This window comes from Streptomyces sp. NPDC036822 (assembly GCF_055609145.1).
Genome location: NZ_JBVJPY010000020.1, coordinates 56,099 through 109,954, shown reverse-complemented (window position 1 = coordinate 109,954; position 53,856 = coordinate 56,099). Strand labels below are relative to the sequence as shown.

Below are 53,856 nucleotides of genomic sequence, written 5' to 3'. Positions count from 1 at the left end.
GGCGTCTGGGCCGCCCCGGGGCGCGTCAACCTGATCGGTGAGTACACCGATTTCAACGACGGCTTCGTGATGCCGATGGCGCTGCCGCACACGGCTGTCGCCGCCGTCGCCCGCCGTACCGACGGGGCGCTGCGGATCCACTCCGCCGATGTCGAGGGCGGCATCGTCCGGCTCGACGTCGACTCCCTCGAACCCCTCTCCGGCACCGGCTGGGCCGCGTACCCGGCCGGTGTCGCCTGGGCCCTGCGGGAAGCGGGCCACCCGGTCACCGGCGCGGACATCCACATCTCCTCCACGGTCCCGACCGGCGCGGGGCTCTCGTCCTCCGCCGCCCTGGAGGTCGTCACGGCGCTCGCGCTGAACGACCTGTTCGGGCTCGGCCTGTCCCGCCCGGAGCTCGCGGTGATCGCCCAGCGCGCGGAGAACGCCTTCGTGGGCGTCCCCTGCGGGGTGATGGACCAGATGGCGTCCGCGTGCTCCGTCGCGGGGCACGCCCTGCACCTGGACACCCGGGACCTGTCCTGCCGCCAGGTGCCCTTCGACCTCGCCGCGCGGGGCCTGCGGCTCCTCGTCGTCGACACCCGGGTGAAGCACGAGCTCGGGGACGGCGCCTACGCGGAGCGGCGCGCCGGGTGTGAAGCGGGTGCGCGGGCGCTCGGTGTGCGCGCCCTGCGCGACGTGCCGTACGCGCACCTGTCCGAGGCCCTCGCGCGTCTGGACGACGAAACGGTTCGGCGCTACGTCCGGCACGTCGTCTCCGACAACGAGCGGGTCGTGCGGACGATCGCGCTCCTCGACGCCGGGGACGTACGGGCGGTCGGCCCGGTCCTCACCGAGGGGCACGGCTCGCTCCGGGACGACCTGCGGGTCTCGTGCGCCGAGTTGGACCTCGTGGTCGAGGCGGCGAACGTGGCCGGGGCGCTCGGCGCCCGGATGACGGGCGGGGGTTTCGGCGGCTCGGCGGTCGTGCTCGTGGAGTCGATCGCGGCGGACGCGGTGGCCGCCGCGATCGAGAAGGCGTTCGCCGAGGCGGGGTACGCGGCACCGGGGATCTTCCCCGCGGTGCCGTCGGAGGGGGCGCGCAGGCTCTCGGACTGACCGGTGGCGCCGGGCCGGGAGCCTCACCGCGCCCCGGCACATGCCACGGGAAACAGCACCGGGAAAGCGTCGTGGAGAGACCCGGAAACAGCCCCTGATCTGTCGACTCCAGTCGCGTTCGGACACATGCGCCCCCTGCGTATCGCCGCGTTCCACCAGTTCCGCGAATCGGCTTCCGCCGGGGCGCCTCGCCCGTACTCTGATGCGCAGCACCGGTGGGGGCCGGTGCTGATCAGGGGTGAGACCAGTCGGGTACGGCGCCTGGGGCGGGGTAAGGGTCAGCACGGCGGCGGCCGTGCGACGACGGACCTCCTCTCCGGCGCTGTGCCCGCGCCGGTCCGTTCCTCGACACTTGGGGGTGTCCGTGGTCCGTATCCGGGTCCTGGTGGTGGACGACCACCGCATCTTCGCCGAGTCGCTGGCCGCCGCCCTCGCGGCGGAGCCCGACGTCGACGTCTCCGCGGCCGGCAGTGGCCCGGCCGCTCTGCGCTGTCTGGACCGCGCGGCCGCCGAGGGCCGCCGCTACGACGTGATGCTGGTCGACGCCGACCTGGGCGTGGCCCTGGGCCCGCCGGCCGTCGCCCGTGCCGTGCCGGACGACGCCGAGGGCGTGGTCGACGGCATCTCGCTGGTCGCGGGGGTCGCGGAAGCCCGCCCCGCCGTCCGTACGGTCGTCCTGGCCGAGCGGGACGACGCGCACCGGGCCGCTCTCGCGCTGCAGGCCGGGGCGTCGGGCTGGGTGGCCAAGGACTGCTCGCTCCAGCGGCTGCTCGCCGTGATCCGGGGCGTCCTGCGGGACGAGACGCATCTGCCCCCGGCGCTGCTCACCGGCGTGCTGCGGGAGCTGACGGCGGCCCGCAAGCACCGCAGCGAGAGCGAGGAACTCGTGGAGTCGCTGACGCCGCGCGAGCGGGAGGTGCTGCGCTGCATGGTGGCGGGCCTGGGGCGCAAGGCCGTCGCCGAGCGGCTGTTCCTGTCCCCGCACACCGTCCGTACGCACATGCAGAACGTGCTCGGGAAGCTGGGGGTGCACTCCACGCTGGCCGCGGTGGCGCTGGCGCGCCGGGCGGGCGTGGGGCCCGCGGACCTAGCCGGGGATGTTGTCGAACGGGGCGGTCAGCTGGCGTAGCAGGTCGGCCAGTTCGCCGCGCTGGGTCCGGGAGAGCTGGGCCAGGATGGCCCGCTCCTGGGCGAGGAGGCCGGCCAGCGCCTGGTCGGCCCGGTCGCGGCCCTCGGGGGTGAGGCGGACCAGGACCCCCCGTCGGTCGCTGGGGTCCGGCAGCCGCTCGACGAGGCCCTTCTTGGTGAGCCGGTCGATGCGGTTGGTCATGGTGCCCGAGGTGACCAGGGTCTGGGTCAGCAGCTGGCCCGGGGAGAGCTGGTAGGGGGCGCCGGCGCGGCGCAGCGACGTGAGGACGTCGAACTCCCAGGGCTCCAGGTGGTGCTCGGAGAAGGCGAGCCGACGGGCGCGGTCGAGGTGCCGGGCGAGCCGCGAGACGCGGCTGAGCACCTCGAGCGGTTCCACGTCGAGGTCGGGGCGCTCGCGGCGCCATGCTGCGACCAGACGGTCGACCTCGTCCTCCATGACGATCAGTGTAAACGGTCTGTTGACATAAAGTCTCTTGACGTCAAGATATATTCCGCTGGACTATGGGGAAGGACCGGGCCGGAACCCTGTTCCGCTTCGGCAACTCGTTCCAGCAAGGGGGCTTCGAACATGCATTCCGGACCAGCTTCTGCTTCTGTCGCACCGACATGGGACCCACAGCAGTACCTCCGTCACTCCGGCCACCGCACCCGTCCGTTCCTCGACCTGCTCGCCCGAATACCGCACCTTCCGCACGGCGACCGCCCCGCCCGGATCGCCGACCTCGGCTGCGGCCCCGGCAACGTCACCGTCCTTCTCGCCGAACGCTGGCCCGACGCCCACATCACCGGCTTCGACCTCTCGCCCGACATGCTGGAGCGCGCGGAGAAGGACTACGCCGGCACCACGGCCGGCGGCGGCTGGCTCGACTTCCGGCCCGCCGACGCCGCCCACTGGACCCCCGAGGAGCCCTACGACCTCATCGTCTCCAACGCCGCGCTCCAGTGGGTCCCCAACCACCCCGAGTCCTTCGCCCCCTGGATCGAAGGGCTGCGCCCGGGCGGAACGTTTGCCTTCCAGGTCCCGGGCAACTTCACCTCGCCCAGCCACGCCCTGCTCGGCGAGCTCTGCGACACCCCCCAGTGGCGCGACCGCCTCGGCGACGAGGGCCGCCGCTTCGTCCACGTCCTCGACCCCGCCGACTACCTCCACCGGCTCACGGACCTCGGCTGCGAGACCGACGTCTGGGAGACCACGTACTCCCAGCTCCTCCCGGGCGAGGACCCTGTCCTCGACTGGGTCAAGGGCACCGCGCTGCGCCCCGTCCTGACCGCGCTCGAGGGCGACCAGGAGGCGACGGACGCCTTCCTCGCCCAGTACCGCGACCTCCTGCGCGCGGCCTACCCGCGGGGCCCCCGCGGCACGGTCTTCCCGTTCCGGCGCATCTTCGCCGTCGCCCGGAAGGGAGCCTGACGCACGGCCGGGGGCGCCGCCCACGGCGACGCCCCCGACCGGTCACCGGGACCACCGCCCCGGCCGCGCGGATCAGCTCTTGCGGTGCCCTATCAGCCGGGGCTTCTGCTCCAGACCGTCCAGACCGTGCCAGGCCAGGTTCACCAGATGGGCCGCGACCTCGGCCTTCTTCGGCTTGCGGACGTCCAGCCACCACTGGCCCGTCAGCGCCACGCTGCCCACCAGTGCCTGGGCGTAGAGCGGGGCCAGCTTCGGGTCGAAGCCGCGGGCCTTGAACTCCAGCCCCAGGATGTCCTCCACCTGCGTGGCGATATCGCTGATCAGCGAGGCGAACGTGCCCGTCGACTGGGCCACCGGCGAGTCGCGGACCAGGATCCGGAAGCCGTCGGTGTACCGCTCGATGTAGTCGAGCAGCGCGAAGGCGGCCTGCTCCAGCAGCTCGCGCGGATGGCCCGCGGTCAGTGCCCCGGTCACCATGTCGAGCAGCTGGCGCATCTCGCGGTCCACGACGACCGCGTAGAGCCCCTCCTTGCCCCCGAAGTGCTCGTACACCACCGGCTTGGAGACGCCCGCCTTCGCGGCGATCTCCTCCACCGACGTGCCCTCGAAGCCCTTCGCCGCGAACAGCGTCCGGCCGATGTCCAGCAACTGCTCCCGGCGCTCCGCGCCCGTCATCCGCACCCGGCGCCCGCGCCGGGGCTTCTCGCCGCCGGGGGTGCCGGTACCGCTGGTACTGCCGTCGATCGCCACGTCCTCCATCATGCCGCGTCGGCGGGCTCGCCCCGGCGCCGGGCTTCGATCCGGGACGCGTCGGGCCAGCGCACGTCCGAGGCCCAGCCGAGCTGCTCGAACCACCGGATCAGCCGCGCGCTGGAATCGACCTGGCCCCGCAGGACGCCGTGCCGCGCCGAGGTCGGGTCGGCGTGGTGCAGGTTGTGCCAGGACTCGCCGCACGACAGCACCGCCAGCCACCACACGTTGCCCGAACGGTCCCGCGACTTGAACGGGCGCTTGCCCACCGCGTGGCAGATGGAGTTGATCGACCACGTCACGTGGTGCAGCAGCGCCACCCGTACCAAGGAGCCCCAGAAGAACGCGGTGAACGCGCCCCACCACGACATGGTCACCAGGCCGCCCACCAGGGGCGGGATCGCCAGCGACAGGAGCGTCCAGTAGATGAACTGCCGCGAGATCGCCCGGATCGCCGGGTCCTTGATCAGATCCGGAGCGTACTTGTGCTGCGGCGTCCGCTCCTCGTCGAACATCCAGGCGATGTGCGCCCACCACAGGCCCTTCATCAGCGCCGGGACGGTCTCGCCGAAGCGCCACGGCGAATGCGGGTCGCCCTCCGCGTCGGAGAACTTGTGGTGCTTGCGGTGGTCGGCCACCCAGCGCACCAGCGGACCCTCCACCGCCAGCGAGCCCATGACCGCCAGAGCGATCCGCAGCGGTCGCTTCGCCTTGAAGGAACCGTGCGTGAAGTAGCGGTGGAAGCCGATCGTGATCCCGTGGCAGCCGATGTAGTACATCGCCACCAGAAGACCCAGGTCGAGCCAGCTCACCCCCCACCCCCAGGCCAGCGGCACCGCCGCCAGCAGGGCGAGGAAGGGGACCGTGATGAACAGCAGCAGCGTGATCTGCTCGATCGATCGCTTGCTGTCCCCGCCGAGCGTGGCGGAGGGCAGGTCGGCGGCGGAGTCGCGCACCTCGGGGTCCGAGGTCACCTCGGGGCTTGTGGTCATGGGTGTCCCCTTGGGGAGAAAAGGAAGGAAGGGGGTGAAGGGGGTGATGGGGTGAAGCGTGACGAAGGGACGAAAGAGCGGAGGAGCGGAAGGGGAGGATGTAGGACAAGCGCGGATGAACACCAGCGCGTGGCTACGCTTCCGTAACCTACGGCGACGTAAGTATGGCAGCGCGGTGGCGCGCGGCAAGAGGGCGCAACAGGGCCACCGGCGGCGCCGCGCCCACGGACACCTATCCTGGGTGCGTCGGACAGCGCGGTCCGCAAGCCTCCAGAACCCCTCCAGACGTGCTCAAACACTGCAAGGAGCCGCACCTGTGAGCAGTGCCGACCAGACCCCCACCGCCAGCGCCGAGCTGCGTTCCGACATCCGCCGACTGGGCGACCTGCTGGGCGAGACCCTCGTCCGCCAGGAGGGCCACGACCTCCTCGACCTCGTCGAGAAGGTCCGCCGGCTCACCCGCGAGGACGGCGAGGCCGCCGCCGAGCTGCTCGGCGACACCGACCTGGAGACCGCCGCGAAGCTCGTACGCGCCTTCTCCACCTACTTCCACCTGGCGAACGTCACCGAGCAGGTGCACCGCGGCCGCGAGATGCGCGAGAAGCGCGCCGCCGAGGGCGGACTCCTCGCCCGCACCGCCGACATGCTCAAGGACGGCGACCCCGAGCACGTCCGCGCCACGGTGAAGAACCTCAACGTCCGGCCCGTCTTCACGGCCCACCCCACCGAGGCCGCCCGCCGCTCCGTCCTCAACAAGCTGCGCCGGATCGCCGCCCTCCTGGAGACCCCGGTCATCGAGGTCGACCGGCGCCGCCTCGACCTCCGGCTCGCCGAGAACATCGACCTCATCTGGCAGACCGACGAACTCCGCGTCGTACGCCCCGAGCCGGCCGACGAAGCCCGCAACGCCATCTACTACCTGGACGAGCTGCACGCCAACGCCGTCGGCGACGTCCTGGAGGACCTCGCCGCCGAGCTCGAGCGCGTCGGCGTCGAGCTCCCGCCCGGCACCCGCCCGCTCACCTTCGGCACCTGGATCGGCGGCGACCGCGACGGCAACCCCAACGTCACCCCCGCGGTGACCAGGGAAGTGCTGATCCTCCAGCACGAGCACGGCATCAACGACGCCCTCGACCTCATCGACGAGCTGCGCGGCTTCCTCTCCAACTCCATCCGCTACGCCGGCGCCACCGACGAGCTGCTGACCTCCCTCCAGGCCGACCTGGAGCGCCTGCCCGAGATCAGCCCCCGGTACAAGCGCCTCAACGCCGAGGAGCCCTACCGGCTCAAGGCCACCTGCATCCGCCAGAAGCTCGTCAACACCCGCGAGCGCCTGGCCAACGGCACCGCGCACCAGGACGGCCGCGACTACCTCGGCACCGCCGAACTGGTCCACGACCTCGCCCTGATCCAGACCTCCCTGCGCGAGCACCGCGGCGGCCTGTTCGCCGAGGGCCGGATGGACCGCACCATCCGCACCCTCACCGCCTTCGGCCTCCAGCTCGCCACCATGGACGTCCGCGAGCACGCCGACGCCCACCACCACGCCCTCGGCCAGCTCTTCGACCGGCTCGGCGAGGAGTCCTGGCGGTACGCAGACATGCCCCGCGACTACCGGCAGAAGCTCCTCGCCAAGGAGCTCCGCTCGCGCCGCCCGCTCGCGCCCACCCCGGCCCCGCTCGACGCCGCCGGCGAGAAGACCCTCGGGGTGTTCCACACCATCAAGGAGTCCTTCGAGCGGTTCGGCCCCGAGGTCATCGAGTCGTACATCATCTCGATGTGCCAGGGCGCCGACGACGTCTTCGCCGCCGCCGTCCTCGCCCGCGAGGCCGGCCTCATCGACCTGCACGGCGGCTGGGCCAAGATCGGCATCGTGCCGCTCCTGGAGACCACCGACGAGCTGAAGGCCGCCGACGTCATCCTCGACGGCATGCTCGCCGACCCCTCCTACCGCCGCCTCGTCTCCCTCCGCGGCGACGTCCAGGAGGTCATGCTCGGGTACTCCGACTCCTCCAAGTTCGGCGGCATCACCACCAGCCAGTGGGAGATCCACCGCGCCCAGCGCCGGCTGCGCGACGTCGCCCACCGCTACGGCGTACGGCTCCGCCTCTTCCACGGCCGCGGCGGCACCGTCGGCCGCGGCGGCGGCCCCTCGCACGACGCCATCCTCGCCCAGCCCTGGGGAACCCTGGAGGGCGAGATCAAGGTGACCGAGCAGGGCGAGGTCATCTCCGACAAGTACCTCATCCCGTCCCTCGCGCGGGAGAACCTCGAACTGACCGTCGCCGCCACGTTGCAGGCCTCCGCCCTGCACACCGCGCCCCGGCAGTCCGACGAGGCCCTCGCCCGCTGGGACGCGGCCATGGACACCGTCTCGGAGGCCGCCCACACGGCGTACCGCAGGCTCGTCGAGGACCCGGACCTGCCGACGTACTTCCTCGCCTCGACCCCGGTCGACCAGCTCGCCGACCTGCACCTGGGCTCGCGGCCCTCCCGCCGCCCCGGCTCGGGCGTCTCCCTCGACGGTCTGCGGGCCATCCCGTGGGTCTTCGGCTGGACCCAGTCCCGGCAGATCGTCCCCGGCTGGTTCGGCGTCGGCTCCGGCCTCAAGGCCCTGCGCGAGGCCGGTCTCGACCCGGTCCTCGGCGAGATGTACGAGCAGTGGCACTTCTTCCGCAACTTCCTCTCGAACGTCGAGATGACACTCGCGAAGACCGACCTGCGGATCGCCCGCCACTACGTCGACACCCTGGTCCCCGACGACCTCAAGCACGTCTTCGACACCATCGAGGCCGAGCACGCGCTGACCGTCGCCGAGGTCCTCAAGATCACCGGCGGCGAGAAGCTCCTGGACTCCAACCCCGTCCTCCAGCAGACCTTCGCCATCCGCGACGCCTACCTGGACCCGATCTCCTACCTCCAGGTCGCCCTCCTCGCCCGCCAGCGCGCGGCCGTCGAGCGCGGCGAGGAGCCGGACCCGCTGCTCGCACGGGCCCTGCTGCTCACGGTCAACGGCGTGGCCGCCGGCCTGCGCAACACCGGCTGACACCCGCCCGCACGAACGACGGTGCCCCCGCCGCGGTCCTCAGGACCGCGACGGGGGCACCTCGCGTGACGGGGATCAGTGCTGCTGGGCCTTGCGGCGGCGCGTCACCAGGAAGCCACCGACACCCGCGAGGGCGACGGCGACGGCGGCGAGGACACCCACGGGGGCGCCGGAGCCGGTCTCGGCCAGGTTGCCGTCGGAGTCGCCCGTGTCCTTGCCACCCTGCTCACCGGGGGCGTTGGGGGAGGGGGACTCGGACGTGCCCGGGGTCTCGGTGCCGGGGGTCTCCGTGCCGGGGGTCTCGGTCCCGGGCGTCTCGGTACCCGGGGTCTCGGTGCCCGGGGTCTCCGTCCCGGGCGTCTCCGTGCCGGGCTCGCAGTCGGTCTTGAAGACCTTGTGCTTCGGGGCACCCTTCTTGCCCTCGAAGTCCCAGAACAGCTTGTACTGGCCGTCCGGGAGGGTCATGTCCTCGGTGCGCTCGTGACCGTCGGCGTCGAGCGTGATGACACCGGTCTTGACCACGGTGCCCTTGTCCTGGTCGTTCTTCGCCCAGGCCTTGATCTGCCAGTCCACCTTCTGGCCGGCGTCGAAGCCGAAGGCGTCCAGGTAGAAGGTGCAGACCTTGGGCTCGTTCTTACGGAGCTCCTCGCCGGTCTTGGCGTCGTGGATCTTCACGGTGCCGTTGTCCCCCTTCGGGTCACCCTTGGGGTTGCCCGTGGCGGAAGCGGCGGGAGCCAGCAGCAGCGAAGCGGCCGTCACGGCGGTGACGACGGTGCCGGCGGAAATCAGGGAACGTCTCATAGGGCTGTCCAACTGGGATGAGGGAGGCCGTGGGGGGCGGCTGAGGCAGCCTACCGGCGCATTTAAGCCACCCTTAACCAGGCGGAGGTAACAATCAGAGCGCGAAGAACGCTCCCAGGAGCAAGGCTCCGCCCAGACCCGCCGCCGACCAGGCCGTTCGCGTCATCCGCAGCCCGCCCCCGACCACCGGCGCGGCCAGCAACAGCGCCCCGCCCAGGGGTAGCCAGGCGTGCAGCCCTCCGCCCCACCCCGTCCGCACCGCCTCGTCCGTCCCCGGCTTCACCACCACCGGCAGCGTCTGGCCCTCGGCCGCCGCCACGGAGTGGTCGATCGTCAGCGTCTGGTGCGGCGAAGCCGGACCCTCGGGGACATAACGCCCGCTGCACGTCTCCTCGTTGCAGCCGGTCACCGTCAACGTGCCGTGCTCACGGCCCTTCGGAAGCAGTATGTGCTGCGCCGTGTCCCAGGACGACCAGACGCCCCCGACGACGAGCAGCAGGGCGACCAGGGCCATGGCGGCGTTACGGGCGTGGTTCATGACCCGCGATCGTACAGTCGTACCGGCAGGGGTGGCCCGTCAGGAGTTGTACGCCGACTGCGCCCGCTCCAGACCCTCTTCCACCAGGCACTCCACCGCATCGGCCGCCCGGTCCACGAAGTAGTCGAGCTCCTTGCGCTCCGTCGACGAGAAGTCCTTCAGGACGAAGTCCGCCACCTGCATCCGGCCCGGCGGACGTCCGATGCCGAACCGCACCCGGTGGTACTCCGGCCCCATCGCCTTCGTCATCGACTTCAGTCCGTTGTGACCGTTGTCCCCGCCGCCGAGCTTGAGGCGCAGCACGCCGTAGTCGATGTCCAACTCGTCATGGATCGCCACGACATGCGCCGTCGGTACCTTGTAGAAGTCGCGCAGCGCCGTCACCGGGCCGCCCGAGAGGTTCATGTACGACATCGGCTTCGCGAGGATCACTCGGCGGTTGGCCGGTCCGGGCGGCCCCATCCGGCCCTCCACGACCTGCGCCTGCGCCTTCTGCGCCCGCTTGAACTTCCCGCCGATCCGCCCGGCGAGCAGGTCCACCACCATGAACCCGACGTTGTGCCGGTGGGCCGCGTACTCCGGACCGGGGTTGCCGAGACCGACGATCAGCCAGGGGGCGTTCGCGTCGTCCGTCATGTGCGTCACGTCTCCTCGAATGCGTGCACGCGCGCGTTCACCCGCGCGTACGGAGAAACGGGGTGACGGGCCGCTGTCGCGGCCCGTCACCCCGTCACGTCAGGCAGAGCCTACGGCTCAGGCCTCGGCGCCCTCGGCCGCACCCTCGGCGTCGGCGGCCGGCTCCTCGGCCTGCGCGGCCAGGATCTGGATGACGACGGCGTCGGCGTCCGTGGCCAGCGTGGTGCCGGACGGCAGCGGGACGTCCTTGGCGGCGATCGAGTCACCGGCCGACAGGCCCGCGATCGACACGGTCACGGAGGTGGGGATGTGGGTCGCCTCGGTCTCGACGGAGAGCGTGTTCAGCACGTTCTCGACCAGGAAGCTGCCCGGGGCCAGCTCGCCCTCGGTCTCGACGACGACCTCGACCGTGACCTTCTCGCCACGGCGGACGAGCAGCAGGTCGACGTGCTCGAGGAAGCCCTTCAGCGGGTCGCGCTGAACGGCCTTCGGGATGGCCAGCTCGGTCTTGCCGTCGATCTCCAGGGACAGCAGGACGTTCGGGGTACGCAGGGCGAGCAGCAGCTCGTGGCCCGGCAGGGTGACGTGGACCGGCTCGGTGCCGTGACCGTAGACGACGCCGGGGACCTTGTTGTCGCGACGGATGCGGCGGGCGGCGCCCTTGCCGAACTCGGTGCGGGTCTCGGTGGCGAGCTTGACCTCGGACATGTGCACTCCTCGTAAGCGGAAAACGGACAGTGTGTCGGCTACCCGGCCACGACTGGCCTGCTACGAAGAGCGCGTCGATAACGGACCGCCGTACCACCACGGGTACGGCCTCCCTCGCCGAGCAACTTCGGCAGTCTACTCGCCCTGCGCCCGGCCACCCAATTGGATCACCGGCACACGACGAGGGCCGCCCTCCCGGCACACGGGAGAACGGCCCTCGGCAACGTGCTCGCGGGGTCTACTGCTCCTCGAAGAGGCTCGTCACCGAACCGTCCTCGAAGACCTCGCGGACCGCCCGCGCGATCGTCGGCGCGATCGAGAGCACCGTGATCTTGTCCAGCTCCAGGGAGCTGGGGTCGGGCAGCGTGTCCGTGAAGACGAACTCGCTGACCTTGGAGTTCTTCAGACGGTCGGCGGCCGGCCCCGAGAGGATGCCGTGCGTCGCCGTCACGATGACGTCCTCCGCGCCGTGCGCGAACAGCGCGTCGGCGGCGGCGCAGATCGTGCCACCCGTGTCGATCATGTCGTCGACCAGGACACAGACCCGGCCCTCGACGTCACCGACCACCTCGTGCACCGTCACCTGGTTCGCGACGTCCTTGTCGCGGCGCTTGTGCACGATCGCCAGCGGCGCGTCCAGGCGGTCGCACCAGCGGTCCGCGACCCGCACCCGGCCCGCGTCCGGGGACACGATCGTCAGCTTCGCCCGGTCCACCTTCGCGCCCACGTAGTCGGCGAGCACCGGCAGCGCCGACAGGTGGTCGACCGGACCGTCGAAGAAGCCCTGGATCTGGTCGGTGTGCAGATCGACCGTGAGGATCCGGTCGGCGCCCGCCGTCTTCAGCATGTCGGCGATCAGGCGGGCCGAGATCGGCTCACGGCCACGGTGCTTCTTGTCCTGACGGGCGTAGCCGTACGAGGGGATGATCACGGTGATGCTGCGGGCCGAAGCCCGCTTCAGCGCATCCAGCATGATCAGCTGTTCCATGATCCACTTGTTGATCGGAGCCGTGTGGCTCTGGATCAGGAAGCAGTCCGCGCCACGAGCCGACTCCTGGAAACGGACGTAGATCTCGCCGTTCGCGAAGTCGAAAGCCTTGGTCGGCACGAGGCCGACACCCAGCTGGTGCGCGACCTCCTCGGCCAGCTCGGGGTGGGCGCGGCCGGAGAAGAGCATCAGCTTCTTCTCGCCGGTCGTCTTGATCCCGGTCACAGCACTGTCTCCTCAGACGTGTTCCCTGGCCGCGACCAACGAGCCTTCGTGCGCGCGTGCGAGCCAGCCGAATTTATGTGCACGTATCACGGTACGCCGAGTTCGACGCACCCGTTTCCGGTCAGCTTTCGCCGGCAGGCCCCTCCACGACCGCCTGAGCGGCCTGCGCGGCGGCGCTGCCGGGACGCTTACGCGCCACCCAACCCTCGATATTCCGCTGCTGGCCCCGGGCGACGGCCAGCGCGCCGGCCGGCACGTCCTTCGTGATGACGGACCCGGCGGCGGTGTACGCGCCGTCCCCGATCGTGACAGGCGCCACAAACATGTTGTCCGAACCGGTCTTGCAGTGCGACCCGACGGTCGTGTGGTGCTTCGCCTCGCCGTCGTAGTTCACGAAGACGCTCGCCGCGCCGATGTTCGTGTACTCGCCGATCGTCGCGTCCCCGACGTAGGACAGGTGCGGGACCTTCGTGCCCTCGCCGATCGTGGCGTTCTTCATCTCCACGTACGTGCCGGCCTTCGCCTTGAGGCCGAGCCGCGTCCCCGGCCGGAGGTACGCGAAGGGGCCCACGGAGGCGCTCTCGCCGATCTCGGCCGTATCGGCGACGGTGTTGTCCACCCGGGCGCCCCTGCCGACCGTCGTGTCCTTCAGGCGCGTGTTCGGACCCACCTCCGCGTCCTCGCCGATGTGGGTCACCCCCAGGAGCTGTGTGCCGGGGTGCACGATCGCGTCCCGCTCGAACGTCACCGTCACGTCGACGAGCACGGACGACGGGTCCACGATCGTCACGCCGGCCGTCATCGCCCGCTCCAGCAGCCGCTGGTTCAGCAGCGCCCGCGCCTCGGCGAGCTGCACCCGGTTGTTGATCCCGAGGATCTCCCGGTGGTCGCCCGCCACCGACGCGCCCACCCGGTGGCCCGCCTCGCGCAGGATCGACAGCACGTCGGTGAGGTACTCCTCGCCCTGGCTGTTGTCCGTCCGCACCTTCCCCAGCGCGTCCGCGAGGAGCCGGCCGTCGAACGCGAACACCCCGGAGTTGATCTCCTTGATCGCCCGCTGCGCCTCGGACGCGTCCTTGTGCTCCACGATCGCCGTGACCGCGCCGCTGGTCTCGTCCCGGACGATCCGCCCGTACCCGGTCGAGTCCGGGACCTCGGCGGTGAGCACCGTGACGGCGTTCCCGTCGGCCGCGTGCGTGGCGGCGAGGGCCCGCAGCGTCTCGCCGGAGAGCAGGGGGGTGTCCCCGCAGACGACGACGACGGTGCCGTCGGGCGCCTGGCCGAGCTCCTCCAGACCCATGCGGACGGCGTGACCGGTGCCGTTCTGCTCGTGCTGCACGGCGGTGCGGGTGCCGGCGTACTCCGCCTCGAGGTGTGCGGACACCTGCTCGCGGGCGTGCCCGACGACCACGACGAGGTTCTCGGGCTCCAGCTCGCGCGCGGCGGAGACGACATGTCCGACGAGCGAGCGCCCGGCGATCTCGTGCAGGACCTTGGGGGTCTTGGACTTCATGCGGGTGCCCTCACCCGCTGCGAGGACGACGACGGCGGCCGGGCGGTTGGCGCTCACGGGAATGCCCTTCGGCTTCGGGTGGTGGACCACCGCAGGATACCGGGGGGTTTCCGGGCGGAAACGAGCGCGGGTCCCGACTGCGCAGTCGGGACCCGGCGAGAAGAGTGGCTCCCCCATCAGGATTTGAACCTGAACAGACGGTACCAAAAACCGCAGTGCTGCCTGATTACACCATGGGGGATGGAATCCGGCTGAACCGGACATGAGGTCAGGTCGCCGGACCGGCACGCAACACTATGCCGTACCAAGCCCCCTCCATGCGACGGTGCGGCTCCCCGCTCTCCGGAAAATGGGTCGCCGCCGCCCGTAGGCTGGGAGCCATGACCACAACGGGGGCCCACCAGGAGGCCACGGGTCCGACCGCCCGTGGCCTGTGGTGGTGGGGGAGACGGCGTAGTGCGGTACTGGACATCGGGCTGGCCGTCGTGTCGGCGCTGGAGTGCGCGCTCGAAGGGGTCGGGTTCGCCGGACAGGCGTCGCTGCCGGTCCCGGTGGGGGTGCTTTTCGGGCTGATCGCCGGGTCGGCGCTGCTCGTGCGGCGGCGGTGGCCGATCACCGTCGTCCTCGTCTCGATCGCCATCACCCCGGCCGAGATGGGCTATCTGATGGGGATCGTCGGGCTCTACACGCTCGCCGCCTCCGAGGTGCCCCGCCGGATCACCGCCGCCCTCGCGGGCATGTCCACGGTCGCCGTGTTCCTGGTGACGGTGGTGCGGCTGCGCCAGGACGTCGCCCAGGCGGACGTCGACCAGCGGGATTTCGACCCGAGCGGCTGGTACGTGCCCGTCGTCTCGCTCTTCATGACGCTCGGCCTCAACGCGCCGCCGGTGCTCTTCGGCCTCTACATAGGGGCGCGGCGCCGGCTCATGGAGAGTCTGCGGGAGCGGGCGGACAGTCTGGAGCAGGAGCTGTCGCTGCTGGCCGACCGGGCGGAGCAGCGGGCGCAGTGGGCGCGGCAGGAGGAGCGGACGCGGATCGCGCGGGAGATGCACGACGTGGTCGCGCACCGGGTGTCGTTGATGGTGGTGCACGCGGCCGCGTTGCAGGCGGTGGCGTTGAAGGATCCGCAGAAGGCGGTGAAGAACGCGGCGCTGGTCGGTGACATGGGCCGGCAGGCGTTGACGGAGCTGCGGGAGATGCTGGGGGTGCTGCGGGAGGGGGCGGCTCCGGCTCCGGCGGCGGTGCCGTTGGCGGCGGTGGGGCTCGCGGCCGCCGCGGCGGCGGAGGCCGCTTCGGAGGACGGGCCCTGTCTGGACGCCCTGGAGTCCCTTGTCGAGCAGTCGCGCCAGGCGGGCGCGGTGGTGGAGCTGGTGGTGCTGGGGGAGGCCCGGGGGTACGGGGCGGAGGTGGAGCGTACGGCGTACCGGGTGGTGCAGGAGGCGTTGACGAACGTGCACAAGCACGCGGCCGGCGCGAAGGTCGTGGTCCGTCTGGCGCACCGGGACGCCGAGGTGGCCATGCAGGTCGAGAACGGCCCTTCGGACGGGGCGGCGGCGGACGCGCATCTGCCGAGCGGGGGCAACGGACTGGTGGGGATGCGGGAGCGGGTGACCCGTCTGGGGGGCGTGTTCGTGTCGGGGCCGACGGACGCGGGTGGTTTCCGGGTGTCGGCCGTGCTGCCGGTGGGGGAGCGGCGGGCGGCGTAGGGGACGGCGTCGCGGCGCATCGCCCGGTGCCCGGTCTCGCCCGCGGGGCGGCCCGTTCGCCGCCCTTCCCGGTCGGCCGTCAGCCGGTCACGAGCCGCGTGGGCTGCGTCCCCGTGATCAGGGTCGCCAGGGCCGCGTCGATGTCGCGTCCGAGGAACCAGTCGCCGGTGTGGTCGAGGCTGTAGACGCGCCCTTCCAGGTCGATCGCGAGGACCGCCTGATGGTCGCCCTCATCGCCGAGGGGCGCGATCCGGGTGTCGAGCGCGCGGCCGAGGTCCGCGAGGGTGCGGGCGATGTGGAGACCGGCGAGGGGGTCGAAGCGCACGGTCGCCGGGGCGATCTGGCGTCCGGCGCCGGGGGCGGTCACGCGCAGGTCGCCGAACTCCGCCCAGGCCTCTACGGCGGCCGGGAAGACGTGGTGCCGGTGGCCCCCGGGCGAGACGTGGGCGCGCAGCGCGTCGGCCCACTGCTCGGCGAGCTTGATGTCCCAGCGGCCGGGTTGCCAGCCCGCCTCGCGGAGGGCGGCGTCGACGTTGACCGGGAACCGGGTGGTGCTCAGGTGGTCGGGCATGGAGGTGCGGTCAGCCGTTCTCGACAGTCGAGGTGGGGTCGACGGTGCGGACACCGAAGTGGGCGAGCATCGCCGTACAGGAGCGACAGGGCGCGGCGTAACTGCCGTGGAGCGGGTCGCCGGCCTCGCGGATGCGGCGTGCGGTCAGCTTGGCGTGCTTGAGCGAGCGGCGGGCCTCGCCGTGGGTGAGGGGCTTGCGCTGGGCGCGCTTGGAGCGTCCGGCGTCGGTGGCCGCGAGATGGCGGGAGAGCAGGATCGCCTCGGGGCAGCGGCCCGTGAAGCGTTCGCGCTGGCCGCTGGTGAGGGTGTCCAGGAAGTCCTGGACGAGCGGGTGCAGCGCGGGGGGCTGGTCGCCCCGGCCCGCGGTGCAGGTGAGGGTTTCGCCGCGTACGGACAGGGCGGCGCCGACGGTGGGGAGGATGCCGTCGCGACGGAAGCGCAGTAACGGTGCGCGGGTCGTCTCGGTGCTGCTCCAGTTGAGGCGTGGGTCACCCTGAGTGGGCGTCGGTGCTGCGTACATGGTGCGTTTCTTCCCCTCCTGCAATCCCCCGAGTTGCGGGAACAGACTGCCAAATGGGGCACCTCCTGGGGAAGCGGGGCACGAAAACAGCTCTCGGTGTGTCGGAACTATCGCCGGTGCGTCATCCGCTCGTGACAGTTGGTCACGGCCTGTGGTCGTGGCCGTATCGGGCCGGGTCGGGTGCTTGTGGCAGCGCATAGGCTGTGCGGAATCAGCCAGCAGCCAGCGCAGGGGGCATCCGCCATGACGACAGGTCGGCTCGGGCAGTCAGCCGCGCCACCGAACGCGGCCTATGCCGGGCAGGTCGTGCATTTCCCGGATCCGGTCCGGGCCTCCCGGCACCCCAGAGGGGTACGGGTGGACGAGCAGGGCTTCCCGGACTTCTCACCGTACGCCCGTGCGGCCGCGGAGATCGCGGAACCGCCGGAGGGCTTCGGGGTCGACGAGCTGCGGCTGACGGACTACGTGTCGGCGAACGCGGCGCTGGCGGCGACGGGGCACGAGCTGTGGGACACGATCCCGGCGGTGGCGACTCCGCACGGCTGGACGTGGCACCACGTGGCGGGCGGCCGGCGGATGGAGCTGGTGCCGGTCGAGGTGAAGGCGTTGCTGCGCCACCACGGTGGGATCGCGACGGCCGCCGTGGACCACGCGAAGCGGGGGACGCGGCCGCTGCAGGAGACCCGGCCGGCGCACTTCGGGCTGCCCAAGGGGCGCGTGTCGGTGTCGGAGCAGCAGCTGCTGGGCGTGGAGGAGGACCTGGGCTACCGCCTGCCGGGCGCGTACCGCTCCTTCCTGAAGGCGGCGGGCGGCTGTGCGCCGGTCGGCGCGGCGCTCGACGCGGAGCTGGGCCTGCTGGTGGACCAGCCGTTCTTCACGGTGCGCGAGGAGGCGGGCGTCAACGACCTCGTCTACGTCAACAAGTGTCTGCGGGACCACCTGACGAAGGACTATCTGGGTGTGGCCTTCGCGCAGGGCGGGATCGTCGCGGTGAAGGTGAAGGGCGACCGGGTCGGGACGGTGTGGTTCTGCGCGTACGACGACGCGCGGGACCAGGACGGCTGGACGGTGAACGAGCGGGTGGAGCGGTTGCTCCTGCCGTGTGGCGAGGACTTCGACGTCTTCCTGCAGCGTCTGGCGGGCAATCCGCCGGAGCTGGAGACGGTGGCGAACCTGATGGTGGACGGCGGGTTCGCGCGTGCCGTGCCCGTGGTCCCGGTGGGGGAGTGAAGCGGCAGTGGTGACGTTCGCGCAGGCGCAGGAGCGCGCCGAGGAATGGATCAACGGTGACGTGCCCGCGTACCAGCACCGCGAGGTGCGGGTACGGGAATTCGGTCTGGGGTTCGTGGTGTGGGCCGAGGACCGCGAGGAGGGCCCGACGTCCGACGGCGGTCGTCAGCGACTGGTGATCGCGCGCGACAGCGGTGAGGCGACGCTGTGGCCGGGTCTGCCGGTGGGCGAGGTGATCCGGCGCTACGAGGAGGAGTACGGGGCGGCGGAGGACGCGGGTCCGGCAGCGGGGGCGGCGGCGCCTCCGGAGCGGGTGGATCTGAACCAGACGTCGTTCCTGCTGAGTCCGCCGGAGTGGTTGCAGGACGCGGCGGACAAGCTGGGTCTGCCGCCGAAGGGCCCCAACGCCTCGCAGGCGGGCGGGAGTCCGGCGACGCCGGACGCCGTGGCCGACTACGAGCCGACGGCTCAGGACGGGGTGCCGGCGAGTGCGCCGAGCGGCCCGTGGGCGGACGCGAGCGCCGGTGGCGCGCGGGGCGTGGGCGCCCCGGACGGCACGGGCGGCGACAGCGGTACGGGCGGTGCGGGCGGTTCGTCCGCGAGCCCGTGGGCGGACGCGAACGCGAGCTCGGGCGGTGCGGGCGGTTCCTCCCCCTGGGCGGACGCGAACGCGAGCTCGGGTGGTGCGGACGGGTCGGTGCCGTTGCCGGCGACGGTCTTCGCGCCGCCGCTGTCGGGCGCGGACGACGACGACACGCCGCCGCCGATGGTCGGGGCGGACGCTCCGACGGCGCTGATGTCGGGCGGCAGCGCGCTGCCGCCGACCGCCATCGCCCCGAGGCTGGACCCGCACGCCCCCCGGCCGGACGGGCCCGGGGCGGGAACGCCCGCGGCCCCCGGCGGGCCGGGCGCGTCTCCGGCTCCCGGCACCCCCGGTGCTCCGGGGGGCCCGGCCTCGCTCGGGGCCGGAGCGCCGTCAGGACCCGCCGGCGCTGACGCCGGTGCGCCGGTGGGTGGCGGCGCGACGTTGCCGCCCACGGGACCCGGAGGATCCGCCGGTCCCGGCGCCGCGGGTTCCGGTACGCCGGCACCCGGCACGCCGGGGGCCGGGGACATCGCGGACGCTGCCACGAGCAAGGCCGTACTGCCGCCGCGTGGCACCCGGGGCGGGGGGAGCACGACGCCTCCGCCGCCGCAGGCGCCCGGTGTGCCCGGAGCCCCCGCCCCCGCCTACGTACCGACGCAGATGGTGGCGCAGCTGGGACCCGACGGGCCCCAGCCTCCCGGCGCTCCCGCGGCCCCGGGACCGCCGACGCCTCCGCAGCCCGTGCACCACGCCGCGACCATGCTCGCGCACCCGAGCCAGGGCGGCCCCGGCGCGCCGCCGCCTCCGCCCGCGCCGCCCGGCGCGCCGGGGACGCGGGGCGGCGGGGTCGAGCACGCCGCGACGATGCTGGCCAACCCGGGCCCTGGTGGCCCGCCGACGCCCCCCGGCCCTCCGGGTGCTCCCGGCGCGCCCGCCGCTCCCGGTGCGCCGGGAGTGCACCACGCGGCGACGATGCTCGCGCAGCCCGGCCCTGGTGGTCCGGCCGTCCCGCCCCCGCCGGCACCGGCACCGGGGGCGCCCGGACCCCTGGGCGGTGCCGTGCCGCCGCCGGCGTACGGCTATCCGCAGCAGCCGACGGGGCAGCCGACCGTCGGCCCCGGCTACCAGGCCGTGCTGCGCTACCGCGCGCCCGACGGGTCGGAGGCGCAGATCATCCGCCGGTCCGCTCCCGGCACCCCGCACCCGGAGTGGCAGATCCTGCACGAGCTGCGCGCCATGAACGTGCCGCCGCAGCAGGTGCTCGAACTGCACACGGAGCTGGAGTCCTGCGAGCTGCCCGGTGGCTACTGCGCCCGGATGATCCGGGAGACCTGGCCGCAGGCGCGGATCACCAACATCGCGCCGTACGGCACCGATCACTCCAGCCGGCAGCAGGGCATGCGGCAACTCCTCATCCATCAGGGGGAGTTGCACCAAGTGGCGGACGGCCCCGCCCGTCCGGCGCCGGTCCGCGCGCCGCTGCCGCAGGTGCAGCCGCTCCCGCCGGTCCCTCCGGAGGGGGTCGCGCAGGAGCTGGCCGGCGCGTTCGGGCCGGGCATCTGCCGGTTCGACCAGCGGGCGGTGTCCCGGCAGGGTGTGCCCGAAGTGGTGGCGCTGACGCTCGTCTGGGCGGGTCTTCCGGCCGACTTCGGGCCGTTCTTCTGGGCCCAGCCGGCCCAGCCGGTCGTGCCGACGCTCGCCGAACTGGCCGCGCAGCGCCAGATCCAGCCGGCGTCGGACGCGGGCTCGTACCTCGTGATCGGCTCCGACTTCGGGCGGGCGATCTGTGTCCAGTACGGGACGGCGCACATCGTCGCCGTACCGGTCGAGTCCGGGCCGGGCGGGCAGCCGGTGCCGCCGCAGTTCGTGAACAGCGGGCTGCCGGAGTTCACCCGGTCCATGGCGCTGCTGGGGCGGATGTGGCGGCTGCGGTTCGGGCTCAATCCCGAGCAGGCGGGCCGCTGGACGGTCGACTTCCAGGCGCAGCTCGCGATGCTGGACCCGGCGGCGCTGGCGTCCCCGGACAGCTGGTGGTCCGTGCTCCTGGAGCAGATGTGGGACGGCCTGCTCTGAGACGTTCTCTCCTGGCCGGTTTGTGACCGAAGGCGTCCGACGTATCCACGTCGGGCGCCTTTTGTCCTGCCCGATGCCGCATCCTGGAGAGGTCAGCCAGGACCGGAAGGGGCGTCAGGAATGGGTTTCGCCGTCGGACGGGGTCGCGGATACCGCCCCGCGCAGGTCGACCGCCACGTCACCTCCCTCACCGGTGAACGCGACGACGCCTGGGAGCGCGCGGCGCGGCTCACCGCCCTCGTCAAGGAGCGGGAGGCGGAGCTCGCGCGGCTGCGGGAGGCCGTGGAGGGGCTGGCGCCGCAGCGGTACGACTCCCTGAGCGAGCGGGCGCGCAGGATCCTGGAGCTGGCGGAGGAGGAGGACCAGGAGCTCGTACGCGCCGCCGAGGCCGCGGCGCAGGCCCTCGGCGAGGAGGCGCGGGCGGCGGGCCGGGCGGTGGCCGAGGCGGCCCGGGCGTACGCGGACGGGGTGCTCGCCGAGGCGGACGCCGCGGTCGCCGCGGCCTTGGGGGCGGCCGGCGCCGAGGCGGAGGAGCTGCGGGCCCGGGCGCGTGGCGAGGCGGAGGAGCTGCGGCGCGAGGGCCTGGCCGAGCTGGAGGAGACGCGGCGGCGGGCCGCGGCGCTCCTGGCCGCGCAGCGGCAGAAGCAGGCATCGCTCACGGAGGACGCCGACCGCGCGGCGACGGCCCGGCGGGTGGAGCAGGAGGCGCGGCACACGGAGCTGCTCACCGCGGCCGAGTCGCGACTGGAGGCGGCGAAGCGGGCGTACGCCGAGACGGAGGAGAACGCCCGTCACGGGCAGGAGGACGCGGAGGCGCGGGCCGCGGAGATCCTCGCGGAGGCGAGGATGCGTCAGGAGCGCGCGGAGCGCGAGACGGAGCGGGTGCTGCGCGAGCACGAGGAGGCCCGCGAGGAGATCCTGGCCCACATGGACCACATCCGTACCTCCCTGGCGGCGCTGACCGGCCGGGTCGCCCCGGCCCGGGAGCGCGACCGCGATCGGGGCGAGGGCCGGGGCGGGCAGGAGCAGGACCGCGAACCGGACCCCGACCGCGAGGACCGGGACCGCGAACCGGACCGCGAGGACCGGGACCGCGAACCGGACCGCGACCGGCAGGCCGGCGCGCGCTGACCGCCGGCCGTCCCCCACGGCCTATGGGGTCGTCCGCTCCTCGCCGTCCGCCAGGACCGGGAAGCGGCGAGGCGCCAGCGTGAGCAGCACGACGAGGGCGATCGCCGCCGCGGCCGCCGCGCCGAGGTAGACGTAGTCCACCGCCGCGTCGACCGCGTGCCGCAGTCGGTCGGCGGCGGGGCCCGTCAGGGAGCCGGGCGCGTCGAGGGCTCGGGCGAGGCCGTCGAGGTCGCCGCCGCCCCCGAGCCGGGCGGCCAGCACGCCGTTGGCCACCGCCCCGAAGAGCGCCGCGCCGATGCTCTGCCCGACCTGGCGGCAGAAGAGGACGGACGCGGTCGTCGTCCCGCGCTCCTCGTACGGCACCGTCGACTGCACCCCGACGATCAGCGGAAGCTGGAAGAGGCCGAGGGCGCCGCCGAGCAGCAGCATGAGCAGGGCCGGCTGCCAGGGTTCGCCGGGGAAGGGCAGGAAGGGGAAGGCGAGCAGGACCAGCAGGGCGAGGCTGATGCCGATGACGGCGGTGGAACGGAAGCCGATGCGGTTGTAGACCCGGTTGGACAGGGCCGCGGTGACCGGCCAGCTGAGGGTCATGGCGGAGAGGACGAAGCCCGCGGCGATCGGTCCGAGGCCGAGGACGGCCTGGGCGTAGGTCGGCAGGAAGACGGTGGGGGCGACCATCAGGAGTCCCAGCGCGCCGAGGGCCAGGTTGACGGCGGCGATCGTCCGGCGGCGCCAGATCCAGCCGGGGATGATCGGTTCGGCGGCCCGCCGTTCGACGAGGACGGTGACGCCGGCGAGGGCGAGCGCGCCGCCGAAGAGCCCGAGCGAGGGGGCGGACAGCCAGGGCCAGGCGACTCCGCCCTGGACGAGGGCGGTCAGCAGCAGCACGCCGGTGCCGAAGATGGCGAGCGCCCCGGCCCAGTCGACGGACGGCCGCTCCGGCGCGTCCCCGGCCCGTGCCCGGGTGCGGGTCCCCGCCCGTACGGCCGCGGTCCGCCCCGGCTCCACGAGGTACCGGGCGATCAGCCACAGCGCCACCAGCCCGACCGGCAGGTTGATCAGGAAGATCCAGCGCCAGTCCGCGTACCCCGCGAGGAGACCGCCCGCCGCCGGTCCCGCCACCGACGCCGTGGCCCAGACGGACGACAACCTCGCCTGGATCCTGGGGCGTTCCTTCAGCGGGTAGAGGTCCGCCGCGAGCGTCTGGATCGTGCCCTGGAGCGCTCCGCCGCCGAGGCCCTGCACCACGCGGAAGGCGATGAGCGAGCCCATGTCCCAGGCCGCCGCGCACAGCAGGGAGCCGACGAGGAAGAGGACGGTCCCGGCGATCAGGACCGGCTTGCGGCCGAAGGTGTCGCTGAGCTTGCCGTACACCGGCAGGGTGACCGTCACCGCGAGCAGATAGCCGGAGAACAGCCAGGAGAAGACCGACAGCCCCCCGAGGTCGCCGACGATCTGCGGCACGGCCGTGGAGACGACGGTGCCGTCCAGGGCCGCCAGGGCCATCCCGAGCATCATCGCGGCGACGACCGGTCCGCGCCCCCGCGGGGTGGTGGCGGGCGCGCCGGCCCGCCGCGTCGTGGTCCCGGACACCCTGTGGTTCCTCCCCCTGCGGTCGGTGCGCGCCGCCGCGCACCGACCGTGCCGGTGCGCGGCGACGCGTGCCGATGCGTCGTACATCTAATTCGTCGGCACAGCCTCTCACCCGAACCGTGGTGGGAGAACCCCTAGGGGGCCCTCCCCCATACGGGGCAGGGGTCGTTCGTCCCGGCGGAGGACGAGGAGGGCGGGTCCCACTCCTTACCTTGGGTTTACGGAAAGCGCCCGGACCTCCGGAAAACCCCAGGGCGAAGAGTGCTGCGGACACCAGTGACCCGCGCCCCGCCACCTCCCAGACTCGACATGAGCCTGATCCGACCCACCCATAGGAGACATACCGTGACTTCGGCTGTGACCATCCCCAGGCACGGGGGTACTGGCGGACGTACGGCCGTCGCCGCGCGGGCGCGGCAGGTCGTCAAGGCGTACGGCGCCGGGGAGACCCGGGTCGTCGCACTCGACCACGTCGACGTGGACATCGCCCGCGGGCAGTTCACCGCCATCATGGGGCCCTCCGGGTCCGGCAAGTCGACCCTGATGCACTGCCTCGCCGGTCTCGACACCGTCACCAGTGGACAGATCCACCTCGACGAGACCGAGATCACCGGTCTGAAGGACAAGAAGCTCACGCGGCTGCGCCGCGACCGGATCGGCTTCATCTTCCAGGCGTTCAACCTGCTGCCGACGCTGAACGCGCTGGAGAACATCACGCTGCCGATGGACATCGCCGGCCGCAAGGCCGACCAGCAGTGGCTCGACCGGGTCGTGGCGACGGTCGGTCTCGCCGACCGGCTGAAGCACCGGCCCACCCAGCTCTCCGGCGGCCAGCAGCAGCGCGTCGCCGTGGCTCGCGCCCTCGCCGCGCGCCCCGAGATCATCTTCGGCGACGAGCCGACCGGAAACCTCGACTCCCGGGCCGGGGCGGAGGTGCTGGGCTTCCTGCGCCAGTCCGTGGACGAGCTCGGCCAGACCATCGTGATGGTCACGCACGACCCCGTCGCCGCCAGCCACGCCGACCGCGTGCTCTACCTCGCGGACGGCCGGATCGTCGACGAGATGTTCCGGCCCACAGCGGACGCCGTCCTGGACCGGATGAAGGACTTCGACGCGCGCGGGCGGACGTCATGACCGTCCTGAAGACCTCGCTGCGCAACTTCCTCGCGCACAAGGGGCGGATGGCGCTCTCCGCCGTCGCCGTCCTGCTGTCCGTCGCCTTCGTCAGCGGCACGCTGGTGTTCACGGACACCATGAACACGACCTTCGACAAGCTCTTCGCGTCGACCGCCGCCGACGTCACGCTCAGCCCCAAGGACGCGACCGTCGACGACGAGACGCCGCAGACCGGGCGTCCCGAGACCCTGCCCGCATCGCTCGTCGACCAGGTGCGCCGCGCCGAAGGCGTCAAGGAGGCGCAGGGCTCGGTTATCTCGCTGAGCGTGACCGTCGTCGACTCCCGCGACAAGAACGTCGGCCCCACCGGCGGCGCGCCGACCATAGCCGTCAACTGGTCGCCCATCGAGCTGCGTTCGGTGGACGTCACCTCCGGCCACGAGCCGCGCGGGCCCACCGACGTGATGGTCGACGGCGGCACCGCCGAGAAGCACGGCCTGAAGATCGGCGACGAGCTGCGCACCATCGCCGTCACCGGTGACTTCACGGCCCGGATCTCCGGCATCGCCGACTTCAAGGTGACCAACCCCGGCGCCACGGTCGTCTACTTCGACACCGCCACCGCCCAGCGTGAACTCCTCGGCAAGGAAGGTCTGTTCACCCAGATCACGGCCGACGCGGCCCCCGGCGTCAGCGACGAGACGCTGAAGGCGAACATCGTCTCCGCGGTCGGCGCCGGCTATACGCTGCAGACCGCCGCCGAGGTGGCGGACGCCGGCCGCGAGGACGTCGCCGGCTTCCTCGACGTCATGAAGTACGCGATGCTCGGCTTCGCCGGGATCGCCTTCCTCGTCGGCATCTTCCTCATCGTCAACACCTTCTCCATGCTGGTCGCCCAGCGCACCCGCGAGATCGGCCTCATGCGGGCCATCGGATCCAGCCGCAAGCAGGTCAACCGCTCCGTGCTCCTGGAGGCGCTGCTCCTCGGCGTCGTCGGTTCGATCGCCGGTGTCGCGGCCGGTGTCGGCCTCGCGATCGGCCTGATGGAGCTGATGGGCTCCATGGGCATGGAACTGTCCACCGACGACCTCACCGTCCGGTGGACGACGCCCGCCATCGGCCTCCTCCTCGGCATCGTCGTCACCGTCCTCGCCGCCTACATTCCGGCCCGCCGGGCCGGCAAGGTCTCCCCCATGGCGGCCCTGCGCGACGCGGGGACCCCGGCCGACGGCCGGGCGGGCCGGGTGCGGGGCGGGCTCGGACTGCTCCTCACCCTCGCCGGCGCCGGCGCGCTGGGCGCGGCGACGCAGGCCGAGAAGGCCTCCACCGGCTCCCTCTGGCTCGGTCTGGGCGTCGTCCTCTCCCTCATCGGCTTCGTCGTCGTCGGACCGCTCCTCGCGGGCGGTGTCGTCCGCGTCCTGGGCGCCGTCGTCCTGCGGGTCTTCGGCCCGGTCGGCCGGATGGCCGAACGCAACGCACTGCGCAACCCCCGCCGTACGGGTGCCACCGGCGCCGCCCTGATGATCGGGCTCGCCCTCGTGGCCTGTCTGTCGGTGGTCGGCTCCTCGATGGTCGCCTCGGCCACCGAGGAACTGGACCGCTCGGTCGGCGCGGACTTCATCGTCCAGTCCACCAACGGGCAGCCGATCATGCCGCAGGCACAGGCCGCGCTGGAGAAGACGCCGGGCCTGTCCCACGTCACCGAGTACAAGTGGATCGAGGCCACGATCACCGCGCCCGGCGGCAAGCCCGTGGACAAGGGCCTGGTCGCCGCCGAACCGACGTACGCGAAGGACCTGCGCCGCGACACCACCGGAGGCACGCTCTCCGACGCCTACGGCGAGAACGCGATGTCCGTCGGCAGCGACTACGCCGCCGAGCACAAGGTGAAGGTCGGCGACACGCTGACGGTCGCCTTCCAGGGCGGACAGAGCGCGCGGCTGAGGATCGCGGCCGTCACCTCGGACGAGAACAACGTCGACAAGGGCGTGATGTACACCAACATCACCACCGCCGCCCGGTACCTCCCGGCCGAGAAGCTGCCCCGCAGCATGATCCTCTTCGCCACGGCGCAGGACGGCAAGGAGGCCGAGGTCTACACGGCCCTCAAGGACTCGCTCGCCGCCTATCCGCAGTACACGGTGCAGAACCAGGCCGACTACAAGCAGACCCTGAAGGACCAGGTCGGCCAGCTGCTGAACATCGTCTACGGGCTGCTCGCCCTGGCGATCATCGTCGCCGTGCTCGGCGTGGTGAACACGCTCGCGCTCTCGGTGGTCGAGCGGACCCGGGAGATCGGCCTGATGCGGGCGATCGGCCTCTCCCGCCGTCAGCTGCGCCGCATGATCCGCCTGGAGTCGGTGGTGATCGCCCTCTTCGGCGCCCTGCTCGGCCTCGGCCTGGGCATGGGCTGGGGCACGGCCGCCCAGAAGCTGCTCGCCTTGGAGGGGCTCGGCGTCCTGGAGATCCCGTGGCCGACGATCCTGACGGTCTTCGTGGCCTCGGCGTTCGTGGGGCTCTTCGCGGCCCTGGTCCCGGCGTTCCGGGCCGGACGGATGAACGTCCTGAACGCGATCGCGACCGAGTAGCGGCCGGGCGGACCCGGGCAGACCCCGCGCGGGGGCACCCGGCTCGTCCGAACGGGTCCTGCCGCCAGGAAGGGGCTCGTGCGCGGGGGAACCCGGCTCGCCCGAACGGGTCCAACGGCCCGGACGGTTCCCCTGCCCTGGGGTGAGACCCGCGGGGCGCGGCCGGGCCCGCAAGGTACGGGCCCGCAAGGTACGGCCCCGCGTCCCCGGAGCGCCGCCGCTCCTCCCGGTGGCCGAGGCGCCGGCGACCAGGGGCCCCGCCCCCGGGGGCCCCGCTCCTCCCCTCTCCGGGCGGCGGCCCTTCGTCCACGGGCCCGGCGACCTGTCTCCGCCGTCCCACCCGTCACACGCCTGCCGCCCCGGGTTTCGGGCGCGGGTGTCGTCGGCACGTCGTAGTCTGGAGATCCCCCGGCCCGTCCCACGTGTCGGGCTGTTCGCGTTGCCCTCACCCGGGATGGAAGTCCATGAGTCTGCACGGTCTGCTCGACGTCGTCGTCAAGGACGCGGCCCTCTCCGAAGCGGTCACGGCCGCGGCCGACGGCAACCGCATGCACGTGGACCTGGTCGGCCCCCCGGCCGCGCGCCCCTTCGCCGTGGCCGCCCTCGCCCGCCAGGCCGGACGGCCCGTGCTGGCCGTCACCGCCACCGGCCGCGAGGCCGAGGACCTGGCGGCGGCGCTGCGCACCCTCATCGATCCGGACACGGTCGTCGAGTACCCCTCCTGGGAGACGCTGCCGCACGAGCGGCTGTCGCCCCGCTCCGACACCGTCGGCCGGCGCCTCGCGGTGCTGCGCCGCCTCGCCCACCCCTCGGCGGACGATCCGTCCGCCGGGCCGGTCTCCGTCGTTGTCGCCCCCGTGCGCTCCGTGCTCCAGCCCCAGGTCAAGGGCCTCGGGGACCTGGAGCCGGTGGCGCTGCGGACCGGGCGGACGGCGGACCTGAACGAGGTCGTGGAGGGCCTGGCGGCCGCCGCGTACTCCCGGGTGGAGCTGGTCGAGAAGCGCGGCGAGTTCGCCGTGCGCGGCGGCATCCTGGACGTCTTCCCGCCGACCGAGGAACACCCGCTCCGGGTCGAGTTCTGGGGCGACGACATCGAGGAGATCCGTTACTTCAAGGTCGCCGACCAGCGCTCCCTCGAGGTGGCCGAGCACGGCCTGTGGGCGCCTCCCTGCCGCGAGCTGCTGCTGACCGACGAGGTGAAGCGGCGCGCCGCGGCCCTGGCCGAGGCCCATCCGGAGCTGGGCGAGCTGCTCGGGAAGATCGCCGAGGGCATCGCCGTCGAGGGCATGGAGTCCCTGGCCCCGGTCCTGGTCGACGAGATGGAGCTGCTGCTCGACGTGCTGCCGAAGGGCTCCATGGCCGTGGTCTGCGACCCCGAGAGGGTCCGCACCCGGGCGGCGGACCTGGTGGCGACCTCCCAGGAGTTCCTGCAGGCGTCCTGGGCGGCCACCGCCGGCGGCGGCGAGGCCCCGATCGACGTCGGCGCCGCCTCCCTGTGGGGCATCGCGGACGTACGCGACCGGGCGCGCGAGCTGGGCATGATGTGGTGGTCGGTCTCGCCGTTCGCCGCGGACGACGCCGACCTGGACGCCGACACGGTCAAGCTGGGGATGCGCGCCCCGGAGTCGTACCGCGGCGACACCGCCCGCGCGCTCGCCGACACCAAGGGCTGGCTGGCCGACGGCTGGCGCACGGTGTTCGTCACGGAGGCGCACGGCCCGGCGGCCCGCACGGTCGAGGTCCTCGGCGGTGAGGGCATCGCGGCCCGTCTGGACTCCGACCTGACCGAGATCTCCCCCGCGGTCGTCCACGTGGCCTGCGGTTCGATCGACTTCGGCTTCGTCGACCCGGTGCTCAAGCTGGCCGTCCTGACCGAGACCGACCTGTCCGGGCAGAAGGCGGCCGGCAAGGACGGCCAGCGGATGCCGGCCAAGCGCCGCAAGACCATCGACCCGCTGACCCTGGAGGTCGGCGACTACATCGTGCACGAGCAGCACGGCGTCGGCCGGTACATCGAGATGGTCCAGCGGACCGTCCAGGGCGCCACCCGCGAGTACCTCCTCGTCGAGTACGCCCCCGCCAAGCGCGGCCAGCCCGGCGACCGGCTGTACATCCCCACCGACCAGCTGGAGCAGGTCACCAAGTACGTGGGCGGCGAGGCGCCGACCCTGCACCGGCTCGGCGGCGCGGACTGGACGAAGACCAAGGCGCGCGCCAAGAAGGCGGTCAAGGAGATCGCCGCCGACCTGATCAAGCTGTACAGCGCCCGGATGGCCGCGCCGGGTCACGCCTTCGGCCCCGACACCCCCTGGCAGCGCGAGCTGGAGGACGCCTTCCCGTACGTGGAGACGCCCGACCAGCTGTCCACGATCGCCGAGGTGAAGGAGGACATGGAGAAGACGGTCCCGATGGACCGTCTGATCTGCGGCGACGTCGGCTACGGCAAGACGGAGATCGCGGTGCGCGCGGCCTTCAAGGCGGTGCAGGACGGCAAGCAGGTCGCCGTACTCGTCCCGACGACCCTGCTCGTGCAGCAGCACTTCGGCACGTTCACGGAGCGGTACTCGCAGTTCCCCGTGGTCACCCGGGCCCTCAGCCGCTTCCAGACGGAGACCGAGTCGAAGGCGACGCTGGAGGGGCTCCGGGACGGTTCGGTCGACATCGTCATCGGTACGCACCGGCTGTTCTCGTCGGAGACGAAGTTCAAGGACCTCGGTCTGGTCATCGTCGACGAGGAGCAGCGCTTCGGCGTCGAACACAAGGAGCAGCTGAAGAAGCTGCGGGCCAACGTCGACGTGCTGACGATGTCGGCCACCCCCATCCCCCGGACGCTGGAGATGGCGGTGACCGGCATCCGCGAGATGTCGACGATCACGACCCCGCCGGAGGAGCGCCATCCGGTCCTCACCTTCGTCGGCCCGTACGAGGAGAGGCAGATCGGCGCGGCGATCCGCCGCGAGCTGCTGCGCGAGGGCCAGGTCTTCTACATCCACAACCGGGTGGAGTCGATCGACCGGGCCGCCGCCCGGCTGCGCGACATCGTCCCGGAGGCGCGGATCGCCACCGCGCACGGGCAGATGAGCGAGGGCGCCCTGGAGCAGGTGGTCGTCGACTTCTGGGAGAAGAAGTTCGACGTGCTGGTCTCCACGACGATCGTCGAGTCCGGCATCGACATCTCCAACGCGAACACCCTGATCGTGGAGCGCGGCGACAACTTCGGCCTGTCGCAGCTGCACCAGTTGCGCGGCCGTGTCGGGCGCGGCCGGGAGCGGGGCTACGCCTACTTCCTGTACCCGCCGGAGAAGCCGCTGACCGAGACCGCGCACGAGCGGCTGGCGACGATCGCCCAGCACACCGAGATGGGCGCGGGCATGTACGTGGCCATGAAGGACCTGGAGATCCGCGGCGCGGGCAACCTCCTCGGCGGTGAGCAGTCCGGTCACATCGCGGGCGTCGGTTTCGACCTGTACGTACGGATGGTCGGCGAGGCGGTCGCGGACTACCGCGCCTCCCTGGACGGCGGGGTGGAGGAGGAGCCGCCGCTGGAGGTCAAGATCGAGCTGCCGGTCGACGCCCACGTGCCGCACGAGTACGCCCCCGGCGAGCGCCTGCGCCTGCAGGCGTACCGGGCCATCGCCTCGGCGAACTCCGAGGAGGACATCAAGGCGGTACGGGAGGAGCTGACGGACCGCTACGGCAAGCTGCCGGAGCCGGTCGAGAACCTGCTCCTCGTGGCGGGGCTGCGCATGCTGGCCCGCGCCTGCGGGGTGGGCGAGATCGTCCTTCAGGGCCCGAACATCCGCTTCGCGCCGGTGGAGCTGCGCGAGTCGCAGGAGCTGCGGCTCAAGCGGCTGCACCCGCGCACGGTCATCAAGCCGGCGGTCCACCAGATCCTGGTCCCGCGTCCGACGAGCGGGAAGATCGGCGGGAAGCCGGTCGTGGGGCGCGAACTGCTGTCGTGGACGGGGGAGTTCCTGACCACGATCCTCGGCTCGTAGGGGGTCTCCTTCCACACCGGTCGCCCCACGCGGCCGGCGCGGCGGGTCAGAGGACGTCGAGGTCGATCGCCTCGGCCATGGCCCGGTAGCCGCCGGCGCTCGGGTGCAGATGGTCGCCCGAGTCGTAGACCGGCAGCAGTCGGTCGGGGTCCGCCGGGTCGGAGAGGGCGCGGTCGAAGTCGACCACGGCGTCGTACGCGCCCGACGTGCGCACCCATCGGTTGAACTCGTCCCGCTGGGCCTCGTTCTCCGGGCTGTCGTAGCGGGAGCCCTTGATCGGGGTGAGGGTCGCGCCGATCACCCTGAGCCCCCGGGCGCGCGCCTGGCGTATCAGCTCGCGGTGGCCGGCGACGAGCTGGTCCACCGACACCTCGGCGGTGGGGTCGTCCGCGGTCCCCCGACTGTCGGCGCCGATGTCGTTGATGCCTTCGAGGACGACGACCGTGCCGACGTTCGGCTCCGTCAGGGCGTCCAGGGCGAAGCGGTGGACGCCCTTCTCGCCGGCCCAGGCCTTGTCGCGGGTGAGCTGGTTGCCGCCGATGCCGTGGTTGAGGACGCTGCGCGGCCGCCCGGCGGCGGCGAGGCGTTCCGCCAGTTCGTCGGGGTAGCGGTCGTTCCTGTCGACGCCCGAGCCGACCCCGTCGGTGATCGAGTCGCCGAAGGCGACGATGCCGTCCCGCCGGCCGGACGGGCCGCCGCTCACCTCGACCCCGGTGAGGAAGTACCACGACCCACTCGTCTCCCGGAACTCCGCACCGGTGGCGTCGAGGCTGTGGTCGCCGTCCGCGCGGTAGCTGGTGGCGGAGGCGATGGTGTGGAACGTGGCGGGGCCGGTCGGCCCGGCCAGGTAGAGCGTGACGGTCACCGCCTCCAGGGCCCCGACCGTGAACGGCACCCCGTCGCTGGCGACCGTCCCGCCGACCGGCACGGTGACGGACGGCTCCGTGCCGAAGGAGAGCCGCCGCACCGAACCGGCGGACACGGAAGCGCCCTTGTCCGTGCGGGCGATCGTCGCGCCGGTGATCCGGAGCGGTGTCCTGCCGTACCGGTTGGAGAGTTCGATGCGGGCCCGGGTGCCGCCGACGCCGACCCTGACGACCTGTCGGACGGTCTGGTCGGCGAACCCCCGCAGGGACCAGTTCGGGCCGAAGGGCTCGGCCGGTGCCTGCGGGGAGGCGGCCCAGGCGCCGTGCCAGCCGGTCCGGCCGGTCTTCGCCGGGGGCGCGGACCCGCTCGACGACTCCGTGGACACGGACGGGCCGACGAGCGGCAGCGCGCCGAGGGCCGCGACGGCGAGCAGTGCGGCGGCCGCACGCCAGGAGGGAGTCTTGGAGGTCATGGATCTCGCCCGTCGTTCACGTTCCGAGAAGTTCAGAAGAGCAGCCCGGCGAGCGCGCGGAAGAACTCCTCGGGGTTCCGGTCGCCCAACGGTCCGCCCTCGGCCCTGCTCCCGCCGTCCTCCCCGCTCGCTTCGGTGTGCCCGTCGTGTCCGACGCGCGCACCACCCGCGGTGTTCCCGGCGTCCAGGTTGCGGGTCAGGAGCAGCGTGGCGAAGCCGTGGGCCAGGGACCAGGCGGCGATGCCCGCCGTGCGGGGATCCGCGGCGGAGCCGGCCGTGGAGGCGGCCGCGGATTCGGTCGTGGGCCCGGTCGTGGAGCCCAGGGAGTCGATGCCCGCGCGGAGTTCGGCCGAGGCGCGCTCCCTGGCGGCCAGGAGGCCCGGGTCGTCGCCGCGCAGGAGGTCGGGCTGGAACATCACCTGGAAGTGGGCGGGGTGGCCGACGGCGAAGCGGACGTAGGCGACCCCCCGTTCGCGCAGGTCGGGCGCGTCGGCGAGGGCGTCGGCCAGCAGGCCGAAGCCCTCGGCGGCGATCGCCGTCAACAGGCCCGTGCGGTCCTTGAAGTGGTGGGCGGGCGCCGCGTGGGAGACCCCCGCGCGGCGGGCCAGGTCGCGCAGGCTCAACGCCGCCGGGCCGTCGCCGGCGATGACGTCGAGCGCGGCGGTCAGGACGGCCTGCCGCAGGTCGCCGTGGTGGTAGCTGCGCCGACTCGTCATGACCACCATCCTACGCCGCATCTAGGCATTGACAGGTTCGGGCGCCCGGAGGAATCTGGACAGTGACAAGATACCCAGGGAGGAAGCCATGACCGTGGACACGGGGACAGGTGTGGAGCCCGGGCGCGTACGGCAGATGTGGCACCTGATCGAACCGCTGCACGCCCTGCTGTACTACGCCCCCGAGGCGTTCGACGAGGCCGCCCGCCTCGGCCACGACATCGGCGAGCGCTGGCCGGCCTACTTCGCCTGGCGTGCCGCGCCGCTCGGCCCCGCGGGCCCGGAGCGGGTCGCCTCCGCCTTCTACGGCTTCAGCCCCGACATGGTCGGCCGGTACGTCCCGGCGATCTGGCGCACGGCCGCGCCCGAGGAGGTGCTCGCCGCCCGGGTGCGGGCGGTCGACCGCGCCTACCGGAGTGTCCTCGGCGAGGACACCGTCGCGAGCCCCGGCGTCGCCGAGGCCGCCGCACTCGCCCGCCGGGCGGCCGAGGCCGCCACGACGGCCGGCCGTCCGCTCGCCGCCGCCAACGCCGCGCTGCCCTGGCCGGCCGACCCGCACTTGACCCTCTGGCAGGCCGCGACGATCCTGCGCGAACACCGGGGCGACGGGCACCTCGTCGCCCTCCTGGCCGCCGGGCTCGACCCGGCGGAGTCGCTGGTCTCCTTCGCGGCGGTCGGCGCGGCCTCGGAGAAGACCTTCGAGAGCCGCGGCTGGAGCGAGACCGAATGGAACGCCGCCAGGGACCGCCTCGCCGCACGCGGCCTGCTCGCCGCCGACGGCACGGCCACCGAGGCCGGCCGCGCCCTGCGCGCGGAGGTGGAGCTGCGGACGGACCGCCTGGCCGCCGCCCCCTGGGACGCGCTCGGCCCGGACGGGACCGCCCGGCTCGCCGAACTCCTGGGCGGACCCTGGCTGTCGGTGCTCGGCTCGGGACTGCTGCCCGCCGAGAACACCCTCGGCATCGGCAGGATCTGAGGCCCGCCGCGCGGCGGGCGCGGCCGGGGACGCACGACGGCCGTGGAGTGCGTGGGCACTCCACGGCCGCAGGTGTGTGAGGGCCGAAGCCGCCGGGTCACGCCCGTCAGGTCGGCGGAGGCGGAGGCGGTTCCTGCCCCCTGTCCTTCGCGCCGAACCGGTCGCCGACGTGCCGTTGTGCCTGGTCGACCTGATCGACGTACTTGTTGCCGGTCTTCTTGTCGACCATGTCCCCGGCGCGATCGACCGCCTGCTGGGTCTTGTCCGGGTGCTGGCCCATCATCTCTTTGAGCTTGTCCATGATCCCCATGCGTCCAGACTCCTTCGGAAGGGGACATACAGCGCATTCGACGCTACGCGCCCTCCGCCGTCTCCGCACGCCGGAGAATCGCCCGGACCATCGATTCCCGCGAGGCCCCGCCGCTCTCTGGCGGCACCCGGGGGGTGCCTCACTAGGATCCCCGCGTGCCCAGCTACCGCGGGATCCCGCCCCTCGCCGCCCTCGCCACCGCCGCCCTCGTCGCCTCCGGCTGCACGACGCCGCCGGACGGCCCGCCCGCCGAAGGCGCCCCCGGGAGGGCCGGATCCGCGCTCGCCGCCGTGGACGCCCTCACCGTCAAGGGCCGCGCCCCCAAAACCGGCTACGACCGGGAGAAGTTCGGCCGTGCCTGGGCCGACGTCGACGGGAACGGCTGCGGCACCCGCGACGACATCCTCAAGCGCGACCTCACCGACGTCCGCTTCACGGACGGGCGCTGCAAGGTCGCCTCCGGGGTCCTCGCCGACGACCCCTACACCGGCGGCCGCGTCGACTACGTCAGGGGCCGCAGCAAGGTCGACATAGACCATCTCGTGGCCCTCTCCGACGCCTGGCAGAAGGGCGCGCAGAAGTGGGACGCGGAGAAGCGCCGCCGCTTCGCCAACGACCCGCTCAACCTCCTCGCCGTCGACTCCGGCGCCAACCGCCGCAAGTCCGACGGCGACGCCGCCACCTGGCTGCCGGCGAACAAGGCGTACCGCTGCGTCTACGTGGCCGGGCAGGTCGCGGTGAAGAGGAAGTACGGGGTGTGGGTCACCGGCGCCGAACGGGACGCCATGAAGCGGGTCCTCGCCACCTGCCCCCAGCAGAGGCTTCCCTAGCGGTGTTCGTACGGTCTCGCCGGGGTCGCGGCGGCCGGAGGTTCGGGTGGGGGCCGCGAAAACCGGTTGGGGCCCGTGGGGGAGGTGGTTAGCCTGCCCGGATGGAGCTGAACATCACGACCCTCGCCGAACGCCCCGAACTCCAGGGGCCGATGTGGCAGATGCTCGACCTGTGGCCGGAGTTCATGCTCCACGACCCGATCGGCTGGGCCAACATCGGCCGGATCGTCGCCGAACTGCCGGAGTACGTCCTCGTCGCCACCGACCCCGACGGCAAGGTCGTCGCGCGCGCCTTCAGCGTCCCGTTCCAGCTGCGGGCCGAGGGCCGCGGAGACCTGCCCGCCACCGGCTGGGACCAGGTGCTGCTGTGGGCCTTCTCCGACAGGCGGCACGGACGGATCCCCGACACCGTCAGCGCCATCGAGGTCACCGTCGCCACCGGCATGCTGGGGCGGGGGATCTCGGCCAGGATGCTGGCCGCGCTGCGGGACAACGCCAAGCGCCACGGCTTCACCGAACTCGTCGCGCCGGTGCGGCCCAACGGCAAGCACCTGGAGGCCGGCACGCCCATGAGCGAGTACGCCTTCCGCACCCGCGAGGAGGACGGTCTGCCCCACGACCCCTGGCTGCGGGTGCACGTCCGGGCGGGCGGCACGGTGGAGGCCGTCGCCCCGGTCTCGATGACGATCGCCGCCGCCCTGGAGGACTGGCGCAAGTGGACCGGTCTGCCCTTCGACACCGACGGCCCGGTCGAGGTCGAGGGCGCTCTGGAGCCGGTGCACTGCGACGTCTCGCGTGGCTACGCCGTCTACGTCGAGCCGAACGTCTGGGTCCGCCACCGCCTGTGAAACGGCGACGGCGCGGCCACCGGCCGTGCACGGCGACGGCTGTGAACGGCGGCCGGTGTGCACGCCACCGCCTGTGAACGGCGACGGGGGTGCGAGGGCCGTCCCCCTCCGGCGGCCCTCACACCCCTGCGTCCCCCGTTCCCCGACTCCTACTTCGTGTCGTCGAGGACGTCCTTGGCCGGCGGAGGCGTGGCCACGACCGGCTTGCCGTAATCGGTGAAGGTGATCGTCCCCGGCTCCTCGCCGCCGGCCGTCACGATCTTCAGGATGTGCGGTTCGCCCTCCGTGGCCACGTAGAGCGTCGTCTTCTCCTTGTCGAACGCCTGGGTCAGCATCAGCGCCTTCCTGCCGCCGACCGTGGTCTCACCGCTCTTCACGGAGAGGTCGACGCCCTGCTCGAAGTCGGCGAGGAGGGCCTTCAGGTCGCAGAGTTCGAGGCTGTCCTTCGCCTCCGGGTCCGTCACGGGCGTCTTCACCCAGCGGCCCTTCAGCTCCTTGAGCATGGCCTCCTGGATTTCGGCGGGCTCGCTCTTGGCCTGCTCCCGCAGGAAGGCCTCGTCGAAGCGGAGGTAGGCGACCTTGTCGTCCGCCTTGACCAGCTCCGCCGTGCCCGTCGGGCCGACCGTCAGGGTGCCGGCGCACTTGGCCTTGGTGTCGACCGACAGATACGCCTTCATCGGCCCGTCGGTCGTCTTGACGGCCAGGTCGAGCGTGACGGAGTCGGCGGTCCTGGTGGCGGTGATCGCCTTGGCGGCGATCTTCGGACCGGTCAGCTCTCCGAACGGGCCGGCGGCCTTGGGGTCGTCGGAGAACGGTCCGCAGGCGGCGGCGCCGAGCGAGAGGGCGGCACAGAGCGCCGCGGCGAGCGCGGTCCGGCGGGTGCGGGCGGGGGTGGTGGCAGACATGAAGGGTTCTCCGGGGATGGTGTGCGACCGGTACGAGGGTGCGGACGGGGACGGGGACGGGGACGGGGACGGGAGAGCGGGCCGGGCGGCCGTCGGTCAGGGGGCGGGGGCCGGGGTCCGGCCTCGGAGGGTCAGCCGAGCTTCAGCTCCCACTGGGAGGCGTTGTGCTCCAGGCCCGGGCTCACCTCGACCGTGAGGTTCCCGGCGCCGGCCGGGGCGTCGAAGGCGAAGGTGACCGTGGCCTTCTTGCCGGGCAGGACCGTGCCGTCGAAGCCACTGCCGACCTTCTCGTCGAAGATCTGCTCGGCCGTGACCCCGTCCTTGCCCGCGCGGGCGGCCAGCGTGGCCAGGGTGGAGTCGAACGCCTTCTTGCCGCCGTTCTCGATCACGACGGTGACCTGGTACGCCTTGTTGCCCTCGGTGTGGCCGACCGCGTACTCGCTGGGGGAGTACGCCTTGGGCGCCGAGACCGTGATCTTCAGTCCGTCGTCGTAGACCGAGGAGGCGCCGGCCGTGAGGGCCTTGGCCTTGCCGCCGGACGCGCCCGGCTGCTTCGACGTGGGGTCCTTCGGCGCGGCGTCCTTGACCGCCTTGTCGATCTCGTCGACCGCGTCGCTGACCACCGTGAACGTGATCACCGCGCCGACCACCGAGAGGATCAGGGCCACGAGGCCCAGGACGGCGCCCGTGACGGTCACGCCCTTGTTGTTCGCCTGACCGCGCGTCACGCGGCCCTTGCCGACGAGGCCCAGGATCAGGGCGATCAGGCCGAGGATGCCAGCCAGCCAGAACAGGAACGGGATCAACCCGGAGACGGTGCCGATGATGCCGAGGACCAGGGCCGCGGTGCCCAGTCCGTTGCGGAAGGCGGCCGGCGCCGGCGCGGGGTGGAAGTGCGTGGTGTCGTACGACATGACTGTGTCCTCCCGGACCGATCGGCTGGCTGGAGTGATGGATCAATAACACCAGAGCCTGTGAACCGAGTCAACACGGTTCACAGGGTTTGCCTCGGATCACGCCGTGAAAGGGTGTGCCTCGCGTTCGTCGGTACTATCGAGCGCCACAGCGACGACAGCAGGGCTACGAGGGGAGTCGGTCAGTGCCGGAGCGCGCGACAGAGGTGACCGCCGCCGGGATCGCCCGGCTCGCGGGGGTGGGCCGGGCGGCCGTGAGCAACTGGCGCCGTCGCCACCCCGACTTCCCGCGCCCCGTGGGCGGCACGGAGACCAGCCCCTCCTTCGCCCTCGCCGAGGTCGAGGGCTGGTTGCGCGCCCAGGGGAAGCTCGCCGAGGTCCCCCTGCGCGAGCGGGTCTGGCAGCAGGTCGCCGGACACCCCGCGGGCGCCGTCACCGCCCTCGCCCACGCGGGCGCGGTCCTGCTGCTCGTGCGCGACCGCGCCGCGGCGTGGCCGACGCTGGCCGCCGCCCCCGACGAGCGGCTCGCCGCCACCCTGGCGGTCGCGCTCGAGGAGACGCTCACCGAGCGGTTCGGCGCCGAACGGGCCGTCCGCACCCCCACCGCCGCCGACCTCGCCCCCTCCGTCCCCCTCGTGCGCGGGGCCGCCGACCTCGCCGCCGAGACCGGGGCCCGCCAGGCCTTCGAGTTCCTCCTCGGCCGGCACCTCGACGCCAACCCGCGGCAGTACACGCTCACCCCGTCCGGCCCGGCCGCCCTGATGGCCGCGCTCGCCGCCACCGGCACCGACGGGCCCGCCACCGTCCTCGACCCCGCCTCCGGCACCGGCACCCTGCTGCGCGCCGTCGAGCTCCCCGGCGCCCTCCACGGCCAGGACGCCGACCCGGACCTGGCCGCCCTGACCGCCCTGCGCCTGGCCCTGACCTGCGACGCCGACATCCGCGTCCGGGCCGGCGACAGCCTGCGCGCCGACGCCTTCCCGCACCTCGCGGCGGACGCCGTGCTGTGCCACCCGCCGTTCAACGAGCGCAACTGGGGCCACGAGGAACTGGCCTACGACCCGCGCTGGGAGTACGGCTTCCCGGCCCGTACGGAGTCCGAACTCGCCTGGGTCCAGCACGCACTGGCCCGCCTCCGCCCCGGCGGCACGGCCGTCCTGCTCATGCCGCCCGCCGCCGCCTCCCGCCGCTCCGGCCGCCGGATCCGCGCCGACCTGCTGCGCAGGGGCGCCCTACGGGCCGTCGTCGCCCTTCCCGCCGGCGCCGCGCCCCCGTACGGCATCCCGCTCCACCTCTGGGTGCTGCGCAAGCCCGTCCCCGGGGCCGGGGCCTCCCAGGAGCTCCTCGTCGTCGACACCACGTCCCTCGCCGCCGACCAGCAGGGCGGGGCTGGCCGCGACCGGCTCGACTGGCAGACCGTGCACACCGCCGTCCTCGACGCGTGGCTGCCGTTCGCCCAGGACGGCACCGTCGAGCCGACCCCCGGCGCGAGCCGGGCCGTGCCCGTCATCGAACTCCTCGACGACGACGTCGACCTGGCCCCCGCCCGCCATCTGCCGTCCCCGGCCGCCGCAGGGGGGGCGGCGGACCTGGCGCGGGTCCGCGACCGGCTCGCCGAGACCCTCGGCCGCACCGTCGCCCTCGCCCCGCCGCCCCCGCCGTCCGCCCCCGCCGACCCGGCCGCCGCCCGCCCCACCGGCGTCACCGTCGGCGAACTCGCCCGCGCCGGAGCGCTCGAACTCCGCGCCGGAGGCGCCGGCGGCACCGCCGGAACCCCGGCCCCGGCGGGCCCCGGCGGGGCCGGCCGCGAGCAGTCGGTCCGGATGCTCACCGAGCACGACGTGTTCGCCGCCCAGCCCCCCTCCGGCACCCTCCCCGACGGCCTGCCCGACGAACCCGTCCTGCTCCGCGCCGGTGACGTCGTCGTCCCCGTCCTCGGCGGCGGCTCCGTCGCCCGGGTCGTCGACGCCGCCACCGCCGGAGCCGCCCTCGGCCGCAACCTCCAGCTGCTGCGCCCCGACCCGGCCGCCCTCGACCCCTGGTTCCTGGCCGGGTTCCTGCGCGGAACCGCCAACAACCGGCAGGCCAGCAGCTACGCCTCCACCGCCACCCGGCTCGACGTCCGCCGCCTCCAGCTCCCGCGCCTGCCGCTCACCGAGCAGCAGCGGTACGGCGAACGGTTCCGGGCGCTCGTCGAGTTCGAGGACGCCCTGCGCCTCGCGGGGCGGCTCGGCGAGCAGCTGGTCCAGGGGCTGTACGACGGGCTCGCGGACGGCACGGTGGCCCCCTGAGGCCGGCGCCCTGATCGGTTCGGCAACGGTTCCGTGCAACCCGGGAGCCGTTGTCGCTGTCGGTGTATACGCTCGGACCCGCAACCGATCCAGGTGACCAGGAGCAGGAATGTACGGCCCCGGCTATGAGCCCCCGGCACCTCCGCGTGCCCTCCCGACGTCCGTCGTCGTGCTCCGTGTGCTCTTCGCCGCACTCCCGTTGTTCAGCTGCGGGTTCCTGACCTGGGCGACGATGGTGCGGCTCGCGGTCGTGACGCGCCGTACGTCCGACTGGATCCTGTGCGGGGTCTCGGCGGCCCTCGTGATCACCGGCCTGGTGCTGATGCCCGACGACATCGAGACGACGCAGGCGGACGTCGTCGTGAGCGGGATCCTGCTCAACGCCCTCCTGTTCACGGTGTACTTCCTCTACGCCGACATCCGGCACGACAAGGTGCGCCGCCTGGGGCCGACGGGGGCCTCGCCGTACGCGACGACGGTCCCGCAGCACGGGACGGGATACGGCTACCCGCCCGCGTACCTCCAGCCGCAACCCCGGCCGCAGGTCCACCCGCAGCCGCCGGTGCCGCCCCAGACCCAGCCCCAGCCGCAAGCCCAGCCCCAGCCCCAGCCCCAGGCGCAGCCTCAGCCGCAGGCCAACCCCCGCATCGACCAGGTCCGTGCCGAGCTGGACGAGCTGAGCCACCTCCTCCGTAAGGAGGAGGGGAAGTGAACGGACGCGTCATCGGCGGCCGTTACGAACTGTCCACGATCATCGGCCAGGGCGGCATGGGCCAGGTCTGGACGGCGTACGACGGGCGGCTCGACCGCCGTGTCGCCGTCAAGCTCCTGCGCCCCGACCACATGGCCGCCGCCACCGCCGCCGGCGAGATGCGGCGCCGCTTCGTCCGCGAATGCCGGGTGACCGCCCAGGTCGACCACCCCGGCCTGGTCACCGTCCACGACGCCGGGAGCGACGGCGACGAGCTGTACCTGGTCATGCAGTACGTCGAGGGCGCGGACCTCTCCGACCACCTCGCCGAACACGACCCGTATCCGTGGCCCTGGGCGGTCTCCGTCGCCGCGCAGCTGTGCGCGGTCCTGGCCGCCGTGCACGCGGTGCCGATCGTCCACCGCGACCTCAAGCCCCGGAACGTCATGGTGCGCCCCGATGGCACCGTCACCGTCCTCGACCTCGGTGTCGCCTCCGTCCTGGACACCGACACGACCCGCCTCACCCACACCGGTTCACCGATCGGCAGCCCCGCCTACATGGCGCCCGAACAGGCGATGGGCGGCGCCGTGGGCCCGTACACCGACCTGTACGCGCTCGGCGTCCTGCTCCACGAACTGCTCAGCGGGAACGTGCCGTTCGCGGGTTCCACCGCCCTCGGCGTGCTGCACCGGCACCTCTACGAGCCGCCGGTGCCGGTCCGCCGGCTGCGCCCCGAGGTGCCCGAGGCCCTGGAGGCGCTCGTCCTGCGGCTGCTCGCCAAGGACCACCGGCACCGGCCGTCCGACGCGCACGAGGTGTACGAGGCCCTGCTCCCGCTGCTGCCCGCGCGCGGGATCCCCTCCGGGCCGCTCGACCCGACCCGCCCCTTCCTGCGCCCGCACGCACCGTGGCCCGACCGCGCCTCCGCCCCGCCTCCGCCCCCGGTCGCGCCGCCGGTCGCCCCGCCCGTCTCCCGCCCGGACGTCGCCGCCGCCGTCGACGAGGTCAAGCGGCTGCTCGGCGAAGGGTCGATCACCCAGGCCGTCGACATCCTCGGCGGCATCCTGCCCGCCGCCGCGGCCGAGCACGGCGAGCACTCGCCCGTCGTCCGCATCCTGCGCAAGCAGTACGCCACGACGCTGATGGACGACGGCCAGTACCGCCGTGCCCTGCCGGAGCTGCGCCGTCTGGCCGAGGACCGCACGGCGGAGGCGGGACCGGCGGATCCGCAGACCCTGCAGTTCCGTTACGACGCGGCCCAGTGTCTGGAACAGCTCGGCGAGACCGCGTCCGCACTGGCGGAGTACCGCGCCCTCCTGCCGTACGTCGACGGCGGCACGGACCCGTCGCGCGCCTTCGACATCCGCCGCCGGATCGGCAACCTCCTGCTGGCCATGGGCGACCACACGGCGGCCCACCAGCACCTCCAGGTCCTGCTCTACGACACCGAGCGCGCCTACGGCCCGTACCACGCGGTCCCCACCGACCTGCGCCGGGCGCTGGCCCGCCAGCAGCAGATGGGACCGCACGCCTGACGGTGTGTGACCGCGGTCACGGCCCCAAGATCGCTCCGCGGGCGATGATGCTCGCCGGCCCGGCGGCCCTTCCCGTCGCCGTGTCACGGGGCGGGCGTGCGGGTGCGCGCGCCCGACGGCCCGCCACTCCCAAGGAACGAGATCGAGGACACGTGACCATGCAGAAGCGCGCGAAGCAGCGCGGATACCGAACGATGGGCGCCTCGCTCGCGCTGGGCGCCCTCCTCATGGCCACCCCGGCGGCGAGCGCGGAGCCGGTCACGGCGGTCACCACCGGGCCGGTGTTCAACGACCCGTCGGGCGACACGACCGCCCAGGGGCGGATCCTGAGCCACCTGGGGCGGCTCGTCGACGGAGCCGAGCCGGGGTCCTCCATCCGGATGTCGCTCTACCTGTACGGATCGCAGTGGCTGACCGAGCGCCTGCTCGCCGCCCACGCGCGCGGGGTCACCGTCCAGGTGGTCCTCGACAACGACACCGCCGGCTACCCGGCCGTCGCGAACCTGAGGAACGGGCTGAGCGGGGAGTCCTGGGTGCGGATCTGCAAGGCGGAGGAGGCCTGTCTCGCCAAGGACCCCGGCACCACGGCGGCGGACCCGAACGGCTGGTACGACAACGTCAACCACAACAAGTACTTCCTGTTCTCCCGCACCAAGGGCAACGGCACCGTCCCGGTGGACGACGTGGTGGTGCAGTCCTCCGGCAACCTCATCGAGCAGGACCGCACGAAGCTGTGGAACGACGCGATGACGGTGGCGGGCAACAAGGAGCTGTTCGACGCGTACGCGGCCTACTTCGCCGACCAGGCGGAGGCCGCCGCCGGCCGGATACCGCAGGTCGACGAGTACGCGCACGACACGCAGGCCGGCAAGGCCAAGGTCTACTTCTTCCCGCGCTCGGGCACCGACCCGGTCGTCAACGTCCTGAAGACGGTGGCCCAGCCGGTCGGCACGGCCGAGCCCTGCCACGGCAACGCCCCGGGCTTCGGCACCTCCGACGGCCGGACGAAGATCCGGATCGCCCAGGGCCACACCACCCGTCCCGAGGTGGCCGAGCAGCTCTGGAAGCTCGCGGACGCCGGCTGCCACATCGACATCGTCTACGGCAAGCTCGACAACTGGCCGATCGACGCGGAGAAGTACCCGCTCCGGGTGGCCGAGTGGCTGACCAGGCCCACCGCGAAGGGGCGCATCGTCCTGCGTCAGCTGCACAACGACCAGAGCGGCGGCACGGCGACGCACACCAAGTACCTGCTGATCGAGGGCGCGTACCTCGGCGGCGCGAACAAGAAGATCGTCTTCACCGGCAGCCACACGTACACGGGCATGGCGCTGAAGGTGAACGACGAGGCGATGCTGAAGTACGAGGACCCGGCCGTCTTCGACGCGTACGTCGGGAACTTCGAGGCGCAGCGGGCGGCGGCGGAGTCGGAAGGGCTGTAGCGGGCGGGCGGCGGCTGACGGGACGACAGAATCACGAGTGGGCATCTGATCGGTGTACGGATCGACAGTGTCCCTTTTGCGTGGTCCGTGACATGTAGCGTACGCGTTCGATCATGTACACGTCCCCAAGGAACCCTTATGACTACGCCGCCGCCCGTCACCCCTGAGCAGCCCGCCGCCTTCGGCGAGCCCGTCGCCTCCGCCGAGCCGGCGAAGAAGAAGGGCCTGGGCAAGAAGGTCCTCGGCATCCTCGTGGCGATCGTCGTCGCCCTCGGCGTGAAGTTCGGTTACGCGGCCATCAGCGGCGACCTCCCCACGCACGCCGAGGCGGGCGACTGCATCAGCGTCACCGGCCCGGACAACGACCCGAAGGTCGAGACCAAGGAGTGCACCGACAAGGGCCCCGACCTCTACAAGGTCACCAAGGTCCACAAGGGCACCTTCGACGTCAACAAGTGCGGCGAGATGACCGCGCTGGCGCAGGAGTGGGACTACGAGAAGTTCGTCCTCTGCCTGGAGCCCGTCAAGAGCTGACGCCCTCACGGGCGATGAAGGGGCCGGACGCCTGACGCGTCCGGCCCCTTCGGCGTGCGGCGGCGGGCGCGCCGGCCGTGAGTCGGTCAGTCCGCCCGCCGCCGGAACGGCCGCCCGGCCCGTCCCCGGCCCCGCGCCAGGAGCGCGGCCAGGACGAGCGCCGCCACCGCCCCCGTGCCCAGGCCCGCCCGCAGGCCCGGCGGGCGGAAGGCGCAGACCACCGGCGTCCCGTCGGCCGGGGCGGGAGTCGCCACCAGGCCGCCGTACGAGTCGGCCGGGCGTCCCCCGCAGCGCCAGCCCGCGATCCGGGGCGCCGCCAGGACGACCGTGCCCCGCGCCCCGGGCGGGAGTTCGGCCCGGACGCCGGTGTCCGTGACGCGTACCGCCGTCGCCGCCGCCGCCCGCAGCTCCGCCGCCGCCGTACGCAGGCGCTCCCGGTCCAGGCACTCCACCCGTCCCCGGGCGCCACGGCCCGTCAGGACCGGCCGCTCGTCCGCCACGCGCTGGACGCCCAGGGAGACCATCGCGGCCCGGCGCTTGGGCAGGCCGCCCAGCAGCTCCACCGTCCGCGCCCCGAGCCGGGCCGTCCCGGTGAAGTCGGGGGCCCACAGGAAGACCTCCCGGCCGACCGGGCAGCCCCCGGCCCCGGGAGGTTCGTACACCCGCGACCCCAGCAGCAGTTCCTGGTTGCGGAACGGAGAAGGCCCGTACCGGGGCGGGGCGACGCCCGGGGGCCGGACCGTCACCAGCGGCAGAACCGTTTCGGCATGGACGACGCCGCCGTCCCGCCACCGCGCGCCCACCCCGAACAGCGCGTCCGTGACCGGGTTGTCCAGGCTCAGGAGGTTGCGTCCGCGCGAGGTCCAGCCGCCGCCGAGCGCCGCCAGGGTCCGCGTCAGCGCCTCCGGGGTGTGGCTGCTGTAGTACGCGGCGCCCTGACCGCCCAGGAGCAGCGGGTCGTTGCCCGCCACCCTGGGCAGCCCGGGGTCGGTCCGGTACGCGGGCCACCCGTCGGCCGCCGCCAGCGCCTCCGCCCGGCGTTCGTGCTCCGCGCCGTACGCCGGATAGTCGTCGAGCCGGGCCAGGCGCTCCCGGTCGGCCCAGGCCGTGGTCGCCGCCGCCTGCCCGACCAGCGTCCCCGACAGCAGGGCGGCCGCCACGACCGTGTACCGCCCGCGCCGGGGCAGGAGCACCGCCCCGACGGTCGTCGCGCAGCCGGCCGCGCCCAGCGCCAGTGCCCATACGTTCGCCAACGGGCTGGTCAGCGCCGCCGCCGCGAGGACCCCCACCACTCCGGCCCCGCCGAGCAGCGCCCGACGGTCGGGCAGGCCGCGCGCGAGGCCGGCCCAGGCGGCGAGGACGAGGAGGCCCGCGAGGACGAACGTCTGCCGGTAGGGGCTTCCGTTCGGCGTGGCGAAGACGTGCCAGAGCAGATGGGTCGGTCCCCACTGCGTCGACATCGCGACCGCCCCCGCCAGACCCGCCCACAGCCACCGTTCGCGCCGCTTCACGTCCCGGCGCAGGAGCAGCGATCCGGCGAGTACCGGCACGGCGGTGAAGACGAAGAGGGCGGGGGTGGAGAAGCTGTACGTCGCGGGCAGCAGACGGGCGAGGAAGTCCGGCCAGGCCGCCGGGGCGAACTCCTTGGTGAGGCCGGGGTGCGCGAGCCGGGACCCGAGGAGGACGGGGACGAGGACGGGCGCGGCGAGCCCGACGCCGAGCCCGGTCGTCGCGACCGCCCGGCCCGCCACCCGTATCCGGAACGAGTCCGTCTCCGCGAGGCGGACCAGCAGGACCAGCGCCGCGCCCAGGGTGGCCATGTAGGCGGTGTAGAAGTTCGCGACCCAGCAGACGGCCACCACCAGCGGCCCGAGCAGCGGCCGCCGGCCCTGCCGCACCCATTCGCCCACCACACACAGCAGCGGGAAGGCGATCAGCCCGTCGAGCCACATCGGGTTGTACGTCGCCTCGGCGACGGACCAGCCGCACAGGCCGTACGCGGCGCCGAGCAGGCCGGCCGCCCACCGCGCGCCCGGCCGGGTGCGCAGCAGCAGGGCCGTCATGGCGGCCGCCGCCACCGCCATCTTCAGGACGGTGACCGTGTAGACCGCGTACTCGATGTCCGCGCGCGGGAACAGTGCGACCAGGGGCGCGAACGGGCTGGTCAGATAGGTGCCCAGGTCGGGCAGGAAGCTGGTGCCCCAGCCGGACCGCCAGTTGAGGAGCAGGCCGCCGTCGGCGCGGCCGTGCAGCAGGTCCCAGAGGTGTGCGTGGTACGGCACGAACTGGTTGGCCAGGTCGTTGACCGCGCGGCGGCGCGGCCCGAAGGGGAAGGCGCGGGCCACGGCGTCCCCGGTGCACACGGCGAGCGCGGTGAGGAAGGCGGCGAGCCCGGCGGCGGGTCCGGCGCTCGCCCGGGCGGCGTCTCCCGCGCTCGCGCGCTCCGGGAGTGCCGGGCCGGGGCCCGGGGCCGGGGACGCGCCGACCGGGCCGGCCGGCTGGGTCCTGGTCTCCATGATGGTTCGAATATGCCAGTACGCGAAACGAAATCGTTCCCTTCCGCGGCCAGTTCACGCGATGGTCGCTTCGTCGACACGTCGCGAATCCGCCGCCGACATCCGGCTCGGTTGTCGTTTCTTCCGTGCTGCTCTCGATTGTGGTCCCGTGCTTCAACGAAGAGGAGATCATCGGTCGCTTCCACGACCATGTGACCACCGAACTCTCCCGTTTCGACGGTGAATTCGAACTGGTCTATGTGGACGACGGAAGTCATGACCGTACGCTCCCGCTCCTGGAGGAGATCGCCGCCTCCGACCCCCGCGCCCGCTACGTCTCCTTCAGCCGGAACTTCGGCAAGGAGGCGGCGATGCTGGCCGGCCTCCAGCATGCCGGCGGCGACGCCGTGGTGATCATGGACGCCGACCTCCAGCACCCGCCGGAGCTCGTGCACCGCATGGTCGCCCTCCACGCCCAGGGGTACGACCAGGTCATCGCCCGCCGGACCCGCACCGGCGACCGGGTGACCCGCACCCTGACCGCCCGCGCCTACTACTGGGCGATCAACCGCCTCGTGGACGTCGAGCTGGTGGACGGCGTCGGCGACTTCCGGCTGCTTTCCCGCCGTACGGTCGATTCGATCCTCGAACTGACCGAGTACAACCGATTCTCCAAAGGCATCTTCGCCTGGGTCGGATTCCGCACCACCACCTTCGAGTACGAGAATGCGGTGCGTGAGGAGGGCCGCTCGAAATGGAGCTTCGGGAAGCTCCTGAACTACGGTCTCGACGGACTTCTCTCCTTCAACAACAAACCCCTGCGGGCCGCCGTCTACCTCGGAATGGTCCTGGTCTCGCTGGCGCTGGCGTACGCGGCCTGGATCGTCGGCGTCGCGCTGGTGAACGGCGTGGACACACCCGGATACGTCACCCTGCTCGTCACGGTCACGGCCCTGGCCGGCGTCCAGATGGTGATGCTGGGGCTGGTCGGCGAGTACGTCGGCCGGATCTACTACGAGGTGAAGCGGCGCCCGCACTTCCTGGTGAAGGCGACGAACGCGGGGGTGCCGGCCCAGCGGCGGCGCCCGGAGGAGCTCGTACGGCGATGACGCGGACCCCGGGGACGACGACGGTGAGGGCGGTGGCGTGGCAGGTGGTGCGCTTCGCGCTGGTCGGGGCCGTGAACACCGCCACCTACTACGGTCTGTACCGGCTCCTCGTCCTGTGGCTGCCGTACCTCCCCGCGCACGTCCTCGCGTTCGCGCTCTCCATGGTCGGCTCGTTCTTCCTCACCTCGTACTTCACGTACCGCACCCGCCCCACCTGGCGGAAGTTCCTGCTCTTCCCGCTCACCAACGCGGCGAACTTCGTGATCACCACCGCCGGCGTCTACGTCCTGGTCGACCGGCTGGGCGTCGACAGCCGCTACGCCCCCCTGCCGGCCGCCGCGGCGGCCGTTCCCGTGACCTTCCTGCTCTCCCGGACGATCATGCTGCGACCCGACACCACCCGAACGCGTGAGTCGTTGACCGAAACAGTCGCTTCGAAGTAGTGGCCCTGACCACTCCGACTGCCTAACATCGATCACCGCAAGGTCGTTCTACTGACGCACGACCCACGCCGGGAGGCTCCTTTGCACCGCCGCACCGCGCTCTCCGTCTCCGCCGCGCTCCTCGCCGTGGCCCCGCTGCTCGCCGCGTGCGGCAGTGACGCCCACCCGGGGGCCGCCGCCGTCGTCGGCGGTGAGCGGATCGAGGTGTCCAGCCTCCAGGCGCAGGTTCGGGACGTACGGTCCGCCCAGCAGAAGTCGCCGCAGGCCGCCGAACTGATCAAGGCCACCGGGGACCTCAGCCGCGAGAAGCTCAACGTGATGATCTTCGACCGGGTCGTGGAGCGGGTCGCCGCCGACAACGGGATCACCGCGGGGCGCGGGGAGATCCAGAAGGCCCGCGCCGAGTTCGTCGAACAGAGCGGCGGCGAGGCCCAGCTCGCCGGGATGCTGCTCCAGCAGCAGGGGGTCGCCCCGGACCAGATCGACACGGTCGTCCGCCGGACCGTCCTGATGAACAAGATCGCCGACAAGCTCGGCATCGCCAACACCCCCGAGGGCCAGAAGAAGCTCACCGAGGTCTTCACCGCCGCCTCGAAGTCCCTCGACATCGACGTGAACCCGCGCTTCGGCGCCTGGGACAACGACAAGATCCAGCTCGGCACCTACACCGCGCCCTGGCTGCGGCAGATCACCCAGGACCCCCAGGCCGTCCCCGCGGGCGCGTAGCCGCGCCCTTCCCGCACGCGGGCCGGGCGCGGCGTGTCGCTCTCCGGACGCGGGGCCGGTGCGGCCGGCAGGCCCACGTATGGTCGAAGGGTGAACGCTGAAGCACCCGTCGAGACCGGTCGTGTCGTCCTTCTCACCGCCAGCCACCGCGTGGCCCCCGGGCTGCTGTCCTGGCCCGCCTGGCAGGCGCTGCGCGGCGCCGACCAGGTGGTGTGCGCCGACGAGCACCACCCCCAGCTGCCGTACCTCCGCGAGGCCGGCATCACCGTCGAGCACGCCCGTCCCGCCGCGCAGGACCTGGTCGACCGGTGCGCCGGGGGCCGGACCGTCGTCGTCCTGCCGTCCGGCGAGGGCGACCGGGCGCTGACGGACGGGCTCGCCCGGCTCGCCGGCTCGGGCTGGGTCGCCATGCCCGACCTGGAGCTGCTGCCCGGCTCGTACGACCTGCCCGGCGCCCGCCTCCTCGACCTGGTGCAGGTCATGGACCGCATCCGGCGCGAGTGCCCCTGGTCGTCCCGGCAGACCCACAAGGGACTCGCGAAGTACGGCATCGAGGAGGCGTACGAACTCGTCGAGGCGATCGAGGTCGGCGACCGCGACGAGCTGCGCGAGGAGCTCGGCGACGTCCTCCTTCAGGTGGTCTTCCACGCCAGGATCGCGGAGGAGCACGAGGACGAGCCCTTCTCGGTGGACGACGTCGCCGGGACCATCGTCGAGAAGCTGATCCACCGCCACCCGCACGTCTTCGGCGACGCGACCGCCGAGACCCCCGAAGAGGTCAAGGCGCACTGGCTGCGCACCAAGGCCGTCGAGAAGCAGCGCGACTCGGTGACGGACGGAGTGCCCCTCGGGCAGCCCGGTCTCGCGCTCGCCACGAAACTGGCCGGACGGGTGCGGACGGCCGGCCTGGACGTGAAGCCGCCGACCGGTGAGGGGATCGGCTACGAACTGCTCGCCCTCGCCGCACGGGCGGAGGCGGACGGAGTGGACCCGGAGGCGGCGCTGCGGGCCGCCGCCCGCGCCTACCGCGACGCCATCCGCGCGGCGGAGGGCCACCCGGCCTGACGGCGCGGCGGAGGCCGTCCGGCCCGAGGAGGCCCCCGCTCGGGCCCCGCGCCCTGCCCTTCCCCGCCCGAGCCGGGAGCGGTCCTCCGGAGCGTGACCGGCGGGGCGGGCCGGGGTGGTCCGGCCGGGCCCCGGGGGCGCCGAGGGCGTCCCGCCGGACGGCCCGGTGCCGCCCGCGCCCCGGCCGGGCCGGGGCCCGACCGGCGGACGGTTACTGTCGTGGCCATGCACGACCAGCCCTCCGCCCCCGGTGCCCCCGCCGCGCCCGAGCTCTTCACCTGGGAGTTCGCGACCGATCCGTACCCCGCCTACGCCTGGCTGCGCGAGCACGCCCCCGTGCACCGGGCCCGGCTCCCCAGCGGGGTCGAGGCATGGCTGGTGACGCGGTACGCCGACGCGCGGCAGGCGCTCGCCGACCAGCGGCTGTCCAAGAACCCCGCACACCACGCCGAGCCCGCGCACGCCAAGGGGAAGACCGGGATCCCCGGGGAGCGCAAGGCCGAGCTGATGACCCATCTGCTCAACATCGACCCGCCGGACCACACCCGGCTGCGGCGGCTGGTGTCGAAGGCGTTCACCCCGCGGCGGGTCGCGGAGTTCGCGCCCCGCGTGCAGGAGCTCACGGACCGGCTCATCGACCGGTTCGCCCGGGAGGGGAGCGCCGACCTCATCCACGAGTTCGCCTTCCCGCTCCCCATCTACGCCATCTGCGACCTGCTCGGCGTCCCGCCCGAGGACCAGGACGACTTCCGGGACTGGGCCGGGATGATGATCCGGCACGGCGGCGGGCCCCGCGGCGGGGTGGCCCGGTCGGTGAAGAAGATGCGCGGCTACCTCGCGGAGCTGATCCACCGCAAGCGGCTCGACCCGGGGGACGACCTGATCTCGGGTCTCATCAGGGCGTCCGACCACGGGGAGCACCTCACCGAGAACGAGGCCGCGGCGATGGCGTTCATCCTGCTCTTCGCCGGCTTCGAGACCACCGTCAATCTGGTCGGAAACGGCCTGTACGCCCTGCTGCGGAACCCCGGTCAGCGGGAGCGCCTCCAGGCGTCGCTGGCGGCGGGGGAGCGGGGGCTCCTGGAGACCGGCGTCGAGGAGCTGCTGCGCTACGACGGGCCGGTCGAACTGGCCACCTGGCGTTACGCGATGGAGCCGCTGACCATCGGCGGGCAGGAGATCCCGGCGGGGGACCCGGTCCTCGTCGTGCTCGCCGCCGCCGACCGCGATCCGGCGCGGTTCGACGCGCCCGACACCCTCGACCTCTCCCGGCGCGACAACCAGCACCTGGGGTACGGACACGGCATCCACTACTGCATCGGTGCCCCGCTCGCCCGCCTCGAAGGGCAGATCGCCCTCGCCACGCTTCTGACCCGGCTGCCGGACCTCCGGCTCGCCGTCGATCCGGCGGACCTGCGGTGGCGCGGAGGTCTCATCATGCGTGGATTGCGCACGCTTCCGGTGGAGTTCACCCCTTCTGGCGCCTGACGCCTCGTCAAGACTGTGACTTTTACGTGATCTCCGCTGCATCGACTTGTGACGAACGTTCGAATGCCGCTACGTTCACCGCAGTCTCAGCCGTCACGCGAAAGGCACCTCGCATGCGCTCCGGAAACGGACGTCACCGCAGACCCCGCCAGGCCCCCGCCATAGTCGTCGCCGCAGGCGTGACCGGATCGGCCCTCGCGCTGCCGTTGCTCGGCGCGGGTTCCGCCTCGGCCGCCGATGTCGCCACCTGGGACCGGGTGGCCGAGTGCGAATCGGGTGGCCTGTGGAGTGCCAACTTCGGCAACGGCCTCTACGGAGGACTCCAATTCACCCAGGAGACCTGGGAGCGGCACGGCGGCCTGGCCTACGCGTCCAGCGCGGACCTCGCCAGCCGCGCGCAGCAGATCACGGTTGCCGAGCGGGCGTTCGCCGCGGGCGGCACGGAGTGGGCCACCTGCGCCCCCATCGCCGGCCTGACGAACGACGGCACCGTCCCCGACGTCGACCCGGGGCCGCCGCTCACGCCGGAGGAGCCCACCGGTCCGGCCGCGGAGTCGAACCGGACCGCCGGCATCCCGGCCGGCCCCGCCGCTCCGGAGACCTTCCCCAGCGCTCCCGCGACCTCCCCGGCCACGCCCTCCGCGCCCGCCCTCACCGCGCCCTCGTCGCCGGACGCCTCGGCGACCACCGGCGCGCCGAGCGCCGGCGCCACGCCCGGGACCTCCGGCACGCCCTCCGCCCCGGTCGCCCCCGGCACCGGCAAGCACCGCGGAGGCGCCGCCCCGGAGACGGGCAATGTGGACAACACCCTCGAAACCGGTACAGACGATGGCCGCGAGAGCGGCCGTCACGCTTCGCCGGCCGACGGGACCGCCGGTGCCGACGGGACTGACGGGTCGACAAAGGGCGCGACGCCCGGCACGGGTGAGAACAACACGGATACTTCCGGCATTGCGGACGAATACACCGTCCAGCCGGGGGACAATCTCACCGAGATCGCCCAGGAGAACGAGCTGCCCGGCGGCTGGACCGCCCTCTATGACGCCAACCGCCGGACGGTGGGCGCCGATCCGGACCTCATCCTGCCTGGTCAGAGTCTCGACCTGACGCCCGAAACGGCCCCGGCGCAAGGGTAGTTCGAGACCCTATGTCCGGTTCTGTGCAAGTGAGACATGGGTCTCTTTGCCCGAACTGGCCTGTCACGTCCGCAAACTCTGCTCCTGTCGCTTCTCACCTGCGCAAACGCCCCTCGCTCAGAGGCACGTAGGGGTGATTTCTCCCTTATAGACGTCTTTGAACTTCGTGGGGGTCTGTGTTTACGGTCGACATCGCTCGCCACCGCGGGCCCCGTCGACCGAGAACGCCGAATCCTGCCGTCGGCCGATGGGAACAGTCGTCGCGCAAGCGCCGTAGGCAGGAGCGGGGGACCCAGGTAAGTGCCGGTCCCGGCCGTCGAGACAGACGGCCGGAACGGCTTGGGGTGGAGCCGCGTGCTGGTCACGCGGCCGGACAACTCACTTGGTCCGAACCCGACAGCTCACCTCGCAGGCGTCGGTGAGGAGAACTTCATGCTGCTTTCGGGCAAGGGCAAGCACCGTCGCGCTTCCAAGGCCACCCGCGCCGTCGCGCTCGCCGGCATCGCCGGTGTCGCCGTGGCCGCCCCGCTGATGACCGCCGGGTCCGCCTCCGCGGCCACCGGCTCCGAGTGGGACACCGTCGCCCAGTGCGAGTCGGGCGGCAACTGGTCCATCAACACCGGCAACGGCTACTACGGCGGCCTGCAGTTCTCGGCCTCCACCTGGGCCGCCTACGGCGGCACCACCTACGCCGCGACCGCCGACCAGGCCTCCAAGTCGCAGCAGATCGAGATCGCCGAGAAGGTCCTGGCCGGCCAGGGCAAGGGTGCCTGGCCGAGCTGTGGCGTGGGCCTCTCCGGCGCCTCGTACGACGGCGGCTCCGCCGAGAAGAGCGCCCCCGCGCCGGAGCGTCAGGCCGAGCAGCCGACGACCCGCAGCGAGAAGCGCACCGCGCCGAAGGCCGCCGAGCCCAAGAAGGCCGAGTCCAAGAAGACCGTCACCACCCCGACCGGCAAGAAGGTCGAGAAGGGTGACGGCGAGTACAAGGTCAAGGCCCACGACACCCTGAGCACCATCGCCGCCGCCCACGACGTCAAGGGCGGCTGGGCGAAGCTCTTCGAGCTCAACAAGGACATCGTCGACGACGCCGACC

44 protein-coding genes, 1 tRNA gene and 1 riboswitch (1 of these 46 running past the window's edge) are annotated in these 53,856 nt (G+C 72.8%); of the genes, 26 read left to right on the top strand and 19 right to left on the bottom strand.

The window, feature by feature from the left end; genetic code table 11:
* Window positions 1-1,098 (top strand): galactokinase (gene galK, locus ACZ68P_RS31220; RefSeq protein ID WP_471012122.1); only part of this gene is annotated, 1,098 nt, incomplete at its 5' end.
* A gap of 352 nt (window positions 1,099-1,450) precedes the next feature.
* Entirely contained in the window at window positions 1,451-2,227 is a 777-nt protein-coding gene (locus ACZ68P_RS31215) for a LuxR C-terminal-related transcriptional regulator (RefSeq protein WP_471012120.1), read from the top strand.
* On the opposite strand, the gene ACZ68P_RS31210 is transcribed toward ACZ68P_RS31215, so the two are convergent.
* Window positions 2,186-2,683, bottom strand: a complete 498-nt coding sequence (locus ACZ68P_RS31210) for a MarR family winged helix-turn-helix transcriptional regulator (RefSeq protein WP_365715860.1) — start codon at window positions 2,681-2,683, stop codon at window positions 2,186-2,188. The genes ACZ68P_RS31215 and ACZ68P_RS31210 overlap by 42 nt on opposite strands.
* A 132-nt stretch (window positions 2,684-2,815) precedes the next feature.
* On the opposite strand from ACZ68P_RS31210, the gene ACZ68P_RS31205 reads away from it, so the two are divergent.
* Window positions 2,816-3,658 carry a trans-aconitate 2-methyltransferase gene (locus ACZ68P_RS31205; RefSeq protein WP_471012118.1) on the top strand — a complete coding sequence of 281 codons (843 nt, stop codon included), beginning with the start codon at window positions 2,816-2,818 and terminating at the stop codon, window positions 3,656-3,658.
* Between the two features lie 72 nt (window positions 3,659-3,730).
* On the opposite strand, the gene ACZ68P_RS31200 is transcribed toward ACZ68P_RS31205, so the two are convergent.
* Both ACZ68P_RS31200 and ACZ68P_RS31195 read right to left on the bottom strand, forming a co-directional pair.
* Entirely contained in the window at window positions 3,731-4,420 is a 690-nt protein-coding gene (locus ACZ68P_RS31200; protein WP_471012116.1) for a TetR/AcrR family transcriptional regulator, read from the bottom strand.
* Window positions 4,417-5,400: an acyl-CoA desaturase gene (locus ACZ68P_RS31195; protein ID WP_471012113.1), complete on the bottom strand. Its 984-nt coding sequence runs from the start codon at window positions 5,398-5,400 to the stop codon at window positions 4,417-4,419. The genes ACZ68P_RS31200 and ACZ68P_RS31195 overlap by 4 nt, the downstream gene beginning before the upstream one ends.
* A 316-nt stretch (window positions 5,401-5,716) precedes the next feature.
* On the opposite strand from ACZ68P_RS31195, the gene ppc reads away from it, so the two are divergent.
* Window positions 5,717-8,446 (top strand): phosphoenolpyruvate carboxylase, encoded by a 2,730-nt coding sequence (gene ppc / locus ACZ68P_RS31190; protein WP_471012110.1) that lies wholly within the window; start codon window positions 5,717-5,719, stop codon window positions 8,444-8,446.
* A 75-nt stretch (window positions 8,447-8,521) separates the two neighbouring features.
* Here ppc and ACZ68P_RS31185 read toward each other — a convergent pair whose 3' ends face one another.
* From ACZ68P_RS31185 to ACZ68P_RS31155, 7 genes are all read right to left on the bottom strand, one after another.
* The gene (locus tag ACZ68P_RS31185) at window positions 8,522-9,247 is read right to left on the bottom strand and encodes an LPXTG cell wall anchor domain-containing protein (RefSeq protein WP_471012108.1); all 726 of its coding nucleotides are present in this window, start codon (window positions 9,245-9,247) and stop codon (window positions 8,522-8,524) included.
* A 94-nt stretch (window positions 9,248-9,341) separates the two neighbouring features.
* Window positions 9,342-9,785: a hypothetical protein gene (locus ACZ68P_RS31180; RefSeq protein ID WP_471012105.1), complete on the bottom strand. Its 444-nt coding sequence runs from the start codon at window positions 9,783-9,785 to the stop codon at window positions 9,342-9,344.
* A 39-nt stretch (window positions 9,786-9,824) separates the two neighbouring features.
* Window positions 9,825-10,421: an aminoacyl-tRNA hydrolase gene (pth, locus tag ACZ68P_RS31175; RefSeq protein WP_365715866.1), complete on the bottom strand. Its 597-nt coding sequence runs from the start codon at window positions 10,419-10,421 to the stop codon at window positions 9,825-9,827.
* 117 nt (window positions 10,422-10,538) lie between these two features.
* Window positions 10,539-11,129, bottom strand: a complete 591-nt coding sequence (locus ACZ68P_RS31170; RefSeq protein WP_471012101.1) for a 50S ribosomal protein L25/general stress protein Ctc — start codon at window positions 11,127-11,129, stop codon at window positions 10,539-10,541.
* A 238-nt stretch (window positions 11,130-11,367) separates the two neighbouring features.
* Entirely contained in the window at window positions 11,368-12,342 is a 975-nt protein-coding gene (locus ACZ68P_RS31165; RefSeq protein WP_365715868.1) for a ribose-phosphate diphosphokinase, read from the bottom strand.
* A gap of 121 nt (window positions 12,343-12,463) precedes the next feature.
* Window positions 12,464-13,912 (bottom strand): bifunctional UDP-N-acetylglucosamine diphosphorylase/glucosamine-1-phosphate N-acetyltransferase GlmU, encoded by a 1,449-nt coding sequence (gene glmU, locus ACZ68P_RS31160; protein ID WP_471012097.1) that lies wholly within the window; start codon window positions 13,910-13,912, stop codon window positions 12,464-12,466.
* Window positions 13,913-14,020: 108 nt separating this feature from the next.
* Window positions 14,021-14,096: transfer RNA gene (locus tag ACZ68P_RS31155), tRNA-Gln, on the bottom strand.
* 139 nt (window positions 14,097-14,235) lie between these two features.
* Between ACZ68P_RS31155 and ACZ68P_RS31150 the strand changes: the two genes are divergently transcribed.
* Entirely contained in the window at window positions 14,236-15,561 is a 1,326-nt protein-coding gene (locus tag ACZ68P_RS31150) for a sensor histidine kinase (protein ID WP_471012095.1), read from the top strand.
* 79 nt (window positions 15,562-15,640) lie between these two features.
* On the opposite strand, the gene ACZ68P_RS31145 is transcribed toward ACZ68P_RS31150, so the two are convergent.
* Both ACZ68P_RS31145 and ACZ68P_RS31140 read right to left on the bottom strand, forming a co-directional pair.
* A complete protein-coding gene (locus tag ACZ68P_RS31145; RefSeq protein WP_471012092.1) occupies window positions 15,641-16,132 on the bottom strand; it encodes an SUKH-3 domain-containing protein in 492 nt (163 codons plus the stop codon).
* Window positions 16,133-16,142: 10 nt separating this feature from the next.
* Window positions 16,143-16,652, bottom strand: coding sequence for a YwqJ-related putative deaminase (locus tag ACZ68P_RS31140; protein ID WP_365715872.1), 510 nt, complete (start codon window positions 16,650-16,652; stop codon window positions 16,143-16,145).
* 243 nt (window positions 16,653-16,895) lie between these two features.
* On the opposite strand from ACZ68P_RS31140, the gene ACZ68P_RS31135 reads away from it, so the two are divergent.
* From ACZ68P_RS31135 to ACZ68P_RS31125, 3 genes are all read left to right on the top strand, one after another.
* Complete coding sequence (locus tag ACZ68P_RS31135; RefSeq protein WP_471012088.1) at window positions 16,896-17,882, top strand: HNH endonuclease; 987 nt, start codon at window positions 16,896-16,898, stop codon at window positions 17,880-17,882.
* A 7-nt stretch (window positions 17,883-17,889) separates the two neighbouring features.
* Window positions 17,890-20,541: an SUKH-4 family immunity protein gene (locus tag ACZ68P_RS31130; protein ID WP_471012086.1), complete on the top strand. Its 2,652-nt coding sequence runs from the start codon at window positions 17,890-17,892 to the stop codon at window positions 20,539-20,541.
* A 120-nt stretch (window positions 20,542-20,661) separates the two neighbouring features.
* Window positions 20,662-21,672 (top strand): cellulose-binding protein, encoded by a 1,011-nt coding sequence (locus ACZ68P_RS31125; RefSeq protein ID WP_471012084.1) that lies wholly within the window; start codon window positions 20,662-20,664, stop codon window positions 21,670-21,672.
* 21 nt (window positions 21,673-21,693) lie between these two features.
* Here ACZ68P_RS31125 and ACZ68P_RS31120 read toward each other — a convergent pair whose 3' ends face one another.
* Window positions 21,694-23,265: an MFS transporter gene (locus tag ACZ68P_RS31120; RefSeq protein WP_471012081.1), complete on the bottom strand. Its 1,572-nt coding sequence runs from the start codon at window positions 23,263-23,265 to the stop codon at window positions 21,694-21,696.
* Window positions 23,266-23,610: 345 nt separating this feature from the next.
* Here ACZ68P_RS31120 and ACZ68P_RS31115 point away from each other — a divergent pair, with 345 nt between their 5' ends.
* The 3 genes from ACZ68P_RS31115 (at window position 23,611) to mfd (ending at window position 30,967) form a co-directional block, all read left to right on the top strand.
* Window positions 23,611-24,399 (top strand): ABC transporter ATP-binding protein, encoded by a 789-nt coding sequence (locus ACZ68P_RS31115; protein WP_471012078.1) that lies wholly within the window; start codon window positions 23,611-23,613, stop codon window positions 24,397-24,399.
* The gene (locus ACZ68P_RS31110; RefSeq protein WP_471012075.1) at window positions 24,396-26,969 is read left to right on the top strand and encodes an ABC transporter permease; all 2,574 of its coding nucleotides are present in this window, start codon (window positions 24,396-24,398) and stop codon (window positions 26,967-26,969) included. Before ACZ68P_RS31115 ends, ACZ68P_RS31110 begins: the two co-directional genes overlap by 4 nt.
* Window positions 26,970-27,433: 464 nt before the next feature.
* Window positions 27,434-30,967 carry a transcription-repair coupling factor gene (gene mfd, locus ACZ68P_RS31105; protein WP_471012072.1) on the top strand — a complete coding sequence of 1,178 codons (3,534 nt, stop codon included), beginning with the start codon at window positions 27,434-27,436 and terminating at the stop codon, window positions 30,965-30,967.
* Window positions 30,968-31,013: 46 nt separating this feature from the next.
* Here the strand turns inward: mfd and ACZ68P_RS31100 are convergent, their stop codons facing one another.
* Complete coding sequence (locus ACZ68P_RS31100; RefSeq protein WP_471012069.1) at window positions 31,014-32,306, bottom strand: SGNH/GDSL hydrolase family protein; 1,293 nt, start codon at window positions 32,304-32,306, stop codon at window positions 31,014-31,016.
* A 32-nt stretch (window positions 32,307-32,338) separates the two neighbouring features.
* Window positions 32,339-33,022 carry a TetR/AcrR family transcriptional regulator gene (locus tag ACZ68P_RS31095; RefSeq protein WP_471012067.1) on the bottom strand — a complete coding sequence of 228 codons (684 nt, stop codon included), beginning with the start codon at window positions 33,020-33,022 and terminating at the stop codon, window positions 32,339-32,341.
* 88 nt (window positions 33,023-33,110) lie between these two features.
* On the opposite strand from ACZ68P_RS31095, the gene ACZ68P_RS31090 reads away from it, so the two are divergent.
* Window positions 33,111-33,998 (top strand): SCO6745 family protein, encoded by an 888-nt coding sequence (locus tag ACZ68P_RS31090; RefSeq protein WP_471012065.1) that lies wholly within the window; start codon window positions 33,111-33,113, stop codon window positions 33,996-33,998.
* Between the two features lie 106 nt (window positions 33,999-34,104).
* On the opposite strand, the gene ACZ68P_RS31085 is transcribed toward ACZ68P_RS31090, so the two are convergent.
* Window positions 34,105-34,308, bottom strand: coding sequence for an antitoxin (locus ACZ68P_RS31085; protein ID WP_471012064.1), 204 nt, complete (start codon window positions 34,306-34,308; stop codon window positions 34,105-34,107).
* Between the two features lie 155 nt (window positions 34,309-34,463).
* Between ACZ68P_RS31085 and ACZ68P_RS31080 the strand changes: the two genes are divergently transcribed.
* Together ACZ68P_RS31080 and ACZ68P_RS31075 are read left to right on the top strand one after the other, a co-directional pair.
* Window positions 34,464-35,138, top strand: coding sequence for an HNH endonuclease family protein (locus ACZ68P_RS31080; protein WP_471012061.1), 675 nt, complete (start codon window positions 34,464-34,466; stop codon window positions 35,136-35,138).
* A 101-nt stretch (window positions 35,139-35,239) separates the two neighbouring features.
* On the top strand, window positions 35,240-35,986 hold the full coding sequence (locus ACZ68P_RS31075; RefSeq protein WP_471012059.1) for an N-acetyltransferase: 747 nt from the start codon (window positions 35,240-35,242) through the stop codon (window positions 35,984-35,986).
* A gap of 149 nt (window positions 35,987-36,135) precedes the next feature.
* Here ACZ68P_RS31075 and ACZ68P_RS31070 read toward each other — a convergent pair whose 3' ends face one another.
* Both ACZ68P_RS31070 and ACZ68P_RS31065 read right to left on the bottom strand, forming a co-directional pair.
* A complete protein-coding gene (locus ACZ68P_RS31070; RefSeq protein WP_471012056.1) occupies window positions 36,136-36,891 on the bottom strand; it encodes a hypothetical protein in 756 nt (251 codons plus the stop codon).
* Window positions 36,892-37,022: 131 nt separating this feature from the next.
* Entirely contained in the window at window positions 37,023-37,805 is a 783-nt protein-coding gene (locus ACZ68P_RS31065; RefSeq protein WP_471012054.1) for a DUF4352 domain-containing protein, read from the bottom strand.
* Between the two features lie 185 nt (window positions 37,806-37,990).
* Between ACZ68P_RS31065 and ACZ68P_RS31060 the strand changes: the two genes are divergently transcribed.
* From ACZ68P_RS31060 to ACZ68P_RS31040, 5 genes are all read left to right on the top strand, one after another.
* Window positions 37,991-40,096: an N-6 DNA methylase gene (locus ACZ68P_RS31060; RefSeq protein ID WP_471012052.1), complete on the top strand. Its 2,106-nt coding sequence runs from the start codon at window positions 37,991-37,993 to the stop codon at window positions 40,094-40,096.
* A gap of 169 nt (window positions 40,097-40,265) precedes the next feature.
* Window positions 40,266-40,808: a hypothetical protein gene (locus ACZ68P_RS31055; protein WP_471012051.1), complete on the top strand. Its 543-nt coding sequence runs from the start codon at window positions 40,266-40,268 to the stop codon at window positions 40,806-40,808.
* A complete protein-coding gene (locus ACZ68P_RS31050) occupies window positions 40,805-42,325 on the top strand; it encodes a protein kinase domain-containing protein (protein WP_471012049.1) in 1,521 nt (506 codons plus the stop codon). Before ACZ68P_RS31055 ends, ACZ68P_RS31050 begins: the two co-directional genes overlap by 4 nt.
* Before the next feature lie 158 nt (window positions 42,326-42,483).
* Window positions 42,484-43,767, top strand: a complete 1,284-nt coding sequence (locus ACZ68P_RS31045; protein ID WP_471012047.1) for a phospholipase D-like domain-containing protein — start codon at window positions 42,484-42,486, stop codon at window positions 43,765-43,767.
* A gap of 138 nt (window positions 43,768-43,905) precedes the next feature.
* Window positions 43,906-44,301, top strand: coding sequence for an LppU/SCO3897 family protein (locus ACZ68P_RS31040; protein WP_471012045.1), 396 nt, complete (start codon window positions 43,906-43,908; stop codon window positions 44,299-44,301).
* A gap of 86 nt (window positions 44,302-44,387) precedes the next feature.
* Here the strand turns inward: ACZ68P_RS31040 and ACZ68P_RS31035 are convergent, their stop codons facing one another.
* Entirely contained in the window at window positions 44,388-46,817 is a 2,430-nt protein-coding gene (locus tag ACZ68P_RS31035) for a YfhO family protein (RefSeq protein ID WP_471012043.1), read from the bottom strand.
* Window positions 46,818-46,942: 125 nt separating this feature from the next.
* Here ACZ68P_RS31035 and ACZ68P_RS31030 point away from each other — a divergent pair, with 125 nt between their 5' ends.
* The 7 genes from ACZ68P_RS31030 to ACZ68P_RS31000 form a co-directional block, all read left to right on the top strand.
* Complete coding sequence (locus ACZ68P_RS31030) at window positions 46,943-47,905, top strand: glycosyltransferase family 2 protein (protein WP_471012042.1); 963 nt, start codon at window positions 46,943-46,945, stop codon at window positions 47,903-47,905.
* Entirely contained in the window at window positions 47,902-48,348 is a 447-nt protein-coding gene (locus ACZ68P_RS31025; protein WP_471012041.1) for a GtrA family protein, read from the top strand. Before ACZ68P_RS31030 ends, ACZ68P_RS31025 begins: the two co-directional genes overlap by 4 nt.
* 81 nt (window positions 48,349-48,429) lie before the next feature.
* The gene (locus tag ACZ68P_RS31020) at window positions 48,430-49,074 is read left to right on the top strand and encodes a SurA N-terminal domain-containing protein (RefSeq protein ID WP_471012038.1); all 645 of its coding nucleotides are present in this window, start codon (window positions 48,430-48,432) and stop codon (window positions 49,072-49,074) included.
* 90 nt (window positions 49,075-49,164) lie between these two features.
* On the top strand, window positions 49,165-50,139 hold the full coding sequence (locus ACZ68P_RS31015) for a nucleoside triphosphate pyrophosphohydrolase (protein ID WP_471012036.1): 975 nt from the start codon (window positions 49,165-49,167) through the stop codon (window positions 50,137-50,139).
* A 225-nt stretch (window positions 50,140-50,364) separates the two neighbouring features.
* Window positions 50,365-51,627 carry a cytochrome P450 family protein gene (locus ACZ68P_RS31010; protein ID WP_471012035.1) on the top strand — a complete coding sequence of 421 codons (1,263 nt, stop codon included), beginning with the start codon at window positions 50,365-50,367 and terminating at the stop codon, window positions 51,625-51,627.
* A gap of 113 nt (window positions 51,628-51,740) precedes the next feature.
* A complete protein-coding gene (locus ACZ68P_RS31005; RefSeq protein WP_471012034.1) occupies window positions 51,741-52,763 on the top strand; it encodes a transglycosylase family protein in 1,023 nt (340 codons plus the stop codon).
* 259 nt (window positions 52,764-53,022) lie between these two features.
* Window positions 53,023-53,193: riboswitch (cyclic di-AMP (ydaO/yuaA leader) on the top strand.
* Between the two features lie 2 nt (window positions 53,194-53,195).
* Window positions 53,196-53,856 carry the 5' portion of a transglycosylase family protein gene (locus ACZ68P_RS31000; protein ID WP_471012032.1) on the top strand. The gene runs 35 nt beyond the window's last position, so only the first 661 of its 696 coding nucleotides appear in the window; it begins with the start codon at window positions 53,196-53,198; the stop codon falls past the right edge of the window.

Coding starts and splice junctions, on each gene's coding strand:
- ACZ68P_RS31045 (WP_471012047.1), top strand. CDS start 42,484: ATGCAGAAGCGCGCGAAGCAGCGCGGATACCGAACGATGGGCGCCTCG.
- mfd (WP_471012072.1), top strand. CDS start 27,434: ATGAGTCTGCACGGTCTGCTCGACGTCGTCGTCAAGGACGCGGCCCTC.
- ACZ68P_RS31200 (WP_471012116.1), bottom strand. CDS start 4,420: ATGATGGAGGACGTGGCGATCGACGGCAGTACCAGCGGTACCGGCACC.
- ACZ68P_RS31170 (WP_471012101.1), bottom strand. CDS start 11,129: ATGTCCGAGGTCAAGCTCGCCACCGAGACCCGCACCGAGTTCGGCAAG.
- ACZ68P_RS31150 (WP_471012095.1), top strand. CDS start 14,236: ATGACCACAACGGGGGCCCACCAGGAGGCCACGGGTCCGACCGCCCGT.
- ACZ68P_RS31180 (WP_471012105.1), bottom strand. CDS start 9,785: ATGAACCACGCCCGTAACGCCGCCATGGCCCTGGTCGCCCTGCTGCTC.
- ACZ68P_RS31100 (WP_471012069.1), bottom strand. CDS start 32,306: ATGACCTCCAAGACTCCCTCCTGGCGTGCGGCCGCCGCACTGCTCGCC.
- ACZ68P_RS31090 (WP_471012065.1), top strand. CDS start 33,111: ATGACCGTGGACACGGGGACAGGTGTGGAGCCCGGGCGCGTACGGCAG.
- ACZ68P_RS31075 (WP_471012059.1), top strand. CDS start 35,240: ATGGAGCTGAACATCACGACCCTCGCCGAACGCCCCGAACTCCAGGGG.
- ACZ68P_RS31195 (WP_471012113.1), bottom strand. CDS start 5,400: ATGACCACAAGCCCCGAGGTGACCTCGGACCCCGAGGTGCGCGACTCC.
- ACZ68P_RS31140 (WP_365715872.1), bottom strand. CDS start 16,652: ATGTACGCAGCACCGACGCCCACTCAGGGTGACCCACGCCTCAACTGG.
- ACZ68P_RS31185 (WP_471012108.1), bottom strand. CDS start 9,247: ATGAGACGTTCCCTGATTTCCGCCGGCACCGTCGTCACCGCCGTGACG.
- ACZ68P_RS31065 (WP_471012054.1), bottom strand. CDS start 37,805: ATGTCGTACGACACCACGCACTTCCACCCCGCGCCGGCGCCGGCCGCC.
- ACZ68P_RS31125 (WP_471012084.1), top strand. CDS start 20,662: ATGGGTTTCGCCGTCGGACGGGGTCGCGGATACCGCCCCGCGCAGGTC.
- ACZ68P_RS31040 (WP_471012045.1), top strand. CDS start 43,906: ATGACTACGCCGCCGCCCGTCACCCCTGAGCAGCCCGCCGCCTTCGGC.
- ACZ68P_RS31005 (WP_471012034.1), top strand. CDS start 51,741: ATGCGCTCCGGAAACGGACGTCACCGCAGACCCCGCCAGGCCCCCGCC.
- ACZ68P_RS31035 (WP_471012043.1), bottom strand. CDS start 46,817: ATGGAGACCAGGACCCAGCCGGCCGGCCCGGTCGGCGCGTCCCCGGCC.
- ACZ68P_RS31135 (WP_471012088.1), top strand. CDS start 16,896: ATGACGACAGGTCGGCTCGGGCAGTCAGCCGCGCCACCGAACGCGGCC.
- ACZ68P_RS31145 (WP_471012092.1), bottom strand. CDS start 16,132: ATGCCCGACCACCTGAGCACCACCCGGTTCCCGGTCAACGTCGACGCC.
- ACZ68P_RS31110 (WP_471012075.1), top strand. CDS start 24,396: ATGACCGTCCTGAAGACCTCGCTGCGCAACTTCCTCGCGCACAAGGGG.
- ACZ68P_RS31010 (WP_471012035.1), top strand. CDS start 50,365: ATGCACGACCAGCCCTCCGCCCCCGGTGCCCCCGCCGCGCCCGAGCTC.
- ACZ68P_RS31210 (WP_365715860.1), bottom strand. CDS start 2,683: ATGGAGGACGAGGTCGACCGTCTGGTCGCAGCATGGCGCCGCGAGCGC.
- pth (WP_365715866.1), bottom strand. CDS start 10,421: ATGACGGACGACGCGAACGCCCCCTGGCTGATCGTCGGTCTCGGCAAC.
- ACZ68P_RS31070 (WP_471012056.1), bottom strand. CDS start 36,891: ATGTCTGCCACCACCCCCGCCCGCACCCGCCGGACCGCGCTCGCCGCG.
- ACZ68P_RS31095 (WP_471012067.1), bottom strand. CDS start 33,022: ATGACGAGTCGGCGCAGCTACCACCACGGCGACCTGCGGCAGGCCGTC.
- ACZ68P_RS31205 (WP_471012118.1), top strand. CDS start 2,816: ATGCATTCCGGACCAGCTTCTGCTTCTGTCGCACCGACATGGGACCCA.
- ACZ68P_RS31025 (WP_471012041.1), top strand. CDS start 47,902: ATGACGCGGACCCCGGGGACGACGACGGTGAGGGCGGTGGCGTGGCAG.
- ACZ68P_RS31085 (WP_471012064.1), bottom strand. CDS start 34,308: ATGGGGATCATGGACAAGCTCAAAGAGATGATGGGCCAGCACCCGGAC.